The following is a 47,455-nucleotide window of genomic DNA, read 5'->3' on the forward strand; positions in this document are numbered from 1 at the left end:
GAGTGGTTGAGTGGTTGAGTGGTTGAGTGGTTGAGTGGTTGAGTGGTTGAGTGGTTGAATGGTTGAATGGTTGAATGGTTGAATGGTTGAATGGTTGAATGGTTGAATGGTTGAATGGTTGAATGGTTGAGTCATAGTAACGAATATTCAGCACAACACAGAAAACAGACAAAAAAAAAGCGCAGCCGAAGCTACGCTTTTCAATATGACTAATCACTAGCCTAATCAGGCAGTTGCTTTAGCAGCCCAGGTATCACGCAGGCCAACGGTACGGTTAAATACCAAATGCTCGGCGCTAGAGTAACGGCTATCAGCGCAGAAATACCCTTCGCGTTCGAACTGGTAGGTTTTTTCCGGCTTAGCGTCAACCAGGCTTGGCTCAACAAAGCCCTGACGGATAACCAGAGACTCTGGGTTCACCGTTGACAGGAAGTCTTCTGCCGCCGCGGGGTTTGGTACACTAAACAAACGATCGTACAAACGAATTTCCGCAGGCAACGCATGAGCAACTGAAACCCAGTGAATAACGCCTTTCACTTTACGGCCATCGGCCGGATCTTTGTTCAGGGTTTCCGCGTCATAGCTACAGTAAACCGTAGTGACATTACCTTCGGCGTCTTTTTCAACGCGCTCGGCTTTAATCACATAGGCATTACGCAGGCGAACCTCTTTGCCCAATACCAAACGTTTGTACTGTTTATTGGCTTCTTCGCGGAAATCAGCGCGATCGATATAAATTTCGCTATCGAACGGAACTTGGCGGGTTCCCATTTCCGGCTTATTCGGATGATTTGGCATTGTCAGCCATTCTTCACCCGCTTTGCGGTTCTCAATAATGACCTTGATTGGGTCCAGCACGGCCATGGCGCGCGGTGCGTTTTCATTCAGATCATCACGGATACAGGATTCCAGCGACATCATTTCGACGTTGTTATCCTGCTTGGTTACGCCGATACGACGGCAGAACTCGCGGATAGACGCTGCAGTATAGCCACGACGACGCAGGCCGGAGATAGTAGGCATACGTGGGTCATCCCAACCTTCCACCAGCTTCTCGGTCACCAACAGGTTCAGCTTGCGCTTAGACATGATGGCGTACTCAAGATTCAGACGAGAGAACTCGTACTGACGTGGATGGCAATCGATAGAAATGTTATCCAGCACCCAATCGTACAGACGGCGGTTATCCTGGAACTCCAAAGTACAGAGCGAATGGGTAATCCCTTCCAACGCATCGGAAATGCAGTGGGTAAAGTCATACATCGGGTAGATGCACCACTTATTGCCAGACTGATGATGTTCCGCAAATTTAATGCGGTACAGCACCGGATCGCGCATCACGATAAATGGCGAAGCCATATCGATTTTGGCACGCAGGCAGGCAGCGCCTTCGGCAAATTCACCGGCACGCATTTTTTCAAACAGCGCCAGGTTTTCTTCCACGCTGCGATCGCGATACGGGCTGTTTTTACCCGGAGTTGTCAGGGTGCCACGATATTCACGCATCTGCTCTGCGCTCAACTCATCAACATAGGCCAGACCTTTGTTAATCAGCTCAATCGCATACTGATGCAGTTGATCGAAGTAATCGGATGAATAGCGGATTTTACCGCTCCATTCGAAGCCCAGCCACTCCACGTCTTGCTTGATTGACTCAACAAATTCGACGTCTTCTTTTACCGGATTGGTGTCATCAAAGCGCAGGTTACACTGGCCCTGATAATCTTGTGCAATACCAAAGTTCAGGCAAATAGACTTCGCATGGCCAATGTGCAGATAACCATTTGGCTCAGGCGGAAAACGAGTATGTACCGATGTATGCTTACCGGTGGCTAAATCTTCGTCGATAATTTGACGGATAAAATTACTTGGGCGGGCTTCTGCCTCACTCATTGCTTTATTCCTCAATGCAAAGCGCAAACACATAACCGCCTATAATCCAACAAGCCCGGCCCGGAAACAACCGTTTGTTACAGTAAAAAGGGGGGATTGGCGTTTTGGCATAAAAAAACGGGAAGAGATCGCTCCCTTCCCGTTGATATGTTTGCTATTCGGAACAGATAATTAGCGCGTTAACGCCTTATTTACCGCGAATTTCAAACAGTTTGGTCTGACCTGCCACCACGGTGTCGCCAGCCAGCAGAGTAATACCGGCGTAATCATCGATATTACTAACAACTACCGGGCTAATCATAGAGCGCGCGTTGGCGTTCAGGTAGGCCAGATCCAGTTCCAGAATCGGTTGACCCGCTTCTACCACTGCCCCCTCTTCCACCAGACGAGCAAAGCCCTGACCGTTCAGTTTCACCGTATCTATGCCCATGTGGACAACGATTTCAGCGCCAGTGTCGGTTTCTAGACAGAAAGCATGGTCAGTATTAAAGATCTTAACAATAGTGCCGCTAGCAGGCGAAACCACGGTTTTATCCGTTGGGCGAATGGCTACGCCATCACCGACTGCTTTGCTGGCAAAGGCTTCGTCTGGAACCTGCTCCAACGCAACCACGTCACCGGTTACCGGTGCCACCAGCACCAAAGATGGGGCTTTAGGCGTATTGATCACCGCCTGAGGCTTAATTTCTGCCGCAGCTGAAGCGCTGGCCGCAGGAATCTGGCCACTGGCCAGTACGGTACGCATTGCGCCAGCGATCAGTTCTGCACGAGTACCAACGATGATTTGTACGCTTTGTTTATTCAGGCGAATGATACCCGACGCGCCCAGGCGTTTAGCCAGACTATCGTTAACCAACGCAGAATCTTTCACGTTCAAACGCAGACGAGTAATACAGGCATCAATGTTGGTCAGGTTATCTGAACCACCGATGGCACCCACATAACGGCGAGCCAGTGCGTTGATTTCGCTCTCGTTATTTGGATTAGCATTATCCACGTCAACATCGTAGCCGTCGGTTTCGTCACCGGCAGTCGCCAGTTCACGACCCGGGGTCAGCAGGTTGAATTTGTTGATAGTGAAACGGAATACCACATAGTAGATGGCGAAGAACACCAGGCCCTGCGGAATCAGCATATACCAATGAGTGGCCAACGGGTTACGTGAAGACAGCACCATATCCACCAGACCGGCGCTGAAACCGAAGCCAGCTATCCAATGCATGCTGGCAGCGATGAATACGGAAATACCGGTCAGCACGGCGTGAATGAAGTACAGCACCGGAGCAACAAACATGAAGGAGAATTCAAGAGGTTCGGTGATACCGGTGAAGAAGGCGGCAAAGGCACCCGCCATCATGATACCCGCCACTTTGGCTTTGTTTTCTGGACGTGCGCAGTGATAAATCGCCAACGCCGCGCCAGGTAAACCGAACATCATGATTGGGAAGAAGCCCGCCTGATAACGACCGGTGATACCTACAACCGCTTTACCGGCGTCAATAGACTGTTGGCCACCCAGGAAGTTAGGAATATCGTTAATACCGGCAACATCAAACCAGAACACGGAGTTCAGGGCGTGATGCAAACCGACCGGAATCAGTAAACGGTTGAAGAAGGCATAGATACCTGCGCCAACGGAGCCCATATCTTTGATGTATTCACCGAAAGTCACCAACGCGTTGTAAATCAACGGCCAGAGATACATCAGAACAAAGGCAACGGCAATCATCAGGAAGGAAGTCAGGATTGGCACCAGACGACGGCCGCTGAAGAAGGACAGCGCTTTTGGCAGCTCTACATGGCTAAAGCGGTTGTACAACTCGGCCGAGATGATACCCACCAGGATACCCACGAACTGGTTGTTGATTTTACCGAACGCAGCCGGAACCTGATCCACAGGAATCTTTTGAATCATCGACACAGCGGCCGGGGAACACAGAGTAGTCAGAACCAGGAAGCCGACAAAACCGGTCAGCGCAGCAGCACCGTCTTTGTCTTTAGACATACCGTAAGCCACACCAATGGCGAACAGCACAGACATGTTATCGATGATCGCAGAACCGGATTTGATAAATAACGCCGCTAATGCGTTATCCCCCCCCCAGCCTACTGGGTCAATCCAGTAACCCACACCCATGAGTATCGCGGCTGCGGGCAGTGTGGCCACAGGGACCATCAAAGCCCGCCCCACTTTTTGCAAGTAACTAAGAATATTCACCTTTCCCCCTATTCGTCCGATATCGGACCCTTTAAGTAGTTTATTTGTTTTGTTCACTACCTTTTAGAAAAAACGCATGGCACGTATTACTCATTGCGGAGTGTAAAAAAATTATTTCGTATCGCAAATTAAAACCTCCTTTTTTGTGATAACAGTCACCAAAAACCAGTCAAAAAACACCAATCTGCTAGCCACGACACAAAACTTATTTTATCATCCGAAAAATCAACATAGCATTGTACCAAAGCGCGAATCAAAATCTGAGTTACCCTTAGATCACCGATTCAAACCGCGTACAGTATAGACATTTTTGACTAAACCATGAGGTGCATGATGAGACTTATCCCACTGAAAACTCCCGCAGAAGTCGGCAAATGGGCAGCACGACATATCGTTAGCCGCATCAATGCGTTCAAACCGACCGCGGAGCGTCCTTTTGTGCTGGGTCTGCCTACCGGCGGCACTCCGCTGGAAGCGTACAAGCATTTGATTGCAATGCATAAAGCTGGTGAAGTTAGTTTCAAGCATGTCGTGACTTTCAACATGGATGAATACGTAGGTTTGCCAACCGATCATCCGGAAAGCTATCACACCTTCATGTATCAGAATTTCTTTGACCATGTGGATATCCCACAGGAAAACATCAACTTGCTTAACGGCAACGCCCCTGATGTGGATGAAGAATGTCGTCGTTACGAAGAGAAAATTAAGTCCTACGGTAAAATTAACCTGTTCATGGGTGGCGTAGGTAACGACGGTCATATCGCGTTTAACGAACCGGCTTCTTCACTGGCCTCCCGCACCCGAATCAAAACCCTGACGCAGGAAACTCGCATCGCGAATTCCCGCTTCTTCGGTGGCGATGCAAGCCTCGTGCCTAAATACGCACTGACCGTCGGTGTGGGAACTTTGCTGGACGCGGAAGAAGTGATGATTCTGGTGACAGGTCACGCTAAAGCGCTGGCGCTGCAAGCGGCGGTAGAAGGCAATATCAACCATATGTGGACCATTAGCTGCCTGCAACTGCATGCCAAAGCCGTGATGGTGTGCGACGAAGCTTCTACTATGGAATTGAAAGTAAAAACCGTAAAATACTTCACTGAATTAGAAGCAGAAAACGTTAAAGATCTTTAATAGTCTCAGGGGGCTCCGATGTATGCTTTAACACACGGTCGCATTTATACCGGCCATGAAATACTGGATAATCACGCTGTAGTCGTGGCTGACGGTTTGATTGAACGCATTTGTCCGCTGGCTGAAGTGCCTGCCGATATCGAACAGCGCGATCTGGGTGGCGCCATCCTAGCCCCCGGTTTTATCGATGTTCAATTGAATGGTTGCGGTGGCGTGCAGTTTAACGATTCTCTTGAAGCTATCTCCGAACAGACGCTGGAAATCATGCAGCGTGCCAATGAGAAATCCGGCTGTACCAGCTATCTGCCAACGCTGATTACCTGCAGCGACGATTATATGAAGCACGCCGTCAATGTGATGCGTGCCTATCTGGAAAAACATCAGAATCAGGCTCTCGGCCTGCATCTGGAAGGACCTTATTTAAGCCCGTTAAAAAAGGGAACGCATAACCCAGCATTTATTCGTAAACCTGATGCGGCAATGATCGATTATCTGTGTGCCAATGCGGACGTCATTACCAAGGTCACGCTGGCGCCAGAAATGGTGGAAGCCAAATATATCCGTCAGTTGGCAGACGCTGGCATTATAGTTTCTGCCGGTCACTCGAATGCCACTTATCAGCAGGCGCGAGTCGGTTTTGGCGCGGGTATCAGTTTTGCGACCCACTTGTATAATGCCATGCCATATATCACTGGCCGCGAACCGGGTCTGATGGGTGCGATCTTCGACACGCCAGAAGTGTATACCGGCGTGATCGCCGATGGTCATCACGTTGCCTGGGCCAGTATTCGCAACGCGAAACGGCTGAAAGGCGAGAAGTTGGTGCTAGTGACCGACGCCACAGCGCCAGCCGGTGCTGACATTGAAGAGTTCATTTTTGCGGGCAAAACAATATACTATCGCGATGGACTATGCGTGGATGAAAACGGAACCCTGAGTGGCTCCGCGCTAACGATGATTGAAGCTGTGCAAAATAGCGTCGAGCATGTAGGCATTCCACTGGATGAAGCACTGCGCATGGCAACACTGTATGCGGCCCGCGCTATCGGCGTGGAGAAGCAGTTAGGGAGCATTGAAATCGGCAAAGTGGCCAACCTGACTGCCTTTACCCGCGATTATAAAATCACCAAAACTATCGTTAACGGCAACGAAGTTTGACACAAAGCGAGTAAATTTATTGATGAGCACCGGCGGACAGGCACAAATTGGCAACGTGGATCTTGTGAAGCAACTCAATGGCGCCGTGGTTTATCGGCTCATTGACCAGCAAGGCCCGATATCGCGCATTCAAATAGCCGATCTCAGCCATCTCGCCCCTGCCAGCGTCACTAAAATTACTCGCCAGCTGTTGGAGCGTGGGCTGATCAAAGAAGTCGATCAGCAAGCCTCCACCGGCGGTCGCCGCGCAATTTCTATCGTAACGGAAAACCGCCAGTTCCATACTATTGCCGTCCGTTTAGGCCGCCATGACGCAACTATCACGTTGTATGATATGAGCGGAAAATCTCTCGGTGAAGAACATTACCCACTGCCGGAACGTACCCAAGAAACGCTGGAACACGCGCTGTTTAATATCATCAGCCAGTTTATTGAGCAATTTCAGCGCAAGCTGCGTGAACTGATTGCTATTGCGGTCATTCTGCCGGGTCTGGTCGATCCTGATACAGGCGTGGTGCGCTATATGCCGCATATCAGTGTTGATAACTGGCCGTTGGTGGACAATTTACAAGAACGTTTCAACGTGCCCAGTTTTGTCGGTCACGATATCCGCAGTTTGGCCTTGGCGGAACACTACTTTGGCGCAACCAAAGACTGCGAAGACTCCGTATTGGTGCGTCTGCATCGCGGAACCGGTGCCGGTATTATTGTTAACAGCCAGATTTTCCTCGGCAGCAACGGAAACGTCGGTGAAATCGGCCATATTCAAATCGATCCTTTAGGCGAACGCTGCTACTGCGGTAATTTTGGCTGTCTGGAAACCGTGGCGTCCAACGCCGCCATCGAAAATCGGGTGCGTCACTTATTGACTCAAGGCTATGCGAGCAAACTTACGCTGGAAGACTGCAATATCAGCGCCATTTGTAAGGCGAGCAATCGCGGTGATCTGTTGGCCTGTGAGGTACTGGAGCACGTAGGTCGTTACCTCGGCAAAGCCATTTCTATGGTGATCAACCTGTTTAATCCGCAGAAAGTGGTGATTGCCGGCGAGATAATCGAAGCCGAAAAAGTGTTGCTACCGGCGATTCAAAGCTGCATCAACAATCAGGTGCTAAAAGATTTCCGCAAAAATCTGCCGGTGGTGACTTCCCAGTTAGACCATGGCTCTGCTATCGGCGCTTTCGCCTTGGCCAAACGCGCCATGCTGAACGGCGTTCTATTACAGCGTTTACTCGAAAACTGATTCCTCACTTTTTCGGCAGCTAAACGGCATTAAGTTTCCGTTTATCTGCCTGCTCATTCCTTTAGCCTGCATGTTATAGTGGCACCTTGCCGTGCTAATGAGTAATGAAAACAATGACAATTAAAAACGTTATCTGTGATATCGACGGCGTGTTGTTGCATGACAACACCGCCGTTCCCGGTGCTGACGCTTTTCTGGCTCGAATTCAGCATGAGGGAATGCCGCTGGTGATCCTCACTAACTACCCTTCGCAAACCGCTCAGGATCTGGCTAACCGCTTTGCGGCTGCAGGGCTGGAAGTGCCGGAAAGCGCGTTTTATACCTCGGCAATGGCTACTGCAGATTTTCTGCGACGTCAGGAAGGTAAAAAAGCCTATGTGGTGGGCGAAGGCGCATTAATTCACGAGCTATATAAAGCAGGATTTACCATCACCGATATCAATCCTGACTTTGTGATTGTGGGTGAAACCCGCTCCTACAACTGGGAAATGATGCATAAGGCGGCGTTCTTCGTGGCCAACGGCGCACGTTTTATCGCGACCAATCCGGATACCCACGCGCGCGGCTTTGCACCGGCCTGCGGCGCTCTTTGCGCGCCGATTGAGAAAATATCTGGCCGTAAGCCGTTTTACGTCGGCAAGCCTAGCCCGTGGATTATCCGGGCTGCGCTGAATAAGATGCAGGGTCATTCGGAAAATACCGTGATTATTGGTGATAATCTGCGTACCGATATTCTGGCTGGCTTCCAGGCCGGTTTGGAAACGATTTTGGTTTTGTCCGGTGTTTCAACGCTGGACGACATTGAGGCTATGCCTTTCCGTCCAAGCTACGTTTATCCATCAGTAGAAGATATAGATATTATCTAAGCATTCCTAAAGATGATGGCGGCAAAGCAGCCGCCACTTCTTTTATTCGTTATTGCAATACAGTCCATTGCCATATTTTGCCTAGAAACCAGCCCCGTTAATCGCCTATCACTCTCAATTCCTGAACGCTCACTCCAGTTCAAAGACGGGTTGAAGAAAGCACTCAATGCCACGGTGATCTGAACAATGTAACCGTTCGAGTTACCTGGGCCTACCGCAACAAGGGGGCTCCGGTGGCTCACGCCACTACGATCCCATCCCCCCTAATCATTAGCTTTATCAACAGTTCAAATTCATCCACTCCCCCATGGATTTCGTGTTGCAACAAGGCGGCAATGAAATGAATCCATTAGCCTACTAAGTGATTAGGGGGGCGAAAGCGCCAACGCCGCTGCGGCGTGAAAAATGCCAGGGATTCCCTTTTTTGGTGCGTTGCACCAAAGTTCTTGCATTAACTCCCCCTTTTGGCGCATTTTCTTGTAATGCATATTTTCCACACCGCCAAAATTCACAAAACAACAACCTTCTATATTGGCGTGTTTTTTGCATATTTTTCTTATTACTCGTCGTTACATACCTGAAAAATTTCATATTGCAGCGTGAAAAATTAAGGGGATGGAGTCGTTCCACCCAAGCGTAACGACAAACACAACATCAACATCATCACCGCCACAGGCTAAAGAAGTTAGGGAGATAATTATGTGTTCTATTTTCGGGGTGCTCGATCTAAAAACCGATCCAATCGAATTACGCAAAACTGCATTGGAAATGTCGCGATTGATGCGCCACCGCGGGCCGGATTGGTCCGGGATTTATGCCGGTGATAACGCTATTTTAGCCCATGAGCGTTTGTCTATTGTGGACGTTAACGCAGGTGCTCAGCCGCTGTATAACACCGCGCGTACTCATGTGCTGGCGGTTAACGGCGAGATTTATAACCATCAGGCGTTGCGTCAACAGTATGGCGACCACTTTGAGTTTCAGACCGGTTCAGACTGCGAAGTCATTCTGGCGCTGTATCAGGAAAAAGGCCCTGATTTCCTTGACGATCTGCAAGGAATGTTTGCCTTTATCCTGTATGACGCCGAGAAAAACGCGTACCTGATTGGCCGCGATCATATGGGGATTATTCCGCTGTATATGGGCCATGATGAGCACGGCAATATGTTCGTGGCTTCTGAAATGAAAGCGCTGGTTCCGGTATGCCGCACGATTAAAGAATTCCCTGCCGGTAGCTATTTATGGAGTCAGGACGGAGAAATTCGCGAGTATTACCACCGTGACTGGTTCGATTACGAAAATGTAAAAGACAACGTTACCGATAAAAATCAGTTGGCCAACGCGCTGGAAGAAGCGGTGAAAACTCACCTGATGTCAGATGTGCCTTACGGCGTTCTGCTTTCTGGTGGGCTGGATTCCTCAGTAATTTCGGCAATTACCAAGAAATTTGCCGCCCGTCGGGTAGAAGACGATGAGCGTAGCGAAGCCTGGTGGCCGCAGCTGCATTCCTTCGCCGTCGGTCTGGTGGGATCGCCGGATCTGAAAGCCGCGCAGGAAGTAGCGAACCATTTAGGCACCGTGCATCACGAAATTCATTTCACCGTGCAGGAAGGGCTGGATGCGATTCGCGATGTGATTTATCACATTGAAACCTATGACGTAACGACCATTCGCGCCTCAACGCCAATGTATTTGATGTCACGTAAAATCAAAGCAATGGGCATTAAGATGGTTCTATCCGGCGAGGGTTCCGATGAGGTCTTCGGCGGCTATCTCTATTTCCATAAAGCGCCAAATGCCAAAGAGTTGCACGAAGAAACCGTACGTAAATTGCTGGCTCTGCATATGTATGACTGCGCTCGCGCCAACAAAGCTATGTCCGCCTGGGGCGTAGAAGCTCGCGTGCCCTTCCTGGATAAAAACTTCCTCGACGTGGCGATGCGTATTAATCCGCAGGATAAAATGTGCGGAAATGGAAAAATGGAGAAACATATTCTGCGCGAATGTTTCTCTGCGGATCTGCCTCACAGCGTGGCCTGGCGTCAGAAAGAGCAATTCTCCGACGGAGTCGGCTATAGCTGGATCGACTCGTTAAAAGCAATGGCGGCAGAGCAAGTTACCGATCAACAACTGGAAACCGCTCATTTCCGTTTCCCTTACAACACGCCAAATTCGAAAGAAGCTTATTTGTATCGCGTGATCTTTGAAGAGTTATTCCCACTGCCAAGCGCAGCGGAATGCGTGCCGGGCGGACCATCAGTGGCCTGTTCATCAGCAAAAGCCATTGAGTGGGATGAATCCTTTAAAAATATGGATGACCCATCCGGCCGTGCCGTAGGCGTGCATCAGGATGCATATAAGTCATAGTTTGCGGTTTCTGTTGCCTCATTCAGCGCAGCGAACCTCGTCAATAGCGTTCAACAGGGCGGCCTTTGGGTCGTCCTGTTTCTTTCACCGAAAATTCGCTTACTTAATTCCCCCGCAAGTCAATAGACCTGCCGCTTTTAACCTTTTATTTTGTCGTAAAATTCAACAATGAATCTCTATAATTGCCTAATTTATCGCCAGACTGTTCACAAGCCAAACAAACGAACCCTTTCAGCGCTTTTTAGGGAAAAAACTAGTTGACGCAAATCGGCCATATACGCATAATGCGCCCCGCAACGCCGATGAAGGTTGTGCAGAAAAAAAGATGGCTACGTAGCTCAGCTGGTTAGAGCACAGCACTCATAATGCTGGGGTCACAGGTTCGATTCCCGTCGTAGCCACCATCTTTTTTCATGTATGCGGGAGTGGCGAAATTGGTAGACGCACTAGATTTAGGTTCTAGCGCCGCAAGGTGTGCGAGTTCAAGTCTCGCCTCCCGCACCATTTTCATCGGTTGTCACAGTAGATGGGATATCGCCAAGCGGTAAGGCACCAGGTTTTGATCCTGGCATTCCCAGGTTCGAATCCTGGTATCCCAGCCATTTCTCTGAAATGGAATACTGTCAAACTTAAGTTGTGATTAAAAAGAATTGTATATCAGTTGGGATATCGCCAAGCGGTAAGGCACCAGGTTTTGATCCTGGCATTCCCAGGTTCGAATCCTGGTATCCCAGCCATACAATTTCTTGTTTTAAAAGATTTAAAGATGGCTACGTAGCTCAGCTGGTTAGAGCACAGCACTCATAATGCTGGGGTCACAGGTTCGATTCCCGTCGTAGCCACCATCTTTTGGGGTATCGCCAAGCGGTAAGGCACTGGATTCTGATTCCAGCATCCCAGGTTCGAATCCTGGTACCCCAGCCATATTTAGAAAAGCTCGCTTCGGCGGGCTTTTTGCTTTTCTGTTTTTGATAAATTATCCAAACTGGATGGTTCGCAGAACGAACAAGTTAGAGAAACCAGCGGGAAATATTCGAGGGTTCAGCGGCCTATCTGTTGTTGATAAGCCGCTCGGAAAGAGATTGTTATAATCCCAGGGCGTATTTCAACGCATGTTCTTTTAATTTTCCTGCTCGCTGGGCGGCAATCAATGCCAGATTACGGACCATTTTCACCGGCGGTAAATCATTGCTGAACGCGGTGTAGAATAAATCCATTCCGCTTTGCATCATCAGATTGTCGGTACGCCGTTTACGTTGATAACGCAGCAATACGGTTTCGCTATCCCAAGGCTCGGCCAACTCTCGCGCCTCATTCATCACATCCAGCAATGCATCCACGTCGCGATAGCCCAAATTAACCCCCTGCCCGGCCAGCGGGTTGATGGTATGAGCCGCATCCCCCAACAACACTAATCCTGATTGCACATAGCGTTGCGCATGACGACGGGTTAACGGGAAGGAACCGGCGGCAATCGCATTCACTCGCCCCAGACGCTCAGGAAATGCGGCTGCAATTTCCTGATTCAACTGTGCCAGAGGCAGACTTTGCAACTGGCGGATGCGTTGCGGACTGTCGTACCACACCAGCGAAGCCCAATTATCAAACAACGGCAAAAACGCTCGCGGCCCGGAAGGAAAAAATTGCTGCCAGGTTACATCCTGCGCCGGCGCGCCGGTATCTACGGTAATCAACATACAAGACTGACGATATTGCCAGCCGCTGGTGCCAATACCGGCTAAACGGCGAACCAGAGAATTCGCCCCATCGGCACCTACCACCAAACGCGCCTGTAGCTGCTCCTGTGTGTCTAACGTGAGCTGCCAATGTTGTTCCACTCTTACCATGCTTTGTAAGCGTGACGGGCACAGTAGCGTTAAATTTGTGCACTCATCGATCTGTTGCCACAGCGCCAACTGTAAAACCCGATTTTCCACCATAAAACCCAGTTCGGGCAGTGACAAAGATGCCGCATCGAATACCACTTTAGAGCCGGGCATTTCCCAAGTTTCCAGGCGACGATAAGGGGCATAACGCATTTCCTGCACTCGTTGCCAGGCCCCCAGCTGCTTTAGCAAGCCTACCGAGGTACAGCCAATGGCGGAAATCCGCAGATCCGGCGCGCTTTGGCTATCAAATACCGGCGGTGCTTCATGCTCCAGTAGCGCCACCGACCAGCCGCGTTGCGCCAGCCCTAATGCCGCTGCTGCACCGACCATTCCGCCCCCTACCACGACAACATCGTAACTTTGTTGAGATTTTTTCATTTCGGCTACGCTTCAAAAAATTGAGGTTACGCCCACCATTTTGGGCATTTTTTCTGACGTCAGTGTACCGGATTTTTCCTTAACACTGCAGGTTAACTCAGACTTCCCGCACTGGTTTCACTCCGGCCAAATGACTACAATACCCCACAAGAACTCAGTCTTTGCGCTATTCACACCGCTCGGAGCAAAATAAAACCCAATGACAAAAAAACTCCATATCAAAACCTGGGGCTGCCAAATGAACGAATATGATTCGTCTAAAATGGTAGACCTCCTGGCCAGCACGCACGGTTATGAGTTAACCGATGTGCCTGAAGAAGCTGATTTACTGTTGCTCAATACCTGCTCCATTCGCGAAAAGGCGCAGGAGAAAGTCTTCGCGCTGCTGGGGCGTTGGAAGCAGTTGAAAGAAACCAATCCGCAGTTAATCATTGGCGTGGGTGGCTGTGTGGCCTCTCAGGAAGGTGAACATATTCGCCAGCGTGCGCCTTGCGTAGACGTTATTTTCGGGCCGCAAACTTTGCATCGCCTGCCGGAAATGCTCAACCACGTTCAGGGAACCCGAAGTCCGATTGTTGATATCAGTTTCCCTGAAATAGAAAAATTTGACCGTTTACCGGAACCTCGCGCCGAAGGTCCTACCGCCTTTGTTTCCATCATGGAAGGCTGCAATAAGTACTGCACCTTCTGCGTAGTACCTTACACCCGAGGGGAAGAGGTCAGCCGGCCAAGTGATGACGTGCTGTTTGAAATCGCTCAGTTAGCGGCTCAAGGCGTGCGGGAAGTCAATCTGCTCGGTCAGAACGTTAATGCCTACCGCGGGGCTACCTATGACGGCAATATCTGTAGTTTTGCCGAACTGTTACGTCTGGTAGCTGCGATTGATGGTATAGATCGCATTCGTTTCACCACCAGCCATCCTATCGAATTTACCGATGATATTATCGCAGTGTATGAAGATACGCCTGAATTGGTTAGCTTCCTGCATTTGCCGGTACAAAGCGGTTCGGATCGTATTCTAACCATGATGAAACGCGCCCATACCGCGTTGGAATACAAATCTATCATTCGGAAATTACGCAAGGCTCGCCCGGATATTCATATCAGCTCCGATTTTATCGTGGGTTTCCCCGGTGAAACTCAGGCCGATTTTGAGCAAACCATGAAGCTGGTTGCGGAAGTGAATTTTGATATGAGCTACAGCTTTATCTACTCTTCACGTCCCGGAACGCCGGCGGCAGATTTGCCGGATGATGTTTCCGACGAAGAGAAAAAGCAGCGGCTGCATATTTTGCAAGATCGTATTACCCAGCAGGCGATGAATTTCAGCCAGGCGATGATTGGCACCGTCCAGCGGGTATTGGTGGAAGGCACCTCACGCAAAGACGTAATGGAACTGGCTGGCCGCACTGAGAATAACCGCATTGTGAATTTCGCAGGCTCGCCAGAGATGATCGGTAAATTCGTCGATGTCGACATTGTTGATGTCTACACCAACTCTCTGCGCGGCGTGGTGGTACGTACCGAAGATCAAATGGATTTACGCAGCGTAGAATCGCCGCAGTCGGTGATTGCCCGTACCCGCAAGGAAAATGACCTTGGCGTAGTGCAATACCACCCTTAGTCTGACCCAATGACTTTTGATGATTTTCTTTCAAAAATTCACAAACTGAATCATTGAAGGCCATCAGCCCGTGGGACGCGTGATTTTTGCGCACCATCGCACAGATAGACAAGCAGTGGGCTTGCGTCCACTGCGCTCACCATGAATAATTCCGGAATGACATGTATTATTGATATCAGACATAACGGAAAAGAAATACTCGCCTTATGTGAATCAATATCAACCGGCCCGACGTGACCTAGAGAAACTCAGTGACTCAGAGAAACAATTTGCACGTAACGACACAAGAAATCCTGCTTGAGCCCACCGACAATCAGCGTTTGCTGAGCCTGTGCGGCCCTTTTGATGACAACATCAAACAGCTTGAACGCCGGTTGGGCATTGAAATCAATCGCCGCGATAACCGTTTTAAGCTGGTCGGTAAGAACATCTGCGTCAATGCGGCAGCAGAAATCCTGCGCCACCTCTACGTAGACACCGCACCGATTCGCGGCGTCGTTCCTGATATCGATCCAGAACACATCCACCTGGCAGTGAAAGAAAGCCGGGTGCTGGAGCAAACGGCAGAAAGCGTCCCCGATTACGGTAAAGCGGTAAATATCCGCACCAAGCGCGGCATGGTGAAGCCTCGTACACCAAATCAGGCGCAATACATTGCCAATATTCTCGACCACGATATTACTTTCGGTATCGGCCCTGCCGGTACGGGTAAAACCTATTTGGCGGTTGCGGCGGCGGTAGATGCGCTGGAACGACAGAACGTGCGCCGTATTCTGCTGACTCGTCCGGCGGTTGAGGCCGGAGAAAAACTGGGCTTTCTGCCCGGCGATCTCAGCCAGAAAGTCGATCCCTATCTGCGGCCGCTTTACGACGCCCTGTTTGAAATGCTGGGTTTCGAGCGCGTAGAAAAACTGATTGAACGCAATGTGATTGAAGTTGCGCCGCTGGCCTATATGCGCGGCCGAACGCTCAATGATGCGTTTATCATTCTGGATGAAAGCCAGAACACCACTATCGAACAGATGAAGATGTTTCTCACCCGAATAGGTTTTAACTCCAAAGCGGTCATCACTGGCGATATCACCCAAATCGATTTACCTCGCCATCAGAAATCGGGTTTGCGCCATGCCATAGAAGTACTGTCGGACGTAGAGGAACTCAGCTTCAACTTCTTCCACAGTGAAGACGTAGTGCGGCATCCTGTGGTGGCTCGGGTAGTTATCGCCTATGAAGCCTGGGAAGCAGCAGAACAAAAACGTAAAGACGCCAGCGCCGAGCAACGCAAGCGTGAAAACCACACCCCGTCAGAGCAGGAGGCTCAGTGAGCCAGGTTATATTAGATTTACAGATTGCCTGTGAAAACAGTCAGGGTTTGCCAACTGAAGCCGACTTCCAACGCTGGCTGGAAGCCGTATTGCCTCAGTTTCAGGAAGAGTCTGAAGTCACTATTCGAGTGGTTGACGATGCGGAAAGTCATGAACTGAATTTGACCTATCGTGGTAAAGATAAGTCAACCAACGTACTATCCTTTCCCTTCGAAGCACCGCCTGAAATAGAATTGCCGCTGTTGGGCGATTTGATCATTTGCCGCCAAGTGGTTGAACAGGAAGCCGTTGAACAGAATAAAGCCGTATTGGCCCATTGGGCGCATATGGTTGTTCACGGCAGTCTTCATCTGCTAGGGTATGACCACATCGTCGATGACGAAGCCGAAGAAATGGAGTCGATTGAAACTGAAATCATGCAGAGTCTGGGTTATCCGGACCCGTATCTTTCAGAAAAAGACCCCGAATAATGCGTTGGCAGCGTGCTATTTACGCTGCTGATAATGACAATACTTAACATGAGTAAACTTAACTAAAACGCCATGAGCGACGACCATTCACAAAACAATGATAGCCCCAGTCCCAAGAAAGGGTTCTTTACTCTTATCCTTAACCAATTGTTCCACGGCGAACCTAAAAACCGTGGCGATCTGGTCGAGCTTATCCGTGACTCAGAACAGAACGATCTGATCGATCCCGATACCCGTGACATGCTGGAAGGCGTCATGGACATTGCCGAGCAGCGCGTGCGGGATATTATGATCCCTCGCTCTCAAATGGTCACACTCAAGCGTAACCAAACGCTGGATGAGTGCCTGGATGTGATTATTGAATCCGCCCACTCCCGCTTCCCGGTGATCAGTGAAGATAAAGATCACATTGAAGGCATCCTGATGGCCAAGGATTTGCTGCCGTTTATGCGCACAGATTCCGAACCGTTCAGCATCGACAAAGTGTTACGGACGGCAGTTGTCGTGCCGGAGAGCAAGCGTGTCGACCGGATGCTAAAGGAATTCCGCTCCCAACGTTATCATATGGCGATTGTCATTGATGAGTTTGGCGGTGTTTCTGGGCTGGTTACCATTGAAGACATTCTGGAACTGATCGTTGGCGAAATTGAAGATGAGTACGATGACGAAGAAGATCGCGACGTTCGTCAGCTCAGTCGTCATACCTACACCATCAGGGCATTGACTCAAATCGAAGATTTTAACGAAGTGTTCAATACCCATTTTAACGATGATGAAGTGGACACGATCGGTGGTTTAGTCATGCAAGCCTTTGGTCATCTGCCTGCGCGCGGTGAAACCATTGAAATTGAAGGTTATTTATTCAAAGTTGCCATGGCTGATAGCCGACGTATTATTCAGGTTCACGTTAAAATCCCGGATGATGCACCACAACCGAAATTGGAAGAATAAATTCTCGATGGCTAACGCTTCGTTATTCAATCGCCAGTGGGTTCGCGCCCTACTGGCGCTGTTTTTTGGTGCCAGCGGTACGCTGGCATTTTCCCCCTTCGATTTCTGGCCAGCCTCGCTGGTATCCCTGTTTGGTTTACTCAGTCTGACTTTAAATCGCAGTACTCGACAGTCTGCCTTTATCGGTTTTATCTGGGGAATGGGGCTATTTGGCACTGGCGTAAACTGGGTTTATGTCACTATCGCCGAATTTGGCGGTATGCCGACGATGGTCAACCTATTCCTGGTAGTGTTACTGGCGGCCTATTTGTCGCTCTACACCATGCTGTTTGCCGGTGCGCTAACCCGCCTGTGCCCGAAACCTACCTGGTGGCGCTTAGCCATTGCCGCGCCTGTCTTATGGCAACTGAGCGAGTTTTTACGCGGCTGGGTGCTGACCGGTTTCCCTTGGCTACAGTTCGGTTATACCCAGATTAACGGGCCGCTGAAGGGCATTGCGCCGATTTTAGGCGTCGATGGCGTTACCTTTATTCTGGTCGCCATCAGTGGATTACTGGCTTATGCGATCCACCAGCGACGCTGGCTGCCAGCGGTTATTGCTACGGCATTACTGCTGCTGCCCTGGCCGCTGCGCCAATGGCACTGGTTTACCCCTCAGCCGGAACGCGCTGTGAATGTGGCGATGGTGCAAGGTAATATTGCTCAATCGTTAAAGTGGGACCCGAAGGCACTGATCGATACCCTGCAAGTGTATTTGAATGCCAGCCAACCTTATATGGGCAAAGCGCCGATTATTATCTGGCCTGAATCCGCTATTCCCGATATTGAAACCGATCAAACTGCCTTCCTGACCATGATGGACAGCTTGATGCGCGCCAATCACAGTAGCCTGATTACCGGTATTGTTGACGCTCGCAATACGCCGGATGGCTACCGTTTCTTTAACAGCCTGATTGTGCTCGGCGATAAAGAGCCCTACCAATATCCGACGCTAAATCGCTACAGCAAACATCATCTGGTGCCTTTCGGTGAATATGTCCCGCTGGAAGCCCTGCTGCGGCCACTGGCACCCTTATTCAACCTGCCAATGTCTTCATTTAGCCGCGGTAGCTATGTGCAACCACAGGTCACCGTAGCCGGTTTTGATATGACGGCGGCGATTTGTTACGAAATTATTCTGGGCCAACAGGTGAGAGATAATTTCAAAGCGAATTCGGATTTCCTGCTAACCATTTCCAATGACGCCTGGTTTGGCCATTCCATCGGCCCATGGCAGCATTTCCAGATGGCGCGCATGAGAGCGCTGGAGCTGGGTCGTCCTCTGCTGCGTAGCACCAACAACGGCGTCACCGCTGCGGTGGGAGCTGACGGTAACGTATTGGCTCAGATCCCGCAGTTCACGCGCGAGGTGCTGGAAGTGAAAGTGACACCAACCACCGGTCTGACGCCTTATGCCCGTTTTGGCGGCTGGCCACTCTGGGTGATTACGCTGATTTTCGGTGTGATCACACTGGGTTTCGTCGCGCGTTCAGGTAAGAATTAATCGATCCGAACGCATCCTTGGTTCATTCAACGTAAAAAATCGCCGCAGCATCTCTGCGTTGCGGCGATTCATTTCCCCGTCAAACATCAAAAATTTCATCAAGCTAACGCCATTACGGCACGAGATGTTTGCTAAATTTGTATCAAAATAGCGCTGTTTAAGCGGATTGCGGCCTTATTACCCGTATTGCGTTAATATTGCGCATTGGCATGGCGGCTGTTATCGTTCTCATCAATACGAATAATTAGCATAATCATTAACTGAGACTGTATGCAACTGAATCCAGAATTTATCCTGACAACTGAAGATCAGTTGAGTCAGCACTATGCGTCGCCTAATAAAAACGTGGTGCAAAAGCAGATTGATCATCTCGATAGCTATGCCCGAAAGCTGATCGCTGCTTCTCCCTTCGCCATTTTAGGTACCTTTGGTGCCAACGGCGTTGACTGTTCACCTAAGGGAGGAGAACCCGGTTTTATGCATGTTGAAGACGATAAAACCTTATTATTTCCGGACCGCCCAGGAAATAACCGTCTGGACGGCATCCGTAATCTGCTGCAAAACCCATTCCTCGGTATTTTGTTCCTGATTCCCGGCTGGAATGAAGGTTTTCGAGTAAATGGCCGCGCTAAGATCAGCGTTGATCCAGAACTGTGCAACCGCTTTGCACAAAATGGGCAGCCCGCGCGCAGCGTTCTGGTGATCGAGGTTACCGAAGTCTTTATTCACTGTGGCCGAGCCATTACTTTTGCCGAGCTGTGGAACCCGGAAAAACAGCTCAAAAAAGAACAGCTCCCATCGGCGCTGGAGGTGTTTAAAGCCCATTTAGCTATTACCCAACAGATCACTCCAACCGAATAGTCGCCTTTTCCCGCATTTTCTCTCCCGTTTCCCGCGGGAGAGCCACAATTGGCACACGCCTTGCAATATTCCTTATGATTCTGGTCGTTATTCCTCGGTTTTCTTATTCTCAGCCAAGGCTGGCCGTTTTATTGCACAAATTTAGCGCATTTACAGCACGAACTTGGTGCATCTTTGTTTAATTGCCTTTATTTGGTGCGATTTCCGTCTCAAAAAGCAAACATTTTAATATCATTTATATAACAAGATACGTTTTTATCGCGATAATCTGTTACAAGTAAGTGAAGAGATCGCTCGTTAATAAAGCGGTAATGATTTTTTCGTCATATACCCAATTCAGATAAGACGATTTCAGCATCACAACATCAAGCAGCACCATAACATCACAGGAGTTGGACCATGCAAATGCGTAAACTGGCGTTATCGCTACTGTTAGTTGGAATGGCAAGTAGCGTAGCCCATGCGGAAGAACTGGCTGGCACGCTGAAGAAAATCAAAGATAACGGCGTGATCGTCGTTGGCCATCGTGAGTCTTCCGTTCCCTTCTCTTATTACGATAATCAGCAGAAAGTGGTCGGTTATTCACAGGACTACTCCAACCTGATCGTCGATGCGGTGAAGAAAAAACTGAATCTGCCGGATTTACAGGTCAAGCTGATTCCCGTGACGTCACAAAATCGTATTCCATTGCTGCAAAATGGCACCTTTGATTTTGAGTGTGGTTCCACCACCAATAATGTCGAGCGCCAGAAACAGGCCGCATTCTCCAATACCATCTTCGTGGTTGGCACCCGTTTGCTGACCAAAAAAGACTCTGGTGTTAAAGATTTCAAAGACTTGGCTGGTAAAGCCGTGGTAGTGACTTCCGGTACCACTTCTGAAGTGCTGCTGAACAAATTAAACGAAGAAAACAAAATGAACATGCGCATTATCAGCGCCAAAGATCACGGTGATTCCTTCCGTACGCTGGAAAGCGGCCGCGCCGTCGCCTTTATGATGGATGACGCTCTGCTGGCCGGTGAACGCGCCAAAGCCAAGAAATCCGGGGATTGGGAGATTGTAGGTACACCGCAATCTCAGGAAGCCTACGGGTGTATGTTGCGTAAAGATGACCCGCAGTTTAAAGCGTTAATGGATGAAACCATTGCCAACGCGCAAACTTCTGGCGTAGCAACCAAATCCTTTGAGCGCTGGTTCACGCAGCCTATCCCGCCGAAAAATCTGAACCTGAATTTCTCTCTGTCTGATGACATGAAAAAGCTGTTCAAAGAACCTAACGACAAGGCATTGAACTAAAAATAATATCCGGGGCAGTACGCTGTCCTGGTGATTGATGATGACCGCTTGGTAGACAGGATGCGGGGTGGCCGTTCCCCACTCCGCATTTTTTTGTTTCCTTTTGGTCAGCGCGGTGCGGCTATTCATCATCAGTCTTCAGGGTGGTTTCTCCACCCTTTTAAGGGAGTTAGCTATGTCTATAGACTGGAACTGGGGGATTTTCCTTCAACCCGCCCCATTCGGTAACACCACCTACCTAGGCTGGATCTGGTCTGGTTTTCAGGTCACGGTTGCGCTGTCGTTGAGCGCATGGGTTATTGCCTTTTTCGTCGGTTCCCTGTTCGGTATTTTACGAACCGTCCCCAATCGGCTTCTGTCATCAATCGGTACCTGTTACGTGGAGTTATTCCGTAACGTCCCGCTCATTGTGCAATTCTTTACCTGGTATCTGGTGGTTCCCGAACTGCTGCCGACCCATATCGGCATGTGGTTTAAAACTGAGCTAGACCCGAATATACAGTTTTTCCTTTCTTCCATGCTATGCCTTGGGCTGTTCACCGCGGCTCGCGTCTGTGAGCAGGTTAGAGCCGGTATTCAATCCCTGCCGCGAGGCCAAAAGGCCGCCGGGCTGGCGATGGGCCTGACTCTGCCGCAAACCTATCGCTATGTATTATTGCCCAATGCCTATCGCGTCATCATTCCGCCGATGACTTCCGAAATGCTGAATCTGGTAAAAAACTCGGCGATTGCATCAACTATAGGTCTGGTGGATATGGCGGCGCAGGCCGGTAAACTGCTGGATTATTCCGCGCATGCCTATGAATCCTTCACGGCTATCACGTTGGCTTATGTCTTAATTAACGCCGTTATCATGCTGATTATGCGATTGGTGGAAAAGAAAGTGCAGTTACCCGGCAATTTGGGGAGTAAATAATGTACGAATTTGACTGGAGTTCCATCGCGCCCAGCATGCCTTATTTGCTACAAGGGCTGGCCGTTACGGCCAAAATTACCGTTATTGCTATCGTTTTCGGCATTCTGTGGGGCACCATACTGGCGGTGATGCGTTTGTCGTCGATCAAAGCGATCAGCTGGTTTGCTACCCTTTACGTCAATCTATTCCGTTCAGTGCCTTTAGTCATGGTATTGCTGTGGTTCTATCTAGTGGTTCCAAGCTTATTACAAAATGTGCTTGGGCTATCGCCAAAAACCGATATTCGGCTGATCTCAGCCATGGTAGCCTTTTCCCTGTTTGAAGCGGCGTATTACTCGGAAATTATCCGAGCGGGAATTCAAAGCATTTCCCGCGGACAATCATCCGCCGCCCTGGCTTTAGGGATGACCCAAGGCCAATCGATGCGTCTGGTTATTTTACCTCAGGCATTTAGGGCGATGGTTCCGCTCTTGCTCACTCAGGGCATCGTGCTATTCCAGGATACATCGCTGGTGTATGTGCTTAGTCTGGCCGATTTCTTCCGCACCGCGACCACCATCGGTGAGCGTGACGGTACTCAGGTCGAAATGGTTCTGTTCGCCGGTTTGGTTTATTTTGTTATCAGTATTGCGGCGTCGATGCTGGTTAACTATTTGAAGAAAAGGACTGTTTGATGATTTCCCTGAAAAATGTTTCTAAGTGGTATGGTCACTTTCAGGTTTTGAGCGACTGCTCCACCGAAGTTAAAAAAGGTGAGGTCGTGGTAGTCTGCGGTCCTTCAGGCTCAGGCAAATCCACCCTGATTAAAACCGTCAACGGGCTGGAACCTATTCAGCAAGGCAATATTTTAGTTAACGGTATCGCCGTGAATGATAAAGGCACCAATCTGGCTCAGCTGCGTTCCAAAGTCGGCATGGTTTTCCAACATTTCGAACTGTTTCCTCATTTATCGATCATCGAAAACCTGACGCTGGCGCAGGTAAAAGTATTGAAACGCGATAAAGCCGCCTCGCGGGAAAAAGGGCTAAAACTGCTGGAACGTGTCGGGTTAACGACTCACGCCGACAAATTCCCATCTCAACTTTCCGGCGGTCAGCAACAACGCGTCGCCATCGCCCGTGCGCTGTGCATGGACCCTATCGCCATGCTGTTTGACGAACCGACCTCGGCGCTCGATCCGGAAATGATCAATGAAGTGTTGGACGTCATGGTCAAACTGGCTCACGAAGGCATGACGATGATGGTAGTCACTCACGAAATGGGCTTTGCCCGTAAAGTGGCGCATCGGGTGATCTTTATGGATGAAGGGAAAATTGTCGAAGACAGTAATAAGGACGATTTCTTCAACAATCCTAAATCTGAGCGAGCGAAAGACTTCCTCGCCAAGATTCTGCACTAAGGCCTAGCCAATAATTATCCTCCCTTTCGGGGGAGGATTCGGATATCCCCTCTTGTTTTTCAGTGCCGTTTATTGCCTCTTTTGACTATTTTTTCCATTGTCGACAACAAATAGAAACAACAAGAGGAAACCCTATGTCCCGCTCTATTATTATCGATTGTGATCCCGGCCATGACGATGCCATGGCACTGATTCTGGCTCTCGCCTCCCCCGAACTGAAAATCGCAGCTGTGACCACCAGCGCCGGTAATCAAACACCGGAAAAAACGCTGCGTAATGCACTGCGCATTTTGACTTTGCTGAAACGTCGAGATATTCCCGTGGCCGGTGGGGCGCAAAAACCTTTGCTTCGCGAACTTATCATCGCCGATAACGTACACGGAGAAAGTGGGCTGGATGGCCCGGTTTTGCCTGAGCCAGATTTTGCGCCGCAAGCGGAAAATGCGGTGGAACTGATAGCCAGAGTTCTGCGCGCCAGCCCGCGTCCCGTCACGCTGGTAGCCACGGGTCCTTTGACCAATATCGCTTTATTCCTCGCCAGTCACACCGAACTGACGCCCAAAATCGAACGCATCGTGATCATGGGCGGCTCGGTGATGTTGGGCAATTGGACGCCAGCGGCAGAGTTTAATATTTATGTCGACCCGGAGGCCGCCGAACGGGTATTCCAATCTGGCATTCCTCTGACCATGGCCGGGTTGGATGTCACCCATAAAGCGCAGGTAATGAGCGAGGATATTGAGCGTTTCCGTCAGCTTGGCAATCCGGTGGCCGACGTGGTTGCCGGTCTATTGGATTTCTTTATGCTTTATCATCGCCAGGAACGCTGGGGCTTTAAAGGTGCGCCACTGCACGATCCTTGCACCATTGCCTGGCTCTTGGCTCCCGAGCTGTTCCAAAGCGTTGACCGTTGGGTTGGAATAGAGACTCAGGGCAAATACACGCAAGGCATGACGGTAACGGATTTCTATCAATTGACGGGAAAACCGGCCAATACGCAAATATTGATGGATATTGATCGGCAGGGTTTTATTGATTTACTGGTTGAGCGCGTGTCTCGCTACGGAAAATAATGGTTTTATGACACTCCGCGCAGGCGGAGTGTCTAGAAGTGAAGGTTATGGCTGGAATGGGCGACGGTGGAACTGATCGTGACCGCATTTTGGGCAAAGAGGTAATACTTCCGGAGTATAGAACGCTAAGTGGTGGTGGCATTTTTCGCAAACCAGATTACCTAACCCGACCACTTCCCCACTGTGATAAACCCCGTGGTGGCTGACATCCTTAAACACTTCGCGCCATTCAAGCTGGGTTTTATCGGTAATATCGGCTAATTCTTGCCACAGACTCTCTTTGATAACCCGCATGAAAACGCTATCGGTAAACTCTTCCTTACTTTCTTCGTAACTACGAGCAAACTCCTCCAGATCCCGACGAACGGCCTGAGTAATCTGATCGACTTCGCTGCGCGTTAAATCTTCTACCGTGTTCAGCCGCTGTTCCGCACTGGCGACCAGTTGATCGATATCCCGTTCTCCATTTTTCAAGCGCTCGGTCAGCGATGCCACTAATTCACGGTAATATTGAGCCACCTTGTTCATACAGTCTCCTCGAGTAACCTGTGATAAAGCTTATCTTTCGCCTGATAATTAAAGGTATCTCTATTTATTTTAGCCGTAAATACCTGATGTCACGCGATCATTAGGGTGTGACCGTCCTCACTCTGCCCGTAAATGCTATAGGTCGCGCAGAAAAACGCGACAGTGACCCGTAGAGTGTTGTTGCGGCTGCCGCTTATCAGCTATGCTATGCGGATCTCACTTTATGATATTAAACAGATGATGCTACAGGTGTAGCTGTTTTCACTATAGGACCATTGGCTGCCATGCAAGAGCAATACCGCCCGGAAGATATCGAATCGCACGTTCAGCTTCATTGGCAAAAGAAGCAAACTTTCAAAGTGACTGAAGACGCGAGCAAAGAGAAATACTATTGTCTCTCTATGCTGCCATATCCGTCTGGCCGCCTACATATGGGTCACGTTCGTAACTACACCATTGGTGACGTGATTTCGCGCTACCAGCGTATGCTGGGTAAAAACGTCCTGCAGCCTATCGGCTGGGATGCATTTGGTCTGCCAGCTGAAGGCGCAGCGGTTAAAAACAACACCGCGCCAGCTCCGTGGACTTACGACAATATCGAATATATGAAGAACCAGTTGAAACTGCTGGGCTTCGGCTATGACTGGGATCGCGAAATCGCCACCTGTAAACCTGACTATTACCGTTGGGAACAGTGGTTCTTCACCAAGCTGTATGAAAAAGGCATGGTCTACAAAAAGACCTCCGCGGTGAACTGGTGTCCTCACGATCTGACGGTTCTGGCTAACGAACAGGTTATCGACGGCTGCTGCTGGCGTTGCGATACCAAAGTCGAACGTAAAGAAATTCCGCAGTGGTTTATCAAAATCACCGATTATGCCGATCAGTTGCTGAACGATCTGGACAAGCTGGAAAGCTGGCCAGAGCAGGTGAAAACCATGCAGCGCAACTGGATTGGCCGTTCTGAAGGGGTGGAAATCACCTTTGACGTGGCTAACAGTGCGGAAAAACTGACTGTTTACACCACCCGCCCGGATACCTTCTTTGGCGTCACCTACGTTGCCGTTGCTGCCGGTCACCCGCTGGCGCTAGAAGCAGCCAAAACCAACCCGGCGCTGGCCGAGTTCGTTGACGAATGCCGTAACACCAAAGTGGCCGAAGCCGAAATGGCAACCATGGAGAAAAAAGGCATGGCCACCGGCCTGTCTGCTATCCATCCGTTGACTGGCGAAGAAGTGGCGATCTGGGTCGCTAACTTTGTATTGATGGATTACGGCACTGGCGCAGTGATGGCCGTTCCGGGTCACGATCAGCGCGACTGGGAGTTTGCGACCAAATACAACCTGCCAATTCAGCCGGTAATTCTGACCGCCGAAGGCACCGCGCCTGATTTGAGCGCTGCGCCACTGACCGAAAAAGGCACTTTGTTCAATTCAGGGGAATTCGACGGTCTGGATTATCAAGCTGCTTTCGATGCTATCGCCGATAAGCTGGTCGCGCTTGGCGTGGGTCAACGCAAAGTGAACTACCGCCTGCGTGACTGGGGTGTCTCCCGTCAACGCTATTGGGGCGCGCCAATCCCGATGATCACGCTGGAAGACGGTACCGTGGTTCCAACACCAGAAGATCAACTGCCGGTGATCCTGCCTGAAGACGTGGTTATGGACGGCATTACCAGCCCAATCAAAGCCGACGCCGAGTGGGCAAAAACCACCGTTAACGGATTGCCGGGTCTGCGTGAAACCGATACTTTTGATACCTTTATGGAATCATCCTGGTACTACGCGCGTTACACTTGCCCGCAATATGACGACGGCATGCTGGACCCGGCTGCGGCTAACTACTGGCTGCCGGTCGATCAGTATGTGGGCGGCATCGAACACGCCATCATGCATTTGATGTACTTCCGCTTCTTCCATAAGCTGATGCGCGATGCAGGTTTGGTGGATTCGGATGAACCAGCCAAGCGTCTGCTGTGTCAAGGCATGGTTCTGGCCGATGCCTTCTACTACACCGGTAGCAACGGCGAGCGTATCTGGGTATCTCCGGTTGACGCCATTGTTGAACGTGATGACAAAGGCCGTATTACTAAAGCCGTTGATGGCGAAGGCCATGAACTGGTTTATGCCGGTATGAGCAAAATGTCGAAATCGAAGAACAACGGTATCGACCCGCAAGTCATGGTAGAAAAATACGGCGCGGATACCGTTCGTCTGTTCATGATGTTCGCTTCTCCGGCAGAAATGACGCTGGAATGGCAGGAATCTGGCGTTGAAGGGGCGAACCGCTTCCTGAAGCGCGTATGGCGTTTGGTGTTTGAACACACCAGCAAAGGGGCTACACAGCCGCTGGATATCGCCAGCCTGACTGAAGATCTGAAATCACTGCGTCGCGATTTGCACAAAACCATTGCTAAAGTGACCGATGACGTAGGCCGCCGTCAGACCTTCAACACCGCGATTGCCGCCGTGATGGAGCTGATGAACAAACTGGGTCGCGCGCCGCAGGAAACCGAGCAGGATCGAGCCTTCATGCAAGAAGCACTGCTGGCCGTGGTACGTATGCTGTATCCGTTCACCCCTCACGTCTGCTTCACTCTGTGGCAGGAACTGGGCGGCGAAGGCGATATCGATACCGCTCCTTGGCCAATGGCTGATGAGCAGGCCATGGTTGAAGATTCCAAGTTAGTCGTGGTACAGGTAAACGGCAAGGTTCGCGGCAAGATCACCGTGCCAGCCGATGCAACTGAAGAATACGTACGCGAGTGCGCAAGTCAGGAGCGTCTGGTGGCAAAATATCTGGATGGGGTTACGATTCGTAAAGTGATCTATGTCCCTGGCAAACTGCTTAACCTGGTTGTAGGTTAAGACAAGGAGGAGTTGTGCGACATCGTATTCTGACGCTGTTGCTGGGGTTAGCGGTGCTGGTCACCGCTGGCTGCGGTTTTCATCTGCGGGGCACTACACAAGTGCCTCAGGAACTGCAAAAAATGTTGCTGCAAAGCAGCGATCCTTATGGGCCATTGACGCGTTCTATTCGTCAACAGCTGCGTCTAAGCAACGTCTCCATTGTTGACGATGCGATGCGCAAGGATTTGCCGACGCTGCGTATTTTGGGATCGTCGCAAAGTCAGGACACCGTTTCGGTGTTCCAGAACGGCGTGACCGCAGAATACCAAATGGTACTGAATGTTCAGGCGCAGGTGCTGATTCCTGGGCACGATATTTACCCGTTGAATGTGACCGTTTTCCGCTCCTTCTTTGATAACCCGTTAACCGCGTTAGCAAAAACGGCAGAAAGTGACATCATTGCGCAGGAAATGCGTGAGCAGGCCGCTCAACAGTTAGTGCGGAAATTACTGACCGTACACGCTGAAGAAGTGAAAAAGGCACAGGAAGAAGACGCTAAGCCGGCTACGGCCAAAACAGTGACTCCAGTTGCCTCTGCCCAATGATTCGTATTTATCCTGAACAACTCGCCGCGCAGCTCCAAGAGGGGCTGCGCGCTTGTTATCTGCTGTGTGGGAACGAACCGCTGCTGTTACAGGAAAGTCAGGATCGCATCCGTCAGGCTGCATCGCAGCAAGGTTTTACCGAACATTACACCGTAGCGTTAGATACCCATACCGAATGGGAGAATATCTTCAGCATTTGTCAGGCTCTAAGCCTGTTCTCCAGCCGCCAAACTCTGCTGCTGGTATTCCCTGATAGTGGTTTAACCGCCGCTATGAACGAACAGTTAGCTAAACTGACAAGCCTGCTACACCCCGATATTCTTCTGATATTGCGTGCCAACAAACTCACCAAAGCGCAGGAAAACAGCGCCTGGTTTAAAGCTCTGAGTCCAAAAGGCGCATTAATCAGCTGCCAGACACCGGAACAGGCTCAGCTTCCTCGCTGGGTTCAAACCCGAGCCAAAAGTCTCAACCTCGAAGTCGATGATGCAGCTATTCAACTGCTTTGTTATTGCTATGAAGGTAATTTACTGGCGTTATCCCAGGCATTGGAACGCCTCTCCCTGCTCTATCCCGACGGCAAGTTAACCCTGCCGCGCGTAGAACAAGCTGTCAATGATGCGGCGCATTTCACACCTTATCATTGGCTGGATGCATTGCTGGCGGGGAAAAGTAAGCGGGCCTGGCATATTTTGCAGCAACTGCGGTTGGAAGATAGCGAACCTATTATTTTGCTACGCACCATCCAGCGTGAACTGTTGCTACTGCTGAACTTAAAACGGCAAATGGCGACGACGCCGCTAAGAACCCTATTCGATCAGCATAAAGTCTGGCAAAACCGCCGTCATCTGATGACACAGGCGCTTCAGCGTCTCACGTTGCAACAATTACAGCGCAGTGTGCATTTGCTAACGCAAATGGAGATTCGCCTCAAGCAGGACTACGGTCAGTCTGTCTGGCCTGAGTTAGAGTCACTTTCCATGCTGATCTGTGGCAAAACCTTACCTGAGAGTTTCTTTGATGCTGGATAAGCAGGCTGATAGCGCTAAACCAGAGCGTAGCTTACACGCTCTGTTTGGTGGCACCTTTGATCCCATCCATTACGGCCATTTACGTCCGGTGGAAGCTTTGGCGCAGCAAGTCCGATTACAGCAGGTTATTTTGCTGCCTAATCACGTTCCGCCTCATCGGCCACAGCCGGAAGCCTCTGCGCAACAACGGCTGGAAATGGTAAAGCTCGCCATTGAGGGAAACCCGCTATTTCAGGTTGACGATCGCGAGCTACAGCGCACCACGCCGTCTTACACCATAGATACGCTGGAATCGCTACGTGCGGAACGCGGTCCCGAACTAGCACTGGCTTTTATCATTGGTCAGGATTCATTATTATCTCTGCATAAATGGCACCGCTGGCAATCGCTGTTGGATGTTTGCCATTTGCTGGTCTGCGCTCGTCCCGGTTATGCCAAGAAGCTGGATACACCTGAGCTTCAAAACTGGCTGGAACAACATCAGGTTACGCAACCAGAAAAACTCAGCCAGCAACCCAATGGCTTTATCTATCTGGCAGATACTCCACTTTTGGATATATCCGCTACGGAGATTCGCCGGCGGCGACGTGAAGGACTAAGCTGTGATGACCTGTTACCGCGCGCAATTCAGCGATACATCGAGTTACAGGGTTTATATCGCGAGCCTTAGTCCCATGATATACTTCGCCGCTTAATTTTAGGTATTCGCTGAAAACCCCTGTAGCAATTGCAGTAAACAGCTGGCTTTCAGCGGCATCCTGCCGATAAATACATCATAACCACTCGTAACAGATTGCGTGCTGAGAAGAAATTCCGGCGAAACGTATTATCAGCGAAGGTTATGGACATAAATCACCTGAGGGGGAACCTTTGCAAGGTAAAGCGCTCCAAGAATTTGTTATCGACAAGCTCGATGACTTGAAAGGCCAAGACATTCTTTCTATCGACGTGAAAGGTAAATCCAGCATTACCGATTGCATGATTATCTGTACCGGTACTTCTACCCGCCACGTTATGGCTTTGGCCGATAATTTGGTACAAGAATCCCGTAAAGCAGGCATGATTCCATTAGGAATCGAAGGCCAAGGCGTATCTGACTGGATCGTTGTCGATCTGGGCGACGTTATCGTACATGTGATGCAAGAAGAAAGTCGTCGCCTGTATGAACTTGAAAAACTCTGGGGCTAAAGAGTGAAACTGCAACTGGTAGCCGTCGGCACTAAGATGCCGGACTGGGTGCAGACCGGCTTTATGGATTATCTGCACCGTTTTCCTAAAGACATGCCTTTTGAGCTGATAGAAATACCGGCCGGAAAACGGGGCAAGAATGCGGATATCAAACGTATTCTGGAAAAAGAAGGCGAACTGATGCTGACGGCGGTCGGTAAAAACAACCGCATTGTCACTTTGGATATCCCAGGCACGCCCTGGGAAACTCCTCAGTTAGCCCATCAGCTGGAACGCTGGAAGCAGGATGGCCGCAACGTCAGCCTACTTATTGGCGGGCCGGAAGGACTGGCTCCGGCCTGTAAAGCCGCAGCAGAGCAGAGCTGGTCGCTCTCTCCGCTGACGCTACCTCATCCTTTAGTGCGCGTACTGGTGGCAGAGAGCCTGTATCGTGCCTGGAGTATTACGACCAATCATCCTTACCACCGGGAATAATCGGGTGATCAGCCTGAGCAACGTGGTGACTTTGACCAGAGTAAGTGTTTAGCGGGATGAAAAAAGAACGTAACCCTTTTCGCGACTATACGGCTGAATCAGCCCTGTTTGTGCGCCGCGCTCTCGTGGCGTTTCTAGGTATTGTTTTACTTATCGGGGTGTTGATCGCCAATTTGTACAATTTACAAATTGTTCGCTTTGAAGATTACCGCACCCGTTCTAATGAAAACCGCATAAAACTGGTTCCTATTGCTCCTAGTCGCGGCATGATATATGACCGCAATGGCATTCCTTTGGCGATGAATCGCACGATTTATCAGCTCGAATTAATGCCAGAGAAAATCGAGAATCTAAAAGCGACTCTCGATGCATTACGTCCTATTGTCGATCTGACTGATGAAGATATTGCGAACTTTGAAAAAGAACGCAAACGTTCCCGACGCTTTACCTCTATTGCTGTCAAAACGCCGCTGACCGAAGTTCAGGTCGCCCGCTTTGCGGTTAACCAATTCCGCTTTCCCGGAATTGAAGTCAAAGGCTACCAACGCCGCTTTTATCCTTACGGTTCCGCACTCACTCACGTTATTGGCTACGTATCCAAAATAAACGACAAAGACGTCGAGCGATTGGATAAAGAAGGCATTCTGGCCAATTACGCCGCGACCCACGATATTGGCAAACTGGGTATAGAACGCTATTACGAACCGGTATTACACGGTAAAACCGGTTATGAAGAGGTAGAAGTAAATAACCGTGGCAGGGTTATTCGTCAACTGCATGAGCAACCGCCGCAGGCAGGTAAAGATATTTACCTGACGCTGGATCTGCATCTGCAAACCTATATTGAACAACTGCTAAGCGGTAGCCGCGCAGCGGTTGTGGTCACCGATCCGCGCACCGGCGGAATTCTGGCGCTGGTATCCAACCCAAGCTATGATCCGAACCTGTTCGTCGACGGTATTTCCAACAAAGATTATCAGGGTCTGCTCAATGACCCGAACCGCCCGTTGATCAACCGCGCGACTCAAGGCGTTTACCCGCCGGCTTCTACGGTAAAACCTTATATTGCCGTTTCGGCTTTAAGCGCAGGCGTGATCAATAAAAATACCAGCCTATTCGATCCCGGTTGGTGGCAGTTACCTGGCTCAGAAAAACGCTATCGCGACTGGAAAAAATGGGGCCACGGGCGCCTGAATGTCACCAAAGCCATTGAAGAATCAGCGGATACCTTCTTCTATCAGGTTGCTTATGACATGGGGATTGATCGCCTTTCCGAATGGATGAGCAAATTCGGCTATGGCGAATATACCGGCATTGATTTATCAGAAGAACGTGCGGGCATCATGCCAACGCGTGAATGGAAACAAAAGCGCCATAAAAAACCTTGGTATCAAGGGGATACTATTCCCGTAGGTATCGGTCAAGGCTACTGGACGGCAACACCCATTCAAATGGCAAAAGCGTTGATGACATTAATCAATGACGGTGATGTGAAAAATCCGCATTTGCTACTAAATACCAAAGTAGACGGCGTGCTGGTGCCTTATCGTCAGGAAAAACAGATCCAGATTGGCGATATTCACTCAGGCTTTTGGGAACTGGCGAAAGACGGTATGTATGGCGTAGCCAACCGCCCGAACGGCACAGGCCGTAAATTTTTCGAAGGTACACCGTATAAAGCGGCAGCCAAGTCAGGTACTGCGCAGGTTTACAGCTATGAGACCTATAACGCGCACAAAGTGGCCGAGCATTTACGTGACCATAAGCTGATGACGGCCTTTGCCCCTTATGATAACCCGACGGTAGCCGTAGCGATTATTCTGGAAAACGGCGGCGCGGGTCCTGCTGTGGGGACTATCACCCGCCAGATCCTCGATCACATACTGTTAGGTGATAATAATACTGAATTACCGGATGCGGCACCGACGCCTCCCGGCACTGAAGGTGATTAAGGTACATCATGACTGAACGCCAACAAAAAGGATCTCTGTGGTCCAAAATGCATATCGATCTACCGTTTCTGATCTGCATTCTTTCGCTACTGGCCTACAGTGCCTTCGTGATGTGGAGCGCCAGCGGACAGGATGTCGGCATGATGGAGCGCAAGCTCGGCCAAATCGCCATTGGCCTGTGCGTGATGATCGTAATGGCGCAGATTCCTCCGCGCGTCTACGAAAGCTGGGCACCTTATCTGTATATTGTTTGCGTGATTTTATTGGTTTTGGTCGATGCCTTCGGCCAAATCAGTAAAGGCGCACAGCGCTGGTTGGATCTCGGCTTTGTGCGCTTCCAGCCGTCGGAAATAGCCAAAATCGCCGTCCCGCTGATGGTGGCGCGCTTTATGAACCGGGACGTTTGTCCGCCAACATTAAAAAATACTGGTATTGCACTCATTCTGATCTTTATGCCAACCCTGCTGGTGGCTGCTCAGCCCGACCTCGGGACGTCAATTCTGGTCGCAGCGTCCGGATTATTTGTACTGTTCCTGGCCGGAATGAGTTGGCGTTTGATTGCCATCGCCGCCGTACTGGTCGCCTGCTTTATCCCGATACTTTGGTTCTTCCTGATGCACGGTTACCAACAAGACCGCGTCATGATGCTGCTGGATCCGGAAAGTGATCCATTGGGCGCGGGCTACCATATTATTCAATCCAAAATCGCTATCGGCTCCGGCGGTTTAGTGGGTAAAGGCTGGCTACAGGGCACTCAGTCCCAGCTAGAATTCCTTCCAGAACGCCATACCGACTTTATTTTTGCGGTATTAGCAGAAGAATTAGGTCTGGTGGGCGTATTGGTTCTGCTGGGTCTGTATCTTTGTACTATTATGCGTGGGTTGGTAATCGCCGCTCATGCGCAAACCACCTTTGGCCGAGTGATGGTCGGTGGGCTGATGCTGATACTGTTTGTGTATGTGTTTGTTAACATTGGTATGGTCAGTGGAATTCTACCCGTAGTTGGCGTACCTTTGCCTTTGGTCAGCTACGGTGGCTCGGCGCTGATAGTCCTGATGGCCGGGTTTGGTATCGTGATGTCGATACATACTCATCGAAAAATGTTATCTAAAAATTTATAGAGGTGAGCAATGCGTAAGGAATGGCTTTGGATCGGCGTCGTCAGCGTGCTGTTATCAGCTTGTACTACGGAAAATCAAGCACCTATAGAACAAACTCAGCAGACTTATAATGGGCCGATTGAAGAGATCGGCGGAGCGGAACCTCGTTATGAACCTTTTAATCCTAATTTTAATCAGGATTACAAAGTGAACGGGAAATCCTATAGCGTCATCAAAGATCCGCAAAACTTCAGCCAGACCGGTCTGGCTGCCTGGTATGGTGAAGAAGCCAATGGCAACACGACTGCCACCGGCGAAACTTTCGATCCTAATGCGCTAACCGCCGCTCACCCTACCCTGCCTATTCCTAGCTACGTGCGGGTCACCAACGTGAGCAATGGCCGCCAAATCGTGGTGCGGGTCAATGACCGTGGCCCTTATACTCCGGGACGTGTGATTGATTTATCCAAAGCTGCGGCAGATCGCTTGAATATCTCTAACAATACCAAGGTGAAAATTGATTTTATCAATGTTGCACCTGACGGTTCCCTCTCCGGCCCAGGTATGGTTGGGACCACTATTGCCAAGCAAAGCTACGCTCTGCCAAGCCGCCCGGATTTAACGTCTGGAGCGATGGGCAACCCCATTCAGCAGGACGCCCCCGTCAACGACGCGCCAGTTCGTCCAATTGAAAACAGCAACTTATCCGGTGCCGATGCCGCGCAGCCCGTAGCCGCGCAAAGCAGCGGTTTCCTACGTGCGCCGTCCTCGTTGCCTTCCGGCGTGCTGGAAAGCGCCGAGCCGGTAACGCCGCCGGTGGTCAGTCCTCCCGGTCCGATAACCTCGGTAGCTCCTGCGGCATCATCCGCTTCAGCTTCCGGTGCTTACATCGTGCAGGTTGGGGCATTAAGCGATGCCCAGCGCGCCTCTACCTGGCAGCAGGCTCTGAGCCAACGTTTTGGCGTACCGGGTAAAGTGTCCAGCGCTGGAAACGTTCATCGGGTACAGTTAGGCCCGTTCAGCAGCCGCCAACAGGCCGCAGAACTGCAACAGCGTTTATCTTCAGAAGCGCAGCAGCAGTCATTTATCATCACTGCGCCGTAGTTAGCCATAATAACTGGCTATCTGATTCTTTTGGAAACGCCTTGTAGCAATTTTGCTGTTTCAAGAAAAATTAGAGCCTAATCTGTGTATAAACAGAAGGTTAGGCTTTAAAATGTCGGGTTGCCACCCACACGTAAAAATGTGTAAACGCCGCAAGAGATGGGGATTGCCTGATGTCTGCCAAGACCTCATCTGCTATAGTGTGGCACGTTCTTAACTTACCCCACGGATGTTGTTGTCCTGATCATGAAATATGTAACTACTTCTCGTTTTATCAAGAGCATAACGCTCGGCACCGTTATCGTCATGAGCGCAGCTTCTGTTGCTAACGCCGACGACGTCAATATGAAAACCATGATTCCCGGCGTGCCACAAATCGACGCGGAAGCTTATGTACTGATTGACTACAACTCCGGAAAAGTATTGGCAGAAATGAATGCCGATGCGCGCCGTAACCCTGCCAGTCTGACCAAAATGATGACCAGCTATGTTATCGGCCAGGCGATCAAATCTGGGAAAATCGGCCCCGAAGACATGGTTACCGTAGGCAAAGACGCCTGGGCAACCGGCAATCCGGTATTCCAGGGTTCGTCATTGATGTTCCTGAAACCGGGGGATCAGGTTCCGGTCTCCAAACTAACTCGCGGTATTAATCTGCAATCCGGTAACGATGCCTGCGTGGCCATGGCTGATTACGTTGCTGGCAGTCAGGATTCCTTCGTGAATCTGATGAACAACTATGTGAATGCGCTGGGCTTGAAAAATACCCATTTCAAAACTGTTCACGGTCTGGATGCCGAAGGTCAATACAGCTCCGCTCGTGATATGGCGTTGATTGGTCAGGCATTGATTCGCGACGTTCCAGACGAATACGCCATTTATAAAGAAAAAGAATTCACCTTCAACAATATCCGTCAGATGAACCGTAACGGTTTACTGTGGGATACCAGTCTGAACGTTGACGGTATCAAAACCGGCCATACCGAAGCCGCTGGCTACAATCTGGTTGCCTCCGCTACCGAAGGCCAGATGCGTTTGATTTCCGCGGTTCTGGGTGGTCACACCTACAAAGGCCGTGAAACCGAAAGCAAAAAACTGCTGACATGGGGCTTCCGCTTCTTTGAAACCGTAGCGCCATTGAAAGTCGGTAAAGAGTTCGCTTCTGAGCCAGTCTGGTTCGGGGACACCGATCGCGTACAGCTGGGCGTTGATAAAGACGTTTATCTGACTATTCCGCGCGGTCGTATGAAAGATCTTAAAGCCAGCTACGTGCTGAACACGCCAGAAATCCACGCACCTTTGGCAAAAAATCAGGTAGTTGGCAGCATCAACTTCCAGTTGGACGGCAAAACTATCGAACAACGCCCGCTGGTGGTGATGAACGAAGTGAAAGAAGGTGGTTTCTTCAGCCGCATGGTGGATTACATCAAACTGATGTTCCACCATTGGTTCGGCTAAGGTCACAGGCTTGAAAGTCTGAAGACTGCCCCCATATTATAAATATTATGAAGCTCCCACTCCGGCGGGAGTTATAATTTTTAATGCCGGAAGTGATTTGCATTTCGCCTTATCAACTGTCCGGTCGCAACCCAGGAGCGCACATGAAAACTAAACTGAACGAACTGCTAGAGTTCCCTTGTTCCTTTACCTACAAGGTGATGGGCATTGCTGAACCACAGCTGGTTGACCAGGTGGTTGAAGTGGTACAGCGCCATGCTCCGGGCGATTATACCCCTGAGGTAAAACCGAGCAGCAAAGGCAACTATCACTCCGTCTCTATCACCATCAATGCAGAACACATTGAGCAGGTAGAAACCCTGTATGAAGAACTGGGTAAAATTGAACTGGTTCGTATGGTTCTGTAATTTAAACCATATCTATTTGATTCAATATAAATACCCATAGATTTTTGCGCTGTAACACCGCGTAAAAAACGAATAGAGGCCCGAATTAACTCGGGCCTTATTTTATCTATATATCCGTGATTCATGCGTAATTATTATCACACTTCCGTTTTTTCACCGGTCAACACTGGTTCCCTGCGGTGGTGCTGGTATACTGACGCCACCCTTTCTGTAACCAGATGATGTCTCGCTTGCAACAACACAAGATCATTTTGCGCCAGCTAGGGCTACAACCCTATGCACCTGTATCTCAAGCCATGCACGCCTTCACTGAATGTCGCGATGAAACTACCCCAGATGAAATCTGGCTAGTAGAACACCATCAGGTATTTACGCAAGGCCAAGCCGGGAAAGCCGAACACCTGCTGATGCCGGGAGATATCCCTGTCATTCAAAGCGATCGTGGCGGACAGGTTACCTACCATGGCCCCGGCCAGCAGGTAATGTATGTTCTGATCAATTTGAAACGTGCAAAGATCGGCGTTCGCCAGTTGGTTACCGCGATTGAGAATACCGTGGTAGAAACTTTGGCTCACTTTGGTATTGAGGCCCACGCCCGACCAGATGCGCCCGGCGTCTATATCGGGCAAAAGAAAGTCTGCTCTTTGGGTTTGCGTATTCGTCAAGGCTGCTCGTTCCACGGGCTAGCGCTGAATATCGATATGGATTTGTCACCGTTTCAGCGCATAAACCCTTGCGGTTACGCCGGTATGGAGATGACACAAGTGAGTGCATACCGGCCAGGAACAACGCTCAGCGATGTGCAACCCATTCTGGTGCAAGAGTTTATTCGCCAATTGGGCTACGTGGATGCCGTTCTTCAGCCTTGGCAGGCAGAGGATTATCATCCTTTATAAGGTTTCTCCCGTAGGATTCTGCTACCTGAAAGCACAAACTCATACAAAATTGGGGGCTGAACGAATCGGGGGAAAGATGATATAATTTTTAAACAATTTTCAAATAATTTTTAACGAATGTCTCATTTCGTTGATTTTAATGAAAAATCTCATATTAGAGATTCAGAACTGGAACCTGCACGATTATGAGTAAACCGATTCAGATGGAACGCGGCGTAAAATACCGTGATGCAGATAAAATGGCGTTAATCCCGGTGAAAACCGTGGTGACTGAACGCCAGGAGCTGTTACGTAAACCCGAGTGGATGAAAATCAAGCTTCCTGCTGATTCCAGCCGTATTCAAGGCATCAAAGCGGCGATGCGCAAAAACGGCCTGCATTCGGTTTGCGAAGAAGCCTCTTGCCCTAACCTGTCAGAGTGTTTCAATCACGGCACTGCGACTTTTATGATCCTCGGCGCAATCTGTACTCGTCGCTGCCCGTTCTGTGACGTAGCGCATGGTCGTCCAACTCTGCCAGACGCCAACGAGCCAGAAAAGCTGGCGCAAACCATTAAAGATATGGGGTTGCGTTACGTGGTAATCACATCCGTTGACCGCGATGATTTACGCGACGGTGGTGCTCAGCACTTTGCTGACTGTATCGCGGCAATTCGTGCCAAAAACCCAACGATCAAGATCGAAACATTAGTGCCAGATTTCCGTGGCCGTATGGATCGCGCATTAGATATTCTGACTGCAACGCCGCCTGACGTGTTTAACCATAACCTGGAAAACGTGCCGCGGGTCTATCGTCAGGTTCGTCCAGGCGCTAACTATGAATGGTCATTGAAGCTGCTGGAACGTTTCAAAGAAGCGCACCCAAATATTCCGACCAAATCTGGTCTGATGGTGGGTCTGGGTGAAACCAACGCAGAAATCGTTGAAGTCATGCGCGATTTACGTCGTCATGGCGTGACCATGCTGACTTTGGGCCAGTATTTGCAGCCTAGCCGCCATCATTTACCGGTTCAGCGCTACGTCAGCCCGGATGAGTTTGATGAGATGAAAGCCGAAGCCATGGCTATGGGCTTTACCCACGCAGCCTGTGGTCCTTTCGTCCGCTCTTCTTATCATGCGGACTTGCAAGCCAAAGGCGAGGAAGTCAAATAATCATATAAGCCTGAATTCATATCTGGGCTGGTTTTTAGTTGCGAAAAACCGCGTTAAATAGACATAATTTATTACAACTCAAATCGCAAATAGCCTGAAACGGATCTCCACCTGGATATCCGTTTTCATTCAGACCATCTGCAATTTCCATGCAGTAAATAAAACTAGAACTAGTCTTTATGCTCTACCGGCGGCACAACTTTAGTTTCTGCGATATCGGCTGGCGGAGCTTTATCATCGCCCATTGCTTTTTTAAAGCCTTTCAGCGCCGCACCTAAATCAGCCCCCAAAGTGCGCAGTTTACTGGTGCCGAACAGCAGCACAATCAATATACCTACCACTAAGAGCTTGGTAATACTGATACCTTCCATACATACCTTCTTATTCGTTCAGGACTCAAAATAGGATTAACTTAATTGTGGATTATTTACGAATAAAATACCGGATAAAACAACAGTAATATGTAACAGATTTCGTTCCTGAACTATGATTTATGCAGGAGTCTGCTTAATTAAATTCTGACTCATGCTGAATGTCGATTCTTTAACATTCCCCAAAATCAGATTTATTCGGAGCGCGTCAATTGTCCTTATATAGCAGAGCAAATTCGCGCGAGGCCGGATTGAGTTTTGCCCGCCGCATCTACCTACCCCGGATATTTGGCTTGGGTATCGGTATGTTATGCGTCTTATCAGTGCTAATCACCCGACAAACTCCGTTGTGGATGTGGGCACTGCTAGTCATAAACGGGTTAATTTGGCCACACCTAGCCTATCAATTATCCCTTCGAGCCAATTCCCCGCATCGCCAGGAAATGCTGAATTTAAGCCTGGATTCTATTTCAGGCGGCGTATGGGTGGCGGTAATGTCGTTTAATGCCCTGCCCTCCGTGGTCATCTTATCGATGATGAGCATGAACAATATCGCATCAGGCGGAAAATCTTTTTTTCTTAAAGGCCTTGGCCTACAGATAATAGGTTGCTTACTGGTCGCCTGGATATTTCAACTACCTTTCCAGCCGCAAACCACACCAATTCAGGTATATAGCTGTTTACCGATGATTTTTATTTATCCATCGTTACTTGGTTGGGTGACGTATCGCACAGCCAAACGCCTGGCAGATAACAAAGAGGAGCTTTTGCGTATTAGCGTGAGAGATGGATTAACCGGGCTGTATAACCGACGCCACTGGGAACATCAGCTTCATAATCAGTTTGATAGCTGCCGTCGCTATAAACACAGCGCGTCCTTGGTGCTGCTGGATATCGATAAATTTAAAACCATCAATGATACTTTTGGTCACGCGGTTGGTGATGATGCCATTACGGCGCTTGCCGAGGAGCTATTATTGGGGCTAAGAGCCGTAGATATCGTCGGCCGCTACGGCGGGGATGAATTTGGCGCTATCCTCCCTAATACTTCGGCGGAACAGGCCTGCGAGGTATTAGGGCGTATTCAGGAAAAACTGGCTGGAATTGTCTTTAATCAATCGCCGGGGCTGCAGCTCAAAGTCAGCGCTGGTGTATCAGAATTCAAACCAGAAATGACCAATTATCAACAGTGGTTAAAAGCCGCTGACTCCGCTTTATATCACGCTAAAGATAATGGCAGAGACCGTATTGAGCTAGCGAGCTAAATACCTATTCAGTTAAGCACTTGGTAAAATATTTCGGTGATTCTGCATAGCCTTCCCGCAGATAAAAAGCATGAGCTTTCACTCGACGGGAATGACTGTGTAATTCCATACGATCACAGCCACGTTCGCGCGCCATCTTTTCAGCTTCATCCAGAAGTTGCTTACCGATTCCTGCTCCCCTGACCTTCTCACTCACACATAAATAACTGATCCGACAGAAATCACCGGCCAGCGCGATCTGCGGGATAAAATGCAATGAAATAAAACCGCAAACAACATCATTGATAGTCGCAGCCAGCAAACCGCTATCGGGATGCCCAATAAGCTGTAGCAAACGCTGGTTTAAAAAACCATCTGTTCCTGCATAATCTAATGCTATCAATAATTCAGAGATGGCAGCTTCGTCACCGGGTTTCACCTTTCGGATTTTCACGCTTGTTCCTTGGTCATTTAAGTATCACGATGTAATCGCGAATAGGCTACCAAACTTTCAGGGTTTAAAATAAGAAAAAGTCAGTGTAATATCCAATTAAAGCTCTGGAGATGACATTCCTCCATAACCGCCCCTCAAGGCTGATGATGTCTACGTTACCTTCTCAGAAAGGTGCGTAGAATTACGCCTAAGCCTTTCTGCAAACTCCCTGATAACAAGAAAGGTGTTTATGTTCCCCACATTACTGGCAGTCTTTATCGGCGGTGGCGTTGGCAGTACGCTACGTTGGCTTATCAGCATGAAATTAAACGGGTTATCTCCCAACGTACCTATTGGCACTCTCACTGTTAACCTGGTTGGCGCTTTTATTATTGGCCTGACATTAGCCTTATTCAATCGAATGACGCACCTTGATCCAGTTTGGAAAATGCTAATAACAACTGGCTTTTGCGGCGGGCTGACAACATTCTCAACTTTTTCGCTGGAAGTGGTGTACTTGCTACAAGACAGTAAATTCATTTGGGCCGGGCTGACTATATTATTCAATCTGGCGGGTTCGTTAGCTATGACAATGCTGGCCTTTATGTTAGTGAACATGTGGAGCGCACAGTAAAAAAGCAAAAATCGGGGACTCCTCTCACTTTTAAGTGCGCTATTTATCCCCTTAATGTTTTCTTAAGTTTCAAATTAGATAATCCGTATCCTGAGAACAGTTTCACCTTAATGCACTGAAACGCGGGATAAATAACATGTTTGGATCACCTAAAACACTAACAGAATTACTGATGGTTGGCCTTTGCGTATTGATCTCGCTGGCATTCCTGAAGGTTTATTTATTCTAGTATTTCAAGATAACGTTTAAGATGAGCTGTAGCCTCACTGCCTGAATCTCAACAACCAGACCCAGGTTTTATCGGACGGTCATCTCATACTGTAATCATCGAAAACGGGCTCTGGCTCTATTTTCAGCCATAAAAAAACCCGCCCATGGGGCGGGTTTTTAAGAATATTGGCTACTTAGATAGCGATAACATTAGCAGCAGATGGCCCTTTGGCACCGTTCGTGATTTCAAATTCTACACGCTGGCCTTCAGCAAGAGTTTTGAAACCATTGCTAGCGATGGCAGAGAAATGAACGAAAACGTCCTTACTGCCATCTTCTGGGGTAATGAAGCCGAAACCTTTGGATTCATTGAACCACTTAACGCTACCTTTAATCTTAGACATCAAACATACCTTTACGTGAATAGTTGGACACAACAACCGTGTCAATTACAGTACAGCAATTGAACGATGTTTTGTCCAGAATGTAGATCACAAAAAAGAGAAAAACAGATAGAATCACCAATCTCTGCCACACTGTCAGTGTGAATACTTTGCATTTCTGCCTAAGTTGCAACCAAATCTATGGTGATTCCCAATGCTAATAAACGTGGCAAAGGTCTCAGGCTGTATCTGTAAAGCATTCCCCTGTATCATAGGCAACTAATAGACTGGCTTAAACGAGATACATGATGAACGGTAGAATAACAACTTTTTTTGAAGATAAAGGTTTTGGTTTTATCACCGATGAAAACGGAGATAACCGTTATTTTCACGTTATTAAAGTTGCTAATCCCGAGATGATTAAGAAAAATGCGGAAGTGACTTTTGAACCAACGACCAACAGCAAAGGTTTATCAGCTTTTGCAGTTAAAGTTGCCATTGAGAGCAAATACATTTTTATTGCCAATGAGAGAATCAAACTTACCAGCATTAAGTCTTTCAAAACATTTACTAAAGAAGTACCGGCTCAGGCAGAGGTGGATAAAGCTAATACCGTGCTTTCTGTTGGACTGTTGATGAATAAAATTCGCCCGCAGGAAGAAAACATTGCGGAAAAAACGGTTCCCCTGAAAATGCTATCGGTAACCACTCATCAAAACGTGACTTATACCTTCTCCGATCACGAAATCGATATTGATAGCACTGTAGCCAAGCTGAAAAATATTTAACCCTATTATCTACCAGTCCCCTATCGATGGGGACTGAGTACCCCTTAAACTCCTGACGGTAAAATTAGCAATCACCGTGGTGTCATCGGTGTCAAAAAGGCAAATTCAGTGCCCGATGTTTAAGTCAACAATAGACGTTGACGCATGTATATCTAAACTTCTTTACTTGAACATAAACATCTTAATCAATTCAACATCAGTTCTTACACCCAACTTTCTCATCGCAGAGCGCTTTTGCCCGCTCACAGTCTTTTGACTCTTCTTAAGGATTTTGGCGATATCACCGCCGGAAAAGCCTTCATTGAACAACGCCAGAACGGCATTTTCACTTGGCGTAAGAAAGTTTTGCTCATCATTCTGAACGACTTCATGCTGATCTACTTTACGATCGGATGCAGCTTCAGTGAGGATACGGAATGTTCGTTTAATAACGCCGGTAATTTTGGACTCTAGGCTGTCTATAGTTTCTTCACGATAAATCATGGTGACATTATGGAATCCGGGGATTCCCTGAAAGAAACTACTTAACCTTAAATCCGCAATCAGGAAAACCTTAGTATCCAGCGCTATTTTCTCTAGGCGGGCTAACGCCTCAAAAAAGTTGGATTCATCAACGCCGATAAATACAACATCAACTGGATGGAATGGACGCTTATAAAACTTAATATCTTCCTTGCTTCCCATTCCGGTAAATATTTTTTTAACCATAGATATGATCCCAAGGGTCAGATATCTATCATTATCTACCACCATGCAACTTATCATTTTACTCACATCCTAAAATAAGACGTCGAACAAAAAAGATAATCCATGCCTTTACCCGTAATATCAGGCTCCATGCAGGCCACGGACTGCCTATCCCCACATCAACGTGCAAAGCACCAATCCGGGTTCAAGGCAAACTTACGCCAATACGCGATCTTTTTTGCTGAGAACCTAAGCAATCAACTTCCTTATGGTTGTAGAAGCGATTCTTTAATTTATGGCCGCTATCTTACCGACGGATTTTATGTTCAATCAGTAAAACACAGGGCATTTTTAGGTTATATAGGACAGTGAGACGCTTTTGTGTAGGAATACTCTGACACCAATAAAAATTAACGGATTGGCAAAATAGAGTTAAAAGGTAAGAACAAAGGGGGAATAAACGAGGGAGTGATGGCAAAATTCCTACCTGATGTTATGAATTTCAGTTAGTCACTATGAACGGTGACAGAAATTTCGTTTTGTGCAAAGATATCTTAAAATGAATAGATGAGATAGCGAGTTTTCTGTTGCAAACCCAAGGTGTGACAATGAACAAACTGCGGTATGTGATCAGACACAGTCAGCCAAAAAAAATTGCACCAAGTCAGATGATAAAGGGCATCGCTTTGCCCTCTGGACTCCCCTCTTTTGTGACGATTCAATTATGAGAAATGTCGGCCTCCATGCGCTAAAGAGCCTTAGCTGCTTTTCTGCGGTCACATTCTACTCTGCTAGTAAAACCTGTTCCGACAGCTGTTTTTTAAGCGGTGAGGTTATGAGTATCCTCTATTTCTTATCTATTATAGCAACACCGCTGTTTTTCATGATAATAGGTTATATTGACTCGATTGAAGAAATCACAAGGCAGGATATATTAAGAAAGATCAAATCCATTTTAACAATCATAATATTCTGGAACGTTTTATTTTACTTCATCAATGAAGATGGATTTAAAAAAGGTTATTTCCTGCAAAGCTGGCTGTTATTTAGCATCGCGCTTATTTATGTAATAAATCCGATAATATCTAAAATACTTAAAAATAACAGGCAAACCTTCTTTACCTTAGGTGGATTATTAATCTTTTCAGTTTCCATTGATATTATCAGTACTTTTACCGAAAGACCTTATTTAATCGATTTCCCCCAGTACTTCAGGCTTTGGACATGGGTATTTTACTATATGGTCGGACGTTTTCTCTGTTCAACCAAAGGTAGAGAAATCACTAAAAACATAAAAGTCAGAATAGCGGCTAAACTATTGATCGTCCCTACAGCTATATCGATGTATTTCTATGAGAGCTTTATGTCTCTGCACGTGTATAAAACGGTTAATGCTGGCTATTTTCTTGATAACTTTCATGTACTCATTTTGAGTCTATGTCTGTTTGTTATCTTTGATAATTTTGATACTAAATATGAATGGATAAGAAAGACACTAGCTTATATCAGCCCATCGATGATAGGAGTTTATATTCTCCACGATGGCATATTCTATTTTATCTCTAGTGCCTATAATTTATCAGACATCACCCTAAGATTCACACTGCTATTCTCCGTCTTTATTGCATCGGTATTGCTTTCTCGGGTTCTATTATTAAACAAACTGACCTCAAGGTTTATTTCTTTCTAATGATATAGATGAATAGCGCGTCACTATCAAACCATTAGCGATAAAAATGACTTGCTATTTAATAAAAAATAACAGCATGTAATTATGAAATAGTTAGATTTAAAATATAAAAAATTCAACACCATCATTGCCAATTTAGACATTTAAAAAATCAAAGACTCACTTTTAAAATATAACAACGTTATTTAATTACAATAATTTTAAACGCTTGGAAAATGTCACTTTTAGGATTTAAATTCATGGATGTAATTACATAGAATTTAAGAGTGTAAACAAAAAAACAAGATCGCACAAAAAACATACAACCCCCACTCTTCTTTCGCTTTTACAGCATCATTCTCATCACCTTCTCGTAAAGATACGAGATATCTCATTTGCTATTTATTCATTTCATCAAAGAAACGAATCAATTTTTCCACTGCAACATTTGAATTATCTATTAGATATTCCTAAAGAAATCATCAAGAGTTTTATTTCCATTTTGATACATACTGGATATCAGTTGGCCTAGTTTTACGACCTTGACCATATTGAAGATCATAATATTGCTGTGAACTAGATACGGGATAACGGCAAGCTGTCTCTGCCAGAGAACTGGCTGACGCAGTGCGGCCTGACCGGGCAACCGCTGGCGATCAGCGTGATGCCCGGTCAGGTGATGATTAGGATTCAGCAGGGTAATATGTTGGCATAACGAAAGATAAAAATGTCTAGGAAGACCCAACATAGGGCTTCCTAGTTTTTATTTATATGTATTTATGCCTTCAGCCCCCGCGATAAAGTAATCCTGCAAACATCCTTGGATTTCTTCATCTTCATAAGACAACTTAAAATCACCATCAATATCATTAGGGAAATGTGAACCATCAATAGTTCCCAAGATAACAGAAGCAGTGTCTGCAATAATTATTTTAAAAAATTCGAATACTGCATCTTTATCTTCTTGATCTAACTTAGCAATAGCATTTCTTGCTCTAGCATAAACATCTTTATTAGCATCAGGAGATTTGCTTAATGCCCCCTTATAACGAGGAAGATTATCAAAAAACAACTCATTAAATATTGCCTCAACTACTTTCTTATCGTTTGCCATACATTACCTCCCAAGATTTTTAACTCTAACTTCAGGGTACATGGATTTATTCATATTAATAAGTTCTTGAAGCTTACTATTTGGAACCTCTGGATATACGCGTCGCAGTTCCCTTATATCTCTAGCAATAACATCTCTCGCAGAAGTAAATGGTTTTCCTGTTGTTGGATTAGTCATACTTCTAGATACAATGCCAACACCTTCTTTAGACGTCGTATGACCAACTTTTGGAACTAACATTGAAGGTGCAGTATTAGGATCGTAACCTTTAACTAAGTCTTTCATAATGGCTTTTTGGCCGACGTGGTGAGCATCTAATTCTAGATTCTTGCCTTTAACTGCACTTCTCAAGTCTTCATAGCTACCAACATCCCACTTTTGAGGACAAGCCGCCAGTCCTAATGGATCTACCCAACTTAACGGATTCGATACGTATCCGTAAGTATTCTCGCCCCCCCGCCAGCACTATCGGGTCCGGGCTTAAGTAACAGCAGGCCTGCGGGTCGTAGTCGCGGAAGCGGTTATAGTGCAGCCCCGATTCTTCATCCAGAAGCTGGCCGGCGAATTTTAAACCG

44 protein-coding genes, 6 tRNA genes, 1 pseudogene and 1 riboswitch are annotated in these 47,455 nt (G+C 48.4%); of the genes and pseudogenes, 39 read left to right on the top strand and 12 right to left on the bottom strand.

Annotation, left to right across the window (positions count from 1 at the left end):
- Nucleotides 1-225: 225 nt before the first annotated feature.
- Nucleotides 226-1,893: a glutamine--tRNA ligase gene (gene glnS / locus ACQ4OC_RS18305; RefSeq protein ID WP_064512472.1), complete on the bottom strand. Its 1,668-nt coding sequence runs from the start codon at nucleotides 1,891-1,893 to the stop codon at nucleotides 226-228.
- 187 nt (nucleotides 1,894-2,080) lie between these two features.
- The gene (nagE, locus tag ACQ4OC_RS18310) at nucleotides 2,081-4,111 is read right to left on the bottom strand and encodes an N-acetylglucosamine-specific PTS transporter subunit IIBC (RefSeq protein WP_064512471.1); all 2,031 of its coding nucleotides are present in this window, start codon (nucleotides 4,109-4,111) and stop codon (nucleotides 2,081-2,083) included.
- Between the two features lie 333 nt (nucleotides 4,112-4,444).
- Between nagE and nagB the strand changes: the two genes are divergently transcribed.
- From nagB to ACQ4OC_RS18365, 11 genes are all read left to right on the top strand, one after another.
- Complete coding sequence (nagB, locus tag ACQ4OC_RS18315; RefSeq protein ID WP_064512466.1) at nucleotides 4,445-5,245, top strand: glucosamine-6-phosphate deaminase; 801 nt, start codon at nucleotides 4,445-4,447, stop codon at nucleotides 5,243-5,245.
- 18 nt (nucleotides 5,246-5,263) lie between these two features.
- Nucleotides 5,264-6,403, top strand: coding sequence for an N-acetylglucosamine-6-phosphate deacetylase (gene nagA, locus ACQ4OC_RS18320; RefSeq protein WP_064512465.1), 1,140 nt, complete (start codon nucleotides 5,264-5,266; stop codon nucleotides 6,401-6,403).
- A gap of 22 nt (nucleotides 6,404-6,425) precedes the next feature.
- Nucleotides 6,426-7,646: a DNA-binding transcriptional regulator NagC gene (gene nagC / locus ACQ4OC_RS18325; RefSeq protein ID WP_064512464.1), complete on the top strand. Its 1,221-nt coding sequence runs from the start codon at nucleotides 6,426-6,428 to the stop codon at nucleotides 7,644-7,646.
- 113 nt (nucleotides 7,647-7,759) lie between these two features.
- Nucleotides 7,760-8,512: an HAD-IIA family hydrolase gene (locus ACQ4OC_RS18330; RefSeq protein ID WP_064512462.1), complete on the top strand. Its 753-nt coding sequence runs from the start codon at nucleotides 7,760-7,762 to the stop codon at nucleotides 8,510-8,512.
- A gap of 699 nt (nucleotides 8,513-9,211) precedes the next feature.
- Complete coding sequence (gene asnB / locus ACQ4OC_RS18335) at nucleotides 9,212-10,879, top strand: asparagine synthase B (RefSeq protein ID WP_064512460.1); 1,668 nt, start codon at nucleotides 9,212-9,214, stop codon at nucleotides 10,877-10,879.
- A gap of 327 nt (nucleotides 10,880-11,206) precedes the next feature.
- Nucleotides 11,207-11,283, top strand: a tRNA-Met gene (locus tag ACQ4OC_RS18340).
- A gap of 15 nt (nucleotides 11,284-11,298) precedes the next feature.
- Nucleotides 11,299-11,383: transfer RNA gene (locus tag ACQ4OC_RS18345), tRNA-Leu, on the top strand.
- 23 nt (nucleotides 11,384-11,406) lie between these two features.
- Nucleotides 11,407-11,481: transfer RNA gene (locus tag ACQ4OC_RS18350), tRNA-Gln, on the top strand.
- A gap of 60 nt (nucleotides 11,482-11,541) precedes the next feature.
- Nucleotides 11,542-11,616, top strand: a tRNA-Gln gene (locus ACQ4OC_RS18355).
- Nucleotides 11,617-11,647: 31 nt separating this feature from the next.
- Nucleotides 11,648-11,724: transfer RNA gene (locus ACQ4OC_RS18360), tRNA-Met, on the top strand.
- 5 nt (nucleotides 11,725-11,729) lie between these two features.
- Nucleotides 11,730-11,803, top strand: a tRNA-Gln gene (locus tag ACQ4OC_RS18365).
- Between the two features lie 161 nt (nucleotides 11,804-11,964).
- Here ACQ4OC_RS18365 and ubiF read toward each other — a convergent pair.
- The gene (gene ubiF / locus ACQ4OC_RS18370; RefSeq protein ID WP_064512458.1) at nucleotides 11,965-13,146 is read right to left on the bottom strand and encodes a 3-demethoxyubiquinol 3-hydroxylase; all 1,182 of its coding nucleotides are present in this window, start codon (nucleotides 13,144-13,146) and stop codon (nucleotides 11,965-11,967) included.
- A gap of 199 nt (nucleotides 13,147-13,345) precedes the next feature.
- Here ubiF and miaB point away from each other — a divergent pair, with 199 nt between their 5' ends.
- From miaB to rihA, 11 genes are all read left to right on the top strand, one after another.
- Nucleotides 13,346-14,770 carry a tRNA (N6-isopentenyl adenosine(37)-C2)-methylthiotransferase MiaB gene (miaB, locus tag ACQ4OC_RS18375; protein ID WP_064512456.1) on the top strand — a complete coding sequence of 475 codons (1,425 nt, stop codon included), beginning with the start codon at nucleotides 13,346-13,348 and terminating at the stop codon, nucleotides 14,768-14,770.
- Nucleotides 14,771-15,021: 251 nt separating this feature from the next.
- Nucleotides 15,022-16,095 carry a PhoH family protein gene (locus tag ACQ4OC_RS18380; protein WP_179207957.1) on the top strand — a complete coding sequence of 358 codons (1,074 nt, stop codon included), beginning with the start codon at nucleotides 15,022-15,024 and terminating at the stop codon, nucleotides 16,093-16,095.
- Nucleotides 16,092-16,565 (top strand): rRNA maturation RNase YbeY, encoded by a 474-nt coding sequence (ybeY, locus tag ACQ4OC_RS18385; protein ID WP_049596773.1) that lies wholly within the window; start codon nucleotides 16,092-16,094, stop codon nucleotides 16,563-16,565. Before ACQ4OC_RS18380 ends, ybeY begins: the two co-directional genes overlap by 4 nt.
- A 72-nt stretch (nucleotides 16,566-16,637) precedes the next feature.
- Entirely contained in the window at nucleotides 16,638-17,516 is an 879-nt protein-coding gene (corC, locus tag ACQ4OC_RS18390) for a CNNM family magnesium/cobalt transport protein CorC (RefSeq protein WP_049596774.1), read from the top strand.
- Between the two features lie 7 nt (nucleotides 17,517-17,523).
- Complete coding sequence (lnt, locus tag ACQ4OC_RS18395) at nucleotides 17,524-19,059, top strand: apolipoprotein N-acyltransferase (protein ID WP_064512452.1); 1,536 nt, start codon at nucleotides 17,524-17,526, stop codon at nucleotides 19,057-19,059.
- Nucleotides 19,060-19,329: 270 nt separating this feature from the next.
- Nucleotides 19,330-19,920: an MSMEG_1061 family FMN-dependent PPOX-type flavoprotein gene (locus ACQ4OC_RS18400; protein ID WP_064512451.1), complete on the top strand. Its 591-nt coding sequence runs from the start codon at nucleotides 19,330-19,332 to the stop codon at nucleotides 19,918-19,920.
- Nucleotides 19,921-20,319: 399 nt separating this feature from the next.
- Nucleotides 20,320-21,216 carry an amino acid ABC transporter substrate-binding protein gene (locus tag ACQ4OC_RS18405; protein ID WP_064512450.1) on the top strand — a complete coding sequence of 299 codons (897 nt, stop codon included), beginning with the start codon at nucleotides 20,320-20,322 and terminating at the stop codon, nucleotides 21,214-21,216.
- Between the two features lie 175 nt (nucleotides 21,217-21,391).
- Nucleotides 21,392-22,132 carry an amino acid ABC transporter permease gene (locus ACQ4OC_RS18410; protein WP_049596778.1) on the top strand — a complete coding sequence of 247 codons (741 nt, stop codon included), beginning with the start codon at nucleotides 21,392-21,394 and terminating at the stop codon, nucleotides 22,130-22,132.
- Nucleotides 22,132-22,806: a glutamate/aspartate ABC transporter permease GltK gene (gene gltK / locus ACQ4OC_RS18415; protein WP_064512449.1), complete on the top strand. Its 675-nt coding sequence runs from the start codon at nucleotides 22,132-22,134 to the stop codon at nucleotides 22,804-22,806. Before ACQ4OC_RS18410 ends, gltK begins: the two co-directional genes overlap by 1 nt.
- Entirely contained in the window at nucleotides 22,806-23,531 is a 726-nt protein-coding gene (locus ACQ4OC_RS18420) for an amino acid ABC transporter ATP-binding protein (protein ID WP_064512446.1), read from the top strand. The genes gltK and ACQ4OC_RS18420 overlap by 1 nt, the downstream gene beginning before the upstream one ends.
- Before the next feature lie 134 nt (nucleotides 23,532-23,665).
- Nucleotides 23,666-24,604, top strand: a complete 939-nt coding sequence (rihA, locus tag ACQ4OC_RS18425; protein WP_064512444.1) for a pyrimidine-specific ribonucleoside hydrolase RihA — start codon at nucleotides 23,666-23,668, stop codon at nucleotides 24,602-24,604.
- Nucleotides 24,605-24,649: 45 nt separating this feature from the next.
- Here the strand turns inward: rihA and ACQ4OC_RS18430 are convergent, their stop codons facing one another.
- Nucleotides 24,650-25,132, bottom strand: coding sequence for a zinc ribbon-containing protein (locus ACQ4OC_RS18430; RefSeq protein ID WP_064512441.1), 483 nt, complete (start codon nucleotides 25,130-25,132; stop codon nucleotides 24,650-24,652).
- A 284-nt stretch (nucleotides 25,133-25,416) separates the two neighbouring features.
- On the opposite strand from ACQ4OC_RS18430, the gene leuS reads away from it, so the two are divergent.
- From leuS to lipA, 13 genes are all read left to right on the top strand, one after another.
- The gene (leuS, locus tag ACQ4OC_RS18435; protein ID WP_120806563.1) at nucleotides 25,417-27,999 is read left to right on the top strand and encodes a leucine--tRNA ligase; all 2,583 of its coding nucleotides are present in this window, start codon (nucleotides 25,417-25,419) and stop codon (nucleotides 27,997-27,999) included.
- Between the two features lie 14 nt (nucleotides 28,000-28,013).
- Nucleotides 28,014-28,586 (top strand): LPS assembly lipoprotein LptE, encoded by a 573-nt coding sequence (lptE, locus tag ACQ4OC_RS18440; RefSeq protein ID WP_064512438.1) that lies wholly within the window; start codon nucleotides 28,014-28,016, stop codon nucleotides 28,584-28,586.
- Entirely contained in the window at nucleotides 28,583-29,617 is a 1,035-nt protein-coding gene (holA, locus tag ACQ4OC_RS18445) for a DNA polymerase III subunit delta (RefSeq protein ID WP_064512436.1), read from the top strand. Before lptE ends, holA begins: the two co-directional genes overlap by 4 nt.
- The gene (gene nadD / locus ACQ4OC_RS18450) at nucleotides 29,607-30,287 is read left to right on the top strand and encodes a nicotinate-nucleotide adenylyltransferase (protein ID WP_064512433.1); all 681 of its coding nucleotides are present in this window, start codon (nucleotides 29,607-29,609) and stop codon (nucleotides 30,285-30,287) included. The genes holA and nadD overlap by 11 nt, the downstream gene beginning before the upstream one ends.
- A gap of 200 nt (nucleotides 30,288-30,487) precedes the next feature.
- A complete protein-coding gene (rsfS, locus tag ACQ4OC_RS18455; protein WP_049596788.1) occupies nucleotides 30,488-30,805 on the top strand; it encodes a ribosome silencing factor in 318 nt (105 codons plus the stop codon).
- Between the two features lie 3 nt (nucleotides 30,806-30,808).
- The gene (rlmH, locus tag ACQ4OC_RS18460; protein WP_430971482.1) at nucleotides 30,809-31,279 is read left to right on the top strand and encodes a 23S rRNA (pseudouridine(1915)-N(3))-methyltransferase RlmH; all 471 of its coding nucleotides are present in this window, start codon (nucleotides 30,809-30,811) and stop codon (nucleotides 31,277-31,279) included.
- A gap of 56 nt (nucleotides 31,280-31,335) precedes the next feature.
- On the top strand, nucleotides 31,336-33,231 hold the full coding sequence (gene mrdA / locus ACQ4OC_RS18465; RefSeq protein WP_064512429.1) for a peptidoglycan DD-transpeptidase MrdA: 1,896 nt from the start codon (nucleotides 31,336-31,338) through the stop codon (nucleotides 33,229-33,231).
- A gap of 8 nt (nucleotides 33,232-33,239) precedes the next feature.
- The gene (gene mrdB / locus ACQ4OC_RS18470) at nucleotides 33,240-34,352 is read left to right on the top strand and encodes a peptidoglycan glycosyltransferase MrdB (protein ID WP_049596791.1); all 1,113 of its coding nucleotides are present in this window, start codon (nucleotides 33,240-33,242) and stop codon (nucleotides 34,350-34,352) included.
- Between the two features lie 9 nt (nucleotides 34,353-34,361).
- The gene (rlpA, locus tag ACQ4OC_RS18475; protein ID WP_430971483.1) at nucleotides 34,362-35,435 is read left to right on the top strand and encodes an endolytic peptidoglycan transglycosylase RlpA; all 1,074 of its coding nucleotides are present in this window, start codon (nucleotides 34,362-34,364) and stop codon (nucleotides 35,433-35,435) included.
- 246 nt (nucleotides 35,436-35,681) lie between these two features.
- Nucleotides 35,682-36,893, top strand: a complete 1,212-nt coding sequence (dacA, locus tag ACQ4OC_RS18480; RefSeq protein ID WP_049596793.1) for a D-alanyl-D-alanine carboxypeptidase DacA — start codon at nucleotides 35,682-35,684, stop codon at nucleotides 36,891-36,893.
- A 143-nt stretch (nucleotides 36,894-37,036) separates the two neighbouring features.
- Nucleotides 37,037-37,300 (top strand): DUF493 family protein YbeD, encoded by a 264-nt coding sequence (gene ybeD / locus ACQ4OC_RS18485; RefSeq protein WP_064512426.1) that lies wholly within the window; start codon nucleotides 37,037-37,039, stop codon nucleotides 37,298-37,300.
- A 218-nt stretch (nucleotides 37,301-37,518) separates the two neighbouring features.
- The gene (lipB, locus tag ACQ4OC_RS18490) at nucleotides 37,519-38,196 is read left to right on the top strand and encodes a lipoyl(octanoyl) transferase LipB (RefSeq protein WP_162975199.1); all 678 of its coding nucleotides are present in this window, start codon (nucleotides 37,519-37,521) and stop codon (nucleotides 38,194-38,196) included.
- A 185-nt stretch (nucleotides 38,197-38,381) separates the two neighbouring features.
- Nucleotides 38,382-39,347, top strand: coding sequence for a lipoyl synthase (gene lipA, locus ACQ4OC_RS18495; protein ID WP_049596795.1), 966 nt, complete (start codon nucleotides 38,382-38,384; stop codon nucleotides 39,345-39,347).
- A 170-nt stretch (nucleotides 39,348-39,517) separates the two neighbouring features.
- Here lipA and tatA read toward each other — a convergent pair whose 3' ends face one another.
- Nucleotides 39,518-39,718 carry a Sec-independent protein translocase subunit TatA gene (gene tatA, locus ACQ4OC_RS18500; protein WP_049596796.1) on the bottom strand — a complete coding sequence of 67 codons (201 nt, stop codon included), beginning with the start codon at nucleotides 39,716-39,718 and terminating at the stop codon, nucleotides 39,518-39,520.
- 305 nt (nucleotides 39,719-40,023) lie between these two features.
- On the opposite strand from tatA, the gene ACQ4OC_RS18505 reads away from it, so the two are divergent.
- Nucleotides 40,024-40,983 (top strand): diguanylate cyclase, encoded by a 960-nt coding sequence (locus ACQ4OC_RS18505; protein WP_084414367.1) that lies wholly within the window; start codon nucleotides 40,024-40,026, stop codon nucleotides 40,981-40,983.
- Nucleotides 40,984-40,987: 4 nt separating this feature from the next.
- Here ACQ4OC_RS18505 and ACQ4OC_RS18510 read toward each other — a convergent pair whose 3' ends face one another.
- Nucleotides 40,988-41,416: a GNAT family N-acetyltransferase gene (locus ACQ4OC_RS18510; protein ID WP_064512423.1), complete on the bottom strand. Its 429-nt coding sequence runs from the start codon at nucleotides 41,414-41,416 to the stop codon at nucleotides 40,988-40,990.
- A gap of 97 nt (nucleotides 41,417-41,513) precedes the next feature.
- Nucleotides 41,514-41,576, top strand: a riboswitch (Fluoride riboswitch).
- A 69-nt stretch (nucleotides 41,577-41,645) separates the two neighbouring features.
- On the opposite strand from ACQ4OC_RS18510, the gene crcB reads away from it, so the two are divergent.
- Complete coding sequence (crcB, locus tag ACQ4OC_RS18515) at nucleotides 41,646-42,029, top strand: fluoride efflux transporter CrcB (RefSeq protein ID WP_049596798.1); 384 nt, start codon at nucleotides 41,646-41,648, stop codon at nucleotides 42,027-42,029.
- A 404-nt stretch (nucleotides 42,030-42,433) separates the two neighbouring features.
- Here the strand turns inward: crcB and cspE are convergent, their stop codons facing one another.
- The gene (gene cspE / locus ACQ4OC_RS18520) at nucleotides 42,434-42,643 is read right to left on the bottom strand and encodes a transcription antiterminator/RNA stability regulator CspE (protein WP_002210315.1); all 210 of its coding nucleotides are present in this window, start codon (nucleotides 42,641-42,643) and stop codon (nucleotides 42,434-42,436) included.
- A gap of 287 nt (nucleotides 42,644-42,930) precedes the next feature.
- Between cspE and ACQ4OC_RS18525 the strand changes: the two genes are divergently transcribed.
- Nucleotides 42,931-43,410 carry a cold-shock protein gene (locus ACQ4OC_RS18525; protein WP_049596799.1) on the top strand — a complete coding sequence of 160 codons (480 nt, stop codon included), beginning with the start codon at nucleotides 42,931-42,933 and terminating at the stop codon, nucleotides 43,408-43,410.
- Between the two features lie 162 nt (nucleotides 43,411-43,572).
- On the opposite strand, the gene ACQ4OC_RS18530 is transcribed toward ACQ4OC_RS18525, so the two are convergent.
- Nucleotides 43,573-44,163, bottom strand: a complete 591-nt coding sequence (locus ACQ4OC_RS18530; RefSeq protein WP_064512421.1) for a helix-turn-helix transcriptional regulator — start codon at nucleotides 44,161-44,163, stop codon at nucleotides 43,573-43,575.
- A gap of 658 nt (nucleotides 44,164-44,821) precedes the next feature.
- Here ACQ4OC_RS18530 and ACQ4OC_RS18535 point away from each other — a divergent pair.
- Nucleotides 44,822-45,787, top strand: coding sequence for an acyltransferase family protein (locus tag ACQ4OC_RS18535; RefSeq protein WP_064512419.1), 966 nt, complete (start codon nucleotides 44,822-44,824; stop codon nucleotides 45,785-45,787).
- Nucleotides 45,788-46,226: 439 nt separating this feature from the next.
- Here ACQ4OC_RS18535 and ACQ4OC_RS18540 read toward each other — a convergent pair whose 3' ends face one another.
- The 4 genes and pseudogenes from ACQ4OC_RS18540 to ACQ4OC_RS18555 all read right to left on the bottom strand — a co-directional run.
- Nucleotides 46,227-46,514 (bottom strand): hypothetical protein, encoded by a 288-nt coding sequence (locus tag ACQ4OC_RS18540; RefSeq protein ID WP_430971484.1) that lies wholly within the window; start codon nucleotides 46,512-46,514, stop codon nucleotides 46,227-46,229.
- Between the two features lie 15 nt (nucleotides 46,515-46,529).
- On the bottom strand, nucleotides 46,530-46,880 hold the full coding sequence (locus tag ACQ4OC_RS18545; RefSeq protein WP_049602415.1) for a hypothetical protein: 351 nt from the start codon (nucleotides 46,878-46,880) through the stop codon (nucleotides 46,530-46,532).
- Nucleotides 46,881-46,883: 3 nt separating this feature from the next.
- A complete protein-coding gene (locus tag ACQ4OC_RS18550; RefSeq protein ID WP_430971485.1) occupies nucleotides 46,884-47,165 on the bottom strand; it encodes a hypothetical protein in 282 nt (93 codons plus the stop codon).
- Nucleotides 47,166-47,261: 96 nt separating this feature from the next.
- Nucleotides 47,262-47,455, bottom strand: a pseudogene (locus ACQ4OC_RS18555) (RHS repeat-associated core domain-containing protein); the annotation flags it as partial.

Origin of the sequence: Yersinia sp. J1, assembly GCF_050586585.1 — a bacterium.
GTDB lineage: Bacteria > Pseudomonadota > Gammaproteobacteria > Enterobacterales > Enterobacteriaceae > Yersinia > Yersinia entomophaga.

What these genes read in the sequence shown, in the direction of transcription:
- glnS (WP_064512472.1), bottom strand. Translation starts at nt 1,893, where the DNA reads ATGAGTGAGGCAGAAGCCCGCCCAAGTAATTTTATCCGTCAAATTATC.
- nagB (WP_064512466.1), top strand. Translation starts at nt 4,445, where the DNA reads ATGAGACTTATCCCACTGAAAACTCCCGCAGAAGTCGGCAAATGGGCA.
- nagA (WP_064512465.1), top strand. Translation starts at nt 5,264, where the DNA reads ATGTATGCTTTAACACACGGTCGCATTTATACCGGCCATGAAATACTG.
- nagC (WP_064512464.1), top strand. Translation starts at nt 6,426, where the DNA reads ATGAGCACCGGCGGACAGGCACAAATTGGCAACGTGGATCTTGTGAAG.
- ACQ4OC_RS18330 (WP_064512462.1), top strand. Translation starts at nt 7,760, where the DNA reads ATGACAATTAAAAACGTTATCTGTGATATCGACGGCGTGTTGTTGCAT.
- asnB (WP_064512460.1), top strand. Translation starts at nt 9,212, where the DNA reads ATGTGTTCTATTTTCGGGGTGCTCGATCTAAAAACCGATCCAATCGAA.
- ubiF (WP_064512458.1), bottom strand. Translation starts at nt 13,146, where the DNA reads ATGAAAAAATCTCAACAAAGTTACGATGTTGTCGTGGTAGGGGGCGGA.
- miaB (WP_064512456.1), top strand. Translation starts at nt 13,346, where the DNA reads ATGACAAAAAAACTCCATATCAAAACCTGGGGCTGCCAAATGAACGAA.
- corC (WP_049596774.1), top strand. Translation starts at nt 16,638, where the DNA reads ATGAGCGACGACCATTCACAAAACAATGATAGCCCCAGTCCCAAGAAA.
- lnt (WP_064512452.1), top strand. Translation starts at nt 17,524, where the DNA reads ATGGCTAACGCTTCGTTATTCAATCGCCAGTGGGTTCGCGCCCTACTG.
- ACQ4OC_RS18400 (WP_064512451.1), top strand. Translation starts at nt 19,330, where the DNA reads ATGCAACTGAATCCAGAATTTATCCTGACAACTGAAGATCAGTTGAGT.
- ACQ4OC_RS18405 (WP_064512450.1), top strand. Translation starts at nt 20,320, where the DNA reads ATGCAAATGCGTAAACTGGCGTTATCGCTACTGTTAGTTGGAATGGCA.
- ACQ4OC_RS18410 (WP_049596778.1), top strand. Translation starts at nt 21,392, where the DNA reads ATGTCTATAGACTGGAACTGGGGGATTTTCCTTCAACCCGCCCCATTC.
- gltK (WP_064512449.1), top strand. Translation starts at nt 22,132, where the DNA reads ATGTACGAATTTGACTGGAGTTCCATCGCGCCCAGCATGCCTTATTTG.
- ACQ4OC_RS18420 (WP_064512446.1), top strand. Translation starts at nt 22,806, where the DNA reads ATGATTTCCCTGAAAAATGTTTCTAAGTGGTATGGTCACTTTCAGGTT.
- rihA (WP_064512444.1), top strand. Translation starts at nt 23,666, where the DNA reads ATGTCCCGCTCTATTATTATCGATTGTGATCCCGGCCATGACGATGCC.
- ACQ4OC_RS18430 (WP_064512441.1), bottom strand. Translation starts at nt 25,132, where the DNA reads ATGAACAAGGTGGCTCAATATTACCGTGAATTAGTGGCATCGCTGACC.
- leuS (WP_120806563.1), top strand. Translation starts at nt 25,417, where the DNA reads ATGCAAGAGCAATACCGCCCGGAAGATATCGAATCGCACGTTCAGCTT.
- holA (WP_064512436.1), top strand. Translation starts at nt 28,583, where the DNA reads ATGATTCGTATTTATCCTGAACAACTCGCCGCGCAGCTCCAAGAGGGG.
- nadD (WP_064512433.1), top strand. Translation starts at nt 29,607, where the DNA reads ATGCTGGATAAGCAGGCTGATAGCGCTAAACCAGAGCGTAGCTTACAC.
- mrdA (WP_064512429.1), top strand. Translation starts at nt 31,336, where the DNA reads ATGAAAAAAGAACGTAACCCTTTTCGCGACTATACGGCTGAATCAGCC.
- mrdB (WP_049596791.1), top strand. Translation starts at nt 33,240, where the DNA reads ATGACTGAACGCCAACAAAAAGGATCTCTGTGGTCCAAAATGCATATC.
- rlpA (WP_430971483.1), top strand. Translation starts at nt 34,362, where the DNA reads ATGCGTAAGGAATGGCTTTGGATCGGCGTCGTCAGCGTGCTGTTATCA.
- dacA (WP_049596793.1), top strand. Translation starts at nt 35,682, where the DNA reads ATGAAATATGTAACTACTTCTCGTTTTATCAAGAGCATAACGCTCGGC.
- ybeD (WP_064512426.1), top strand. Translation starts at nt 37,037, where the DNA reads ATGAAAACTAAACTGAACGAACTGCTAGAGTTCCCTTGTTCCTTTACC.
- lipB (WP_162975199.1), top strand. Translation starts at nt 37,519, where the DNA reads ATGATGTCTCGCTTGCAACAACACAAGATCATTTTGCGCCAGCTAGGG.
- lipA (WP_049596795.1), top strand. Translation starts at nt 38,382, where the DNA reads ATGAGTAAACCGATTCAGATGGAACGCGGCGTAAAATACCGTGATGCA.
- tatA (WP_049596796.1), bottom strand. Translation starts at nt 39,718, where the DNA reads ATGGAAGGTATCAGTATTACCAAGCTCTTAGTGGTAGGTATATTGATT.
- ACQ4OC_RS18505 (WP_084414367.1), top strand. Translation starts at nt 40,024, where the DNA reads ATGTTATGCGTCTTATCAGTGCTAATCACCCGACAAACTCCGTTGTGG.
- crcB (WP_049596798.1), top strand. Translation starts at nt 41,646, where the DNA reads ATGTTCCCCACATTACTGGCAGTCTTTATCGGCGGTGGCGTTGGCAGT.
- cspE (WP_002210315.1), bottom strand. Translation starts at nt 42,643, where the DNA reads ATGTCTAAGATTAAAGGTAGCGTTAAGTGGTTCAATGAATCCAAAGGT.
- ACQ4OC_RS18525 (WP_049596799.1), top strand. Translation starts at nt 42,931, where the DNA reads ATGAACGGTAGAATAACAACTTTTTTTGAAGATAAAGGTTTTGGTTTT.
- ACQ4OC_RS18530 (WP_064512421.1), bottom strand. Translation starts at nt 44,163, where the DNA reads ATGGTGGTAGATAATGATAGATATCTGACCCTTGGGATCATATCTATG.
- ACQ4OC_RS18535 (WP_064512419.1), top strand. Translation starts at nt 44,822, where the DNA reads ATGAGAAATGTCGGCCTCCATGCGCTAAAGAGCCTTAGCTGCTTTTCT.
- ACQ4OC_RS18540 (WP_430971484.1), bottom strand. Translation starts at nt 46,514, where the DNA reads ATGTTGGGTCTTCCTAGACATTTTTATCTTTCGTTATGCCAACATATT.
- ACQ4OC_RS18545 (WP_049602415.1), bottom strand. Translation starts at nt 46,880, where the DNA reads ATGGCAAACGATAAGAAAGTAGTTGAGGCAATATTTAATGAGTTGTTT.
- ACQ4OC_RS18550 (WP_430971485.1), bottom strand. Translation starts at nt 47,165, where the DNA reads ATGAAAGACTTAGTTAAAGGTTACGATCCTAATACTGCACCTTCAATG.